This is a genomic window from Oceanobacillus salinisoli (assembly GCF_009733865.1).
Classification (GTDB): domain Bacteria; phylum Bacillota; class Bacilli; order Bacillales; family Amphibacillaceae; genus Oceanobacillus; species Oceanobacillus salinisoli.
In genome coordinates this window covers 1-57,443 of sequence record NZ_WOFB01000034.1, presented here as the reverse complement: position 1 = coordinate 57,443, position 57,443 = coordinate 1, and the positions used below count along the sequence as shown (strand labels likewise).

The window sequence follows — 57,443 nt, the reverse complement described above, 5'->3', positions numbered from 1 at the left end:
TTGGGGGTTCCCCCTGCGAGAGTAGGACGCCGCCAGGCAGCAGTAAACCTAGGATATTATTGTCCTAGGTTTTTTTGTGCTTGTACAAGGAAAGGGATATCATAAAATACAAAAGTATTGCATACGTTCTTAAATATAGTAAATAGGAGTGTCCTGTTTATAATTGGCTCTTTTCATTCGTTTTGTTTCTTATTAGCTGATTATTTGGAGTAATGGGCAGTCGGACTCCTGCGGCAAAACGTGCAGCTTAAATACCTCGGGAAATGGTTTTCTTCCGATGTGGATAAAGCATTGCCAACGGAAAAGCGATTGCCCTTAGAGGAAATCAACATTGCTCTATGCTATGTCCGGCTTTATAGGTTTTGCGTCAAAAACAACTAATCTTTTTAGTGGGACGAGTAACCACAGTCCACCTTAGAAAGCATCGGTCACTAGGAAAGTATAAATTTACTGAGTTCATATAACTGAAATTTTAACTTCCAATTATAAGAAAAACGACCACAAATGCGCTCGTCGCGTTGCAGCATATTAAATGAGGCAGTGTTCCATGCAAATCAGCTGGAAGATAATTCAAGTAGAAATTTATGCAGTAACTCAAGGAGATACATGCTAAAAGATGATCGAATGCGAGTTTATCTCATAAGTACAACTAATGAATTCGCCTAAGGAGAACGCCAAGGTTTCTGGACAAATACCTGTAATTACATTTAGAAATCAACTAATGCATAAGAGGGGGATACGTATGGAATATCTTAATGAAATATTAGGTGAAGACTTTTCAATAATTGCGATACGACTAATAATTGCTTTAACGTTGGCAGGAATTATCGGATTTGAGCGTGAGGTGAATAATCATTCTGCTGGATTTCGCACTCATATTTTAGTAGGTGTGGGTTCATGCTTAATGATGCTTATGTCTTTATATGGATTTACCGAATTTATCGATAATTATAATCAGGTGCGTTTCGATCCCGCTAGAATCCCTTCCTATGTTATTAGTGGTATTGGTTTCCTTGGAGCAGGTACCATTATTGTTTACGGTGGAACTATTAGGGGACTTACAACTGCCGCCTCTATCTGGACAGTTGCGGGGCTGGGGTTGGTTGTAGGAATGGGCATGTATGGTGCTGCAATTTTAGCGACTTTTATTATTTTAATCAGCCTGATGTTTTTAAATAACTTTGAACGACTGTTTCCTAAAGCACGTACATTTTATTTTATAGATTTTACTATTGAACGAAGCTTGGAAATTAATCGACTAATTAACGTGCTGGAGAAATACAATATTAAATTGAAAATGATTGATATTTCAAATATTGAGGAGAATTTGCGAAAAGTCCATGTAAAGCTGGAACATAATCAAAAAATGAATCATTCTATACTATATGAAGAATTGTCTAACATAAAAGGTGTAATAAACATTTCTGAAATAAATAAATAAATAAATTTTTAAAACCTTACACATATAATTAGGTGTAAGGTTTTGTTTCTAACATTTTTGTCTAAAATAATGAAAAGGTATTTTCATCTCCTGAAAATTGACGTATAATATTAATATAGTCAAAGATAGTCAAAGTCAAAAATGAATGAAAAGCTGACACATACAGCCAGCAAGAGGGGATGGTCAGATGAGTAATATATCAGATATAATCGAACAATATTTAAAAACGGTGTTACAATCAAAAGGACAAAATGCCATTGAAATTAAACGAAGTGAAATTGCAAATCGCTTTCAATGTGTGCCATCGCAAATAAATTATGTGATTAATACCCGCTTTACGCTGGAGAAGGGCTACATTGTAGAGAGTAAGCGTGGAGGTGGCGGGTATATTCGAATTATGCGTGTACGGCATAAAGATAAATCTGAATTGATTGATGAAATTATTCAAATGGTCAATCCAGCGATATCTCAACGGGCTGCCACGGATGTCCTGGATCGCTTATTGGAAGAAAAAATAATAACAGAACGGGAATTAAAAATCATGCTAAGTGCCATAGAACGTACCACGTTAGCATATAACCTTCCATTAAGGGACGAGATACGTGCCAGAATTTTAACAGCGATGTTATCGCAATTAAAATATTTTTAGTTTGAGATGTTGGTTCTTGGGGAATTACTTTTTACCACGTAGTTAAAGGGGGAAGTACAAGTGGAATGTCAAGAATGTCATGAACGTCCAGCTACACTTCATTTTACTCAAGTCATAAATGGTAAAAAAACTGAGATTCGTGTTTGTGAGGTCTGTGCCAAGGAGAAGGGATATGTCAATTATCCGGAAGAAGGGTATTCACTTCATAATTTACTAACAGGGTTATTTAATTTTGATACGACAAAAATGGAAAGTCCTGCTTTTCAGCAAGTGAAAGATTTACAATGCCCACAATGTGGAATGACATTTTCTCAGTTTAAAGAGGCTGGTAAATTTGGCTGTGCAACATGTTATGATACATTTTCTGATAGATTAGACCCTATTTTGCGACGTGTTCATGCGGGGAATACAAAGCATTCCGGAAAAATCCCTAAGCGTGCAGGTGATGACTTACAAATGAAACGACGTCTGCAAAGCTTTAAAGAACAACTGCAGCAATTAATTGAAAAAGAGGCATTTGAAGAAGCGGCAGAAGTAAGAGATAAAATAAAGGCACTGGAAGCAAGACTACGGGACTTAGAAGCAGGTGATAATTCATGACGCTCGAACATTTTATGAATAACGCAATCAGTCCATGGATGCGCGAGGAAGGGCCAGACAGTGATATTGTATTAAGCAGCCGTATACGGTTAGCAAGGAACATAGCTGATATTCCCTATCCACTTTTTGCTGAAGATGAAAAGTTGGCAGAAGTACAATCACTTTTTCAGCAGGAATATGCGAATAAATCATTTCAGGAATATAGTGATTTCCAGTTTATTCTGGTTCGGGATTTATCATCGGTTGAAAAACGCGTTTTAGTAGAGAAGCATTTGATAAGCCCGCATTTAACAAAGCATACAAACGAATCGGCAGCAATGATTTCCGGGAACGAACAGGTTTCCATTATGATAAATGAAGAGGATCATCTTCGCATACAACTCTATTTTCCTGGTTTGCAATTACGACATGCTTTGGAAAAAGCGTTTGTAATAGATGATTGGTTAGAAGAGAAAGTAAATTATGCATTTGACGAAACGAAAGGATATTTAACAACTTGTCCGACAAATGTTGGGACAGGGATGCGTGCATCAGTTATGATGCATCTACCGGCACTTGTTCTCACCAGACAAATCAACCGGATGATGCCGGCTATTAATCAGTTAGGACTAGTGGTTAGAGGTATTTATGGTGAGGGAAGTGAAGCATTAGGAAATATTTTTCAAATATCTAACCAAATTACACTAGGAAAATCAGAAGAAGATATTGTAGAAGATTTAGAAAGTGTGGTTAATCAGTTAATCGAGCATGAACGAAATGCACGGGATGTCATCATGAAAGAATCTCCAATTGCATTGGAAGACCGTATTTATCGTTCGTATGGGGTATTGGCTTATAGTAGAGTAATTGAATCAAAAGAGGCATCCAATTGCATATCAAACGTGCGATTAGGAATAGATTTAGGTATCATTAAAGATACTTCCAGAAATATACTTAATGAACTAATGGTACTCATACAACCAGGATTTCTTCAACATTATGCAAAGAAAACTTTAACACCTCTAGAACGTGATGTATTACGAGCATCACTCATCCGTGAACGTCTACAGTTAGAGAAATAGGAGGGAAGCTATTATGATGTTTGGAAGATTTACAGAGAGAGCACAAAAAGTATTAGCACTTAGCCAGGAAGAGGCAGTACGTCTTGGTCACAACAATATTGGCACGGAGCATATCCTACTGGGGCTTGTTCGTGAGGGAGAAGGTATTGCGGCTAAAGCTTTGCAATCATTAGGGTTGGAGATTAGTCAAATTCAGGAAGAGGTAGAAAAGTTAATTGGTGTAGGAAAACAGCCAATGCAGTCCATCCATTATACACCACGTGCGAAAAAGGTTGTGGAGTTATCCCAGGATGAGGCTAGAAAACTAGGTCATTCTTATGTTGGCACAGAACACATTCTACTGGGACTGATTCGTGAAGGGGAAGGTGTAGCAGCTAGAGTATTAAATAACCTTGGGGTTAGTTTAAATAAAGCTAGACAACAAGTGCTTCAATTATTGGGCAGTAATGAGTCACAGGCAGGTCGTCAGGGTAGAGGCGGACAACAGTCCAGTGCCAATACACCGACACTCGATTCATTGGCTAGAGACTTAACTCAAAGTGCCCGTGATGGAAAAATTGACCCTGTTATTGGCCGGGCAAATGAGATTGAACGTGTCATTCAAGTACTTAGCAGACGAACGAAAAATAATCCTGTTTTAATCGGAGAGCCTGGAGTTGGTAAAACTGCAGTTGCAGAAGGATTGGCACAACAAATCATTGACAATGAAGTTCCAGAAACATTACGGGATAAACGCGTGATGACATTGGATATGGGTACGGTTGTTGCTGGAACGAAATACCGTGGTGAATTCGAAGACCGATTGAAAAAGGTAATGGAGGAAATACGTCAAGCAGGCAATATTATTCTCTTTATTGATGAACTTCATACACTAATTGGTGCAGGTGGAGCAGAAGGGGCTATCGATGCATCCAATATACTTAAACCATCGCTTGCACGTGGTGAATTGCAGTGTATTGGGGCAACAACGCTGGATGAATATCGTAAATACATCGAAAAAGATGCGGCATTAGAACGGAGATTCCAGCCAATCCAAGTGGATCAACCAACAGTGGAAGAAACGATTCAAATTTTGGGTGGACTTCGTGACCGCTATGAGGCACATCATCGTGTTTCCATTACAGATGAATCGATAGAAGCTGCAGCAACACTTTCTGACCGATACATTACAGATCGATTCCTGCCAGATAAGGCGATTGATTTAATTGATGAGGCTGGATCGAAAGTTCGTTTACGTTCTTATACTGTTCCACCTAATTTAAAAGAATTGGAGCAGAAGCTGGAAGAAGTCCGGAAAGAAAAGGATGCAGCTGTGCAAAGTCAGGAGTTTGAAAAAGCTGCATCATTAAGAGATTCCGAACAGCGCTATCGTGAAGAGTTGGAAAAAACGAAAAGTGAATGGAAGGAAAAACAGGGGCAAATGGATTCCGAAGTAACGATGGAGGATATTGCGAGTGTTGTTTCAAATTGGACCGGGGTTCCCGTTTCCAAGTTAACCAAAGATGAAAGTGAACGATTGCTTAACATGGAGGAAACTCTCCATAATCGTGTTATTGGTCAGGATGAAGCGGTAGTTGCGATATCCAAAGCAATACGTCGGGCGCGTGCCGGGTTGAAAGATCCAAAACGGCCGATTGGTTCCTTTATATTTCTAGGTCCAACCGGTGTCGGTAAAACGGAATTAGCACGTGCGTTAGCGGAAGTGATGTTCGCGGACGAGGACGCTATGATTCGGATCGATATGTCGGAATATATGGAAAGACATGCCACTTCCCGTCTTGTTGGTTCACCTCCAGGCTATGTTGGATATGATGAAGGCGGACAATTAACAGAGAAAGTGCGCAGAAAACCTTATTCAGTCGTTTTACTTGATGAGATTGAGAAAGCTCATCCTGAAGTATTTAATATTTTATTACAAGTCTTAGAGGATGGTCGTCTAACCGATTCTAAAGGCCGTGTAGTTGATTTTCGAAATACCATCATCATTATGACTTCCAATGTTGGTGCAAGTGAGCTTAAGCGCAATAAATATGTTGGTTTCACGATTGGTGATGAACAGCAGGAATACAAGGATATGAAATCAAAAGTAATGAACGAGTTGAAAAAGGCATTCCGTCCTGAATTTTTGAATCGTATTGATGAAACGATTGTCTTCCATTCTTTAGAGAAGAAACATATGAAAGATATTGTTTCGCTTATGATTGAGCAATTACAACGTCGCTTAAAAGGTCAGGAAGTCGATTTTACACTGACAGATAAGGCGTTGGAGAAAATTGCAAACGAGGGATTTGATCCTGAATACGGTGCACGTCCACTGCGTAGATCCATTCAAAAAAATATCGAGGATTTACTATCAGAAGAAATGCTGAAAGGGACAATCGAAAAGGGTCAAAAAGTAAAAATTGGTTTAAATAACAAGGGTGAGTTTATTATTCTCTCCTAAGTAACTTCATAAGTGATAACATTGTTATAGATAAAGCTAGAAGAGAATGATTCTTCTAGCTTTTCCTTCATATTTCAGAGGTTTCATTTGTGGCAAAATTGCGGGAAATAAAATGTTGAATTGATAGCAACCTGTAACCTATTTCAGATAAAAATAAGTTAAAATAAGTAAAGGGGAGGAATATAGAATTTGGCGAAACGTAAAACAAAATTTGTGTGTCAGGAATGCGGATATGAATCAGCTAAATGGATGGGCAAATGCCCAGGGTGCAATAATTGGAATACATTAGTAGAGGAAATAGAAGCATCAACCGTTCGGGGAAATCATAGATTTAATGAAGTACACAAAACAGGTAGCAAACCCGAAAGTATTACCGCTATAAAGTCCAAGGAAGAACCGAGAATTACTACTTCGATGAAAGAGTTAAACCGTGTTCTTGGCGGAGGAATTGTGATGGGGTCATTAGTACTCATTGGTGGGGATCCCGGTATTGGAAAATCGACATTATTACTTCAGGTATCTGCTCAGCTGGCAGATAAGCAATTACCTGTTCTTTATATTTCTGGAGAGGAATCGACGCGTCAAACTAAACTAAGAGCAGATCGTTTGGGAATCAGGACAGATCAGCTTTATGTATTATCAGAAACTAATTTATTTGATATTTCAAGACAGATAGAACAAATTAAGCCCTCCTTTGTAGTGATTGATTCAATCCAGACCATTTTTAAGGAAGAGATAACGAGTGCTCCTGGTAGTGTATCACAAGTTCGTGAATGTACAGGTGAATTAATGCGGCTTGCAAAAAACAATAATATTCCAATTTTTATTGTTGGTCACGTAACGAAAGAAGGGGCAATTGCAGGCCCTAGAATGCTGGAACATATGGTGGATGCTGTTCTATATTTTGAAGGAGAAAGGCATCATACGTATCGAATATTACGCGGTGTAAAAAATCGCTTCGGTTCAACAAATGAAATGGGCATATTTGAAATGAAAGAAGAAGGACTTAGGGAAGTAATGAATCCTTCAGAAATTTTTCTGGAAGAACGTTCCCAAGGTACGGCTGGATCAACGGTTGTTGCTTCGATGGAAGGCACACGGCCTGTCCTCGTAGAAATTCAGGCATTAATTTCACCTTCTAGTTTTGGTAATCCGCGGAGGATGGCAACAGGAGTTGACCATAACCGTGTCCCACTATTAATGGCTGTACTAGAAAAACGGGTTGGCTTAATGCTCCAGAATCAAGATGCATATATTAAGGTTGCAGGTGGAGTGAAACTGGATGAACCAGCAATAGATTTGGCCATTGCAGTTAGTATTGCTTCGAGTTTTCGTGATCATCCAACCAAAACGGATGATATTTTTATAGGGGAAGTTGGACTAACTGGAGAAATTAGACGGGTATCCCGTATTGAACAGCGTGTACAGGAAGCAGAAAAACTCGGATTTAAGCGAGTGATTTGTCCTAAAAATAATTTAGATGGTTGGACGCCTCCAGCAGGAATACAGGTTATTGGGGTCCAAACTGTCCAGGAAGCATTGGAAGTGGGCATCCAGCAATAAATGTTACATTTACTCTCTATTCTTAGGCTTTCATTGCATATGCTGAAAAGTCTGACATACGCGCGTCTACACCGGGCAGTCGTGCACCTTAAGGGCAACGCTTTTTGCCTCCTCAGAAGCAAACTACTGCCTGTGGGGTCTTAAAGCTAATAAGCATCTTTAAAAAGCAACTTAAGTCAAAATTAAAATTTTTCAAAATGGAACGTTTATAGCGGATGTGCTATGATTTAATTGTTATTATAAAGCTTTTTTACAATTATTAGGATTATATATTGTATGAACGGTAATAATAGAATCAGGAGGTGAACATATTGTTAAAGATTATTGTTAATCTATTTTTTGTAATTCTTGGAGGTACAATAGGATTCTTATATGTGCCGGATATTATTCGATTATTTGACTTGACAGATGAAAGCTGGGTGACATCCCCATACTTAGGCATGGTATTAGGTGCAATTATATTCTTTCTAATTTCCTATTGGGTAGCTGGATATATCGTGAATTTCCTTAAGTGGATTGAAGAATCACTTATTAAGATTCCAGCAGTAGACTTATTTTTTGGTAGTATAGGATTAATTTTAGGTTTAGTTATTGCATACTTTATCAATATGCCATTGCAGGATATTAATATCGAGATTATCTCACAAGTTTTACCGCTCTTTATTATGATTTTACTAGGTTATTTCGGGTTTCAAGTTGGTTTCAAGCGAAGGGATGAATTTGTAACCTTGCTGAAAACCTCCAAAAAAGAAAAACGAAGAGTTGTAGAAGGAGACGAAACCGAAACAAATAATCCTAGAGTAAAGATATTGGATACAAGTGTTATTATCGATGGGCGAATTGCTGATATTTGTCAAACGAATTTCCTGGAAGGTACAATCGTTATTCCACAATTTGTATTAGGGGAGCTTCAACATATTGCTGATTCTTCGGACGCATTAAAACGAAATCGCGGTCGGCGTGGACTGGATGTACTGAACCGAATTCAAAAAGAATTACCTGTTAATGTTGAAATCTATGAAGGTGATTTTGAAGAGATTCAGGAAGTAGACAGCAAATTAATTAAGCTTGCGAAAGTAATTGATGGAATTATCGTAACGAATGATTTTAATTTAAATAAGGTTTGTGACCTCCAAGGGGTACATGTCCTAAACATTAACGATTTGGCAAATGCGGTAAAACCGGTTGTGTTACCTGGTGAGGAACTTGTGGTACAGGTCATTAAAGACGGTAAGGAACAAAACCAAGGTGTTGCATATTTAGATGACGGCACGATGATTGTAGTGGAAGAAGGCAAAGATTATATTGGCAAGACTATTGAAGTACTCATTACCAGTGTCTTACAAACCTCTGCAGGTCGAATGATTTTTGCAAAGCCAAAATTACTTGAAAAAGCATTATAAAAAGGGTATAACTTATTAAGAGAGCAAAAAGTGATAACAGAATACGTTATCACTTTCCTTTTTGCATGTTAGGAACGTATAAAATTTTAACAAAGATGTATATAGAAGTTAGTTAAGATTTTAAGTGCCAAGTATAAGGAAAACAAGTACATTCGCTAAACAAATAGCGAATGCAATTCTTCTAAAGAGCCAACAATTAGCTAGAAAGGGGAAAATAGCATGGTAAATGATGTTCGTGTACGATATGCTCCAAGTCCAACTGGGCACTTACATATTGGAAACGCAAGAACAGCACTTTTTAATTACTTATATGCAAAACATTTTGATGGCAAATTTATTATTCGTATAGAAGATACAGATGAAAAGCGTAATGTGGAAGGCGGCGAGGAAAGCCAGCTTACATTTTTAAAATGGCTTGGAATCGAATGGGATGAAGGAGCAGATATTGGTGGAGAATATGGGCCATATCGTCAAACAGAGCGTCTAGATATTTATCAAAAATATGTGGATGAACTTTTGGAAAAGGGACTGGCTTATAAATGCTACATGACGGAAGAAGAGCTTGAAGCTGAACGCGAGGAGCAGCGTGCAAACGGGCAAGTTCCTAAATATTCTGGTGCACATCGCGATTTGACACAAGAGCAATGTGCTGCTTATGAAGCGGAAGGACGTAAGCCAAGTATTCGTTTCCGCGTCCCTGAAAATAAAACCTATACGTTCCATGATATGGTTCGTGAAAATATTACTTTTGAATCCAGCGATTTTGGTGATTGGGTCATTGTAAAGAAAAATGGAATTCCTACTTATAACTTTGCTGTTGCGATTGATGATCATTTAATGGGAATTTCCCATGTCCTTCGGGGAGAAGAGCATATTTCCAATACACCAAAACAAATGATGATTTATGAAACATTTGGTTGGGAGCCACCAAAGTTTGGTCATATGACATTAATCTTAAATGAAGAACGCAAAAAACTGAGCAAACGTGATAATCATATTGTACAGTTTATTGAGCAATACAAGGATCTGGGGTATTTACCTGAAGCATTGTTTAACTTTATTTCACTGTTGGGCTGGTCCCCGGTAGGTGAAGAAGAAATCTTTGATAAAGAAACATTAATTAGCATCTTTGACCCTGAGCGTTTATCGACTTCTCCAGCTATTTTTGACCAGCAGAAATTAAAATGGATGAACAATGAGTATATTAAAGCTGCGGATGTTAAAGATGTCATCAAACTGGCTATGCCTTACTTGGTTGACTCCGGGAGACTTTCTGAAGATATGGATGATCAAACAAGAGAATGGGCAGAGAATGTCATTGAACTCTATCGTGAGCAACTGCGTTATGGGCAGGAGATTGTTGAGTTAACAGAGCTGTTTTTCAAAGAAGAGTTAACGCTGGATGAAGCTTCTAAAGAAGTATTAGCCGGAGAACAAGTACCAGAAGTATTGCAAGTATTTACCGATAAATTAATTCATTTGGATGACTTTACGAAGGACTCCATAAAAGCGCAAATTAAAGCAACACAAAAGGAAACAGGTCATCGAGGTAAAAAGCTATTTATGCCTATCCGTGTCGCTACGACAGGACAAATGCATGGTCCGGAACTTCCTATGGCTATTGAATTATTAGGAAAAGAACTTATAGTCTCCCGATTGGATAAAGTTCTTAAAGAAATAGGAGCTTAATCATTCACATTTGCCTTGTAATGTAATATATTATTAAATAAATAGACGAACGTTGATAAGGGAAAGTAAAAAACAAATTCGCTTATACAGAGAAAATCGCCTTGGCTGGAAGTGATTTTAAGCATTGTTTTTGAAGTGCCCCTTGGAGTCTGTTATGGAAATTACAGTACATAACAGCGGTACTCTGCCGTTAATGGAGCACAAGTTGGGAGATAATTTTCTCCAAACAGAGTGGAACCGCGCAAAAAGGCGTCTCTGTGTATCACATACACAGAGACGCCTTTTTTAATATAAGCGGAATAAAGGCAACCACAAGCAACTGGATAATTGTGATGTAATGTAAGTATATTGCCATGATTAAGAAAGGGAGGAGTTAACTGTGGGGATATTTAAACGTATGAAAGAAGACATGGATGTCGTATTTGAACAAGATCCCGCTGCAAGAACGTATGTTGAAGTATTTCTGACTTATTCTGGCTTACATGCAATATGGTCCCACCGAATTGCACATGTGTTTTATAAACGGAGATTGTTTTTTATTGCCAGGGTAATATCACAAATAAGCAGATTTTTTACAGGGATTGAAATCCATCCGGGAGCAAAAATCGGCAGAAGCTTTTTTATTGATCATGGCATGGGTGTGGTTATAGGGGAAACATGTGAAATTGGGGATAATGTAACCATATTCCAAGGTGTAACATTAGGTGGTACAGGAAATGAAAAGGGGAAACGTCATCCGACCATTAAAGATAATGCTCTCATTTCAACTGGAGCAAAGGTGCTTGGTTCGATTACGATAGGTGAAAATTCTAAAGTTGGTGGTGGAGCCGTTGTTGTAAAGGATGTTCCTGATAATTGTACGGTGGTCGGTGTTCCAGGAAGAATTGTTGTTCAAAATGGTATAAGAGTAAGAAGGGATTTAGACCATCATAAAATGCCTGATCCAGTATCAGATCGGTTTAAGCAAATGGAAAAAGAAATGGATGCCTTACGAAATGAAATTGCTAAATTGAAAGAAGGGAGTTCCAAAACAAATGACCATAAAGATTTACAATACCCTAAGCCGTGAAAAAGAGGACTTTAAGCCGCTGGTTGAAGGGAAAGTGAGTATGTATGTTTGCGGTCCTACAGTATATAACTATATTCATATTGGCAATGCCCGTCCCGCAATTGTGTTTGATACAGTACGGAGATATTTTGAATATCAAGGGTATCATGTTGATTATGTTTTAAACTTCACGGATGTAGACGATAAAATCATTAAAGCCGCTAAGGAACTCGGAGAAGAAGTTCCAGCGATTTCAAATAAATTTATTCAAGCTTATTTAGAAGATGTGGATGCATTAGGGGTGAAAAAGGCGACACATAACCCTAGAGTAATGGAAACAATGGATGATATTGTCCGGTTTATTGAATTACTTGTTGAAAAAGGGTATGCCTATGAAGCGGATGGAGATGTTTATTTTAAACCCCGTGCGTTCGAAGGATACGGGAAATTATCCCATCAATCCATTGATGAATTACGTTCGGGAGCAAGAATCCAAGTAGGAGAGAAGAAAGAGGACCCACTGGACTTTGCGTTATGGAAAAAAGCAAAAGAAGGAGAAATATCCTGGGAATCTCCATGGGGGAAAGGCCGTCCTGGCTGGCATATTGAATGCTCAGCGATGGTAAAGAAATATCTCGGAGATACGATTGATATCCATGCTGGTGGACAGGATTTAACGTTTCCTCATCATGAAAACGAAATTGCTCAATCAGAGGCAATGACTGGGAAAACCTTTGCAAACTATTGGATGCATAATGGGTATATTAATATTAACAATGAGAAAATGTCGAAATCATTAGGGAATTTTGTACTGACAAGAGATCTGATTTCCAAGCATGATCCACAAGTGCTTCGCTTTTTCATGCTTAGTGTCCATTATAGAAACCCAATTAATTTTACAGAAGAATTATTACAAAGTGCGCAAAATAGTCTAGAACGAATTAAAACAGCATATCAAAACTTAGAACATCGCAAAGAAAACAGTATGAATCTGGTTGATCATAAAGACGAGTGGATTGAAAAAATAGATAAGCTTAGAAAACGATTTGAGCGAGAGATGGATGATGACTTTAATACGGCCAATGCCATATCTGTACTATTTGATTTAGCGAAGGAAGCAAATGTTTACTTGCAGCTAAAGCAAACATCCACAGAAGTCATTGATGTGTTCCGGGATACGTTACAAAAACTATTAACCGTATTGGGAATTGATGTAAGAGAAGAGAAAGAACTGCTAGATGAGGAAATTGAGAATTTAATCGAAGAACGTAATGAAGCTAGAAAAAATCGCGATTTTCGTCGTGCGGATGGAATTAGGGATATGCTGAAAGAAAAGGGAATTGTTTTAGAAGATACACCACAGGGAGTGCGCTGGAAAAGAGGATAATCGCTATGAAAATCGATGTTAAGCAAATGAAAAGCTTAAGTCTTGCTTATATGGGAGATGCTATTTATGAAGTGTATATCAGAGAACATTTAATCAAAAAAGGCAAAATAAAGCCAAATGATTTACACAGAAGCGCCATTTCATTTGTTTCAGGAAAGGCCCAGGCAGCGGTCGTTCTTAGCTGGTTAGAACAAGGGATTTTAACGGAAGAGGAGGAGCGGGTCGTTGCAAGAGGAAGAAATGCAAAGTCCGGCTCCACTCCTAAAAATATTAGTATACAAGCTTATCGGTATAGTACAGCATTTGAAGCATTGATTGGCTATCATTACTTGATGAAAAATGAAGAGAGATTAGAAGAACTGCTGCAAAAGGCTGTACAATTCATAGAGAGAAAGGAGTGACTGAAAATGGATCAAGAGATGATTATGGGAAAGAACCCCGTAATAGAGGCCTTGAAATCAGGGAGATCTGTGAATAAGGTAATGGTTTCCGAACAATTAAACTCAAACGCACAAGGGAAACTTCAGCATCTTGCAAAAGAAGCTGGAACGATTGTTCAAAAAGTACCGAAAACTAAATTGGATCAGCTTACATCGGAAAATCATCAAGGGGTAATTGCTTATGTTGCATCATACCAGTACGCATCACTGGATGAATTATTTCAACATGCAAAAACAAAAAAGGAAGATCCATTCTTTATTATATTGGACGAGCTGGAGGATCCACATAATTTAGGTTCCATTTTGAGAACAGCCGATGCTGCTGGGGTACATGGAGTGATTATTCCAAAGCGACGTTCTGTTGGTCTAACTGCGACTGTTGCCAAAACGGCTGCTGGAGCCATTGAACATATCCCTGTAGCGCGTGTCACCAATATAGCAAACACCATTGATGAACTAAAGGAAAAAAACGTTTGGGTGGTTGGTACAGAAGCGGAGGCAACCGAGGACTATCGTAAGCTAGATGGTACATTGCCTATTGCACTTGTTATCGGAAATGAAGGGAAAGGAATTAGCAGGCTGGTTAAGAAGAAATGCGATTGGACGGTAAGCCTGCCGATGAAAGGAAAGGTTTCCTCCTTAAATGCATCTGTTGCTTGTAGCTTATTGCTTTATGAAGTCTACCGTAAAAGGTATCCACTGGGTGAACAGTAATGGTCGTTCTCGTAGTGGATGGATATAATATCATTGGAGCATGGGATGAACTGAAGCAACTAAAGGATAACGACATAGGGCAAGCGCGAGATCGTTTGATTGAGCTAATGGCCGAGTACCAATCCTATTCCGGGCACCGTGTAATTATTGTATTTGATGCTTATTATGTACGTGGTATGGAAAGCAAGTTGAAAGAATATAATATTGAAATTATTTACACAAAAGAGAAAGAAACTGCTGATGAGTGCATAGAGAAATTAGTGAAAAAAATAAAAAATATAAAAACACAGGTTTATGTAGCAACATCAGATTACGCAGAGCAGCGGACAATCTTCGGGCAGGGTGCGCTAAGAAAATCAGCCCGGGAATTATATATCGAATTAAGAGATGTAGAACGTCAAATCAGTCAAAGTATTGAAAATCATAAACAAATCAAACCCCACAAAAAGATAGAACTTGATGAAGCAACCTTAAAGAAGTTTGAGAAAATGAGAAGAGGGGAATTGTAATCCGAAAAGCAGATGCCTATAGAAACGGAATTCAATTGTTTGTTTTTTCTATATATTTTTAAAATCAGCTGGTTAGTGTATTGACGGTTGTCTATTCCGGCTGTATAATAATTTTTAAAGTGCACTGCGTGGTTGGGAGGGGCTTTCTTCTTGAATATCGAGCGATTAGACGAAGAGACAAAAAATATACGTTTGCTTGATGATGAAGGAATATTAGCTCTAATTCATCAGGGAAATAGTCATGCTCTTGACTATTTAATACAAAAGTATAAAAACTTTGTAAGAGCAAAAGCACGAACTTATTTTTTAATTGGTGCGGATAAAGAAGATATTGTTCAAGAGGGTATGATTGGTCTTTATAAAGCTATTCGTGATTATGATGGGGACAAGCTTTCTTCGTTTAAAGCGTTTGCTGAGCTTTGTATCACACGTCAAATTATTACAGCAATTAAAACGGCGACAAGGCAAAAACATATCCCGCTCAATTCCTATGTTTCATTGGATAAGCCAATCTATGATGAGGAATCAGACCGCACGCTGTTGGACGTGATTGCTGGCTCCAGAACGGTTGACCCACAGGAGCTATTGATAAATCGGGAGAAGATGGGCGATATGGAGTTGAAACTATCGGAGTTATTAAGTGAGTTGGAAAAGAAAGTACTTCACTTATATCTGGACGGCCGAACGTATCAGGAAATATCCGTGGATTTAAAAAGACATGTGAAATCCATTGATAACGCCCTTCAGCGGGTGAAACGCAAGCTGGAACAGTTATTGGAATCAAATGAAATTAAGTTTTAAACGGCTTGCCCCCTGAATATTGACATATTACGTAATAACATGCTACATTAAGTTAGAAAAACCTCTAAAAATTGGGGTGGAATAATGAGCAAGAAAGTAACTCTAGCGTGTGCAATATGTTCAAGTAGAAACTATTCAACGAATAAAAATGTATCTACGCAGCCTACTCGTTTAGAAGTACGCAAATACTGCAAGATATGTGGAAAACATACATTGCATCGCGAGACAAAATAAAAGAAGTAATCAGCGCATATAGTAGAGTTGGGGGGTACAACTTTGTTTAAATTCTTGAAAAATGTTTCAAAAGAAATGAAAAAAGTTAGCTGGCCTAAGGGCAAGGAATTAACGAACTATACGGTCATTGTTATTACATCCGTAGTATTTATGGCAATCTTTTTCATGATTGTTGATCAATTGATTTCTTTAGGACTAAACTTACTATAATAATTTTTTGAATAATTATGTTATAATTATGCTATAATGTAAATGGATATTCCTGTACACAAAAACCCGCGAAATCGGGTTTTTTAAATTGCTCAAAAATAATTGCTATAAATTGTGTGTTCAAAAGGAGGATGAAGGGACCGAGAAGTTCGAGCTAACGAAGGATTTCGATGTGTCATTTTCACCGGACTTTTTGAACATCCTCTATAATTGTTTTAATATATTAATGCTGTCAAGGGAGGGAAGGGCTTAGTATGCCCTGTTATAATGGAGAAAAAATGGTATGTTGTACATACGTATTCCGGATATGAAAACAAAGTAAAGATGAATTTAGAAAAACGTGTGGAAACCATGGGAATGGAAGATAAGATTTTCCGTGTGATTGTTCCGGAAGAAGAAGAGACGGAAATTAAAAATGGAAAGAAGAAAGTGGTAAAAAAGAAATTTTTCCCTGGGTATGTTTTAACTGAAATGATTATGACAGATGATTCCTGGTATGTTGTTCGTAATACACCAGGTGTAACTGGCTTTGTTGGGTCAAGTGGACATGGTTCCAAACCAACACCGATTTTGCCGGATGAGGTAGATAATTTACTGAAACAAATGGGTGTAGAAGCGCCAAGAGTTGAAGTCGATTTCGAATTAAAGGAAAATGTCCGAGTAAAGGAAGGTCCGTTTACCGACTTCACAGGATCCATTGAGCATATCGATGTGGATAAACAAAAAGTAAAAGTGCATGTAAATATGTTCGGCAGGGAAACCCCAGTAGAACTTGATTTTTCCCAAGTAGAAAAGTTATAGACTGCTTGAGAAGCATTTGCTGTTCCGGTGGGATGAGTAATCGCAGTCCCGATGTTTTAGAGAACAGCCAAATTTTTGGGGTAAACCTTGCATTATTTTTTTATTCATGGTAAAATTCCTATGTTATTCGCACTCTTAGTGAGAGTGTTTAAATATGAGTGGGAGGGGATAAATAGGAACCCCCTATTACCACATCACGGACTTTAAGGAGGTGTGTCTCGTGGCTAAAAAAGTAATTAAAGTAGTAAAATTACAAATCCCGGCTGGTAAAGCAAATCCAGCACCACCAGTAGGGCCGGCGCTTGGTCAAGCAGGTGTTAATATCATGGGATTTTGTAAAGAATTTAATGCGCGTACACAAGACCAAGCGGGTATGATTATTCCTGTAGAAATTACGGTATTTGAAGACCGTTCATTTACATTTATTACTAAAACTCCACCTGCAGCCGTGTTGCTTAAAAAAGCAGCTGGAATTGATACTGCATCAGGTGAGCCAAATCGTAATAAAGTCGCTACATTAAAACGCGATAAAGTAAAAGAAATCGCAGAAACAAAAATGCCTGATTTGAACGCAGCTGATGTTGAAGCAGCAATGCGTATGGTTGAAGGTACTGCAAGAAGTATGGGAATCGTTATCGAAGACTAATGATTCACTAATTATTTAAATACGGTATAGGTTGCGAAAATGTTGCCATTAATCGCAACCTTTTTCGTGAGTGTGATAAATCTTTATCACATGCTTTATAAAAGCTGAACGGCTTTTATAAGTGGGAGGTATTACCGTTATAACCACAATAGAGGAGGAAATAAAATGGCTAAAAGAGGTAAAAATTATCAAGAGGCTGTAAAGCTTGTTGACCGCAGTAAAGCTTATGGCGTTGCGGAAGCAGTTCAATTAGTAAAAGAAACAGCTAAAGCGAATTTTGATGAAACAGTTGAAGTTGCATTTCGTTTAGGGGTAGACCCTAAGAAAGCAGATCAGCAAATTCGCGGAGCTATGGTTTTGCCGCACGGAACTGGTAAAACACAACGTGTACTTGTATTTGCAAAAGGTGAAAAAGCGAAAGAAGCTGAAGCGGCTGGCGCAGATTACGTTGGGGATGCAGAATATATTAATAAAATTAACCAAGGCTGGTTTGAGTTTGATGTGATCGTTGCGACTCCAGACATGATGGCTGAAGTTGGTAAGTTGGGGCGTGTGTTAGGGCCTAAAGGACTAATGCCTAACCCTAAGACAGGAACGGTTACTTTCGATGTAGAAAAAGCTGTTAAAGAAATTAAAGCTGGTAAAGTGGAATACCGTGTCGATAAATCAGCAAACATCCATGTTCCAGTTGGAAAAATTTCATTCGATAATGAAAAACTTGTGGATAACTTTAGTGCGTTAATAGAACAAATTGTAAAAGTTAAACCACAGGCTGCAAAAGGAACATATATTAAAAACGTTTCTATTGCATCGACAATGGGACCTGGAATCAAAGTTGACGTTTCTAATTTCCGTTAATTAGGTATTGACTTTCCCGGTTGGGTTTGCTATACTAATTTTCGTTGTAATAAATGAATATTGTTATACCGTAGACAGTAGGGGCTAAATCCAGGCTTAATCATCCTACCGAGGTTTTATGAACAAACTAATCGATTGAATTGAAATCTTATGTTTGTAATATAAAGCTCCCATGTCTGCGTGGGAGCTTTTTTATATGTCCTGCTCTTAATCAATCCTCATAAAGTGCTTGTTCAAATTTCACCGGACTTTTTGAACATCCTCTTAAAGGGTGACTATAGTGCTTGGACATTTCTCATACGGTATACCAAAATAATTGGGAGGTGGAACAATGTCTAGCGTTATCGAAAAAAAGAAACAACTAGTAGAGGAAATTACTGATAAATTCCTTAACAGCCAAACAACTGTTGTTGTAGATTACCGTGGTCTTGATGTTAGTGAGGTTACTGAACTGCGTAAAACGTTACGTGAAGCTGGTGTTGAATTCAAAGTATATAAAAACACAATGGCTCGTCGTGCGGCAGAAGCAGCTGAACTAAACGAATTGAACGAAACGTTGGTTGGTCCAACTGCAATTGCGTTTAGCAATGCAGATGCAGTAGCACCAGCTAAAATTCTTAAAAAATTCAGTAAAGATCACGAAGCATTAGAAATTAAAGGTGGAGTAATCGAAGGGAAAATTGCTACACTTGAACAAATTAAAGAACTTGCAGACCTACCAAACTACGAAGGTATGGTTTCAATGTTGCTTAGCGTATTACAAGCACCGATTCGCAACTTTGCTTATGCAGCTAAAGCTGTCGGAGAACAAAAAGAAGAACAAGGCGCTTAATTTAGCGGCCGGAAAATGATAATAGATATTAAAATTATATTAGGAGGAAAATAACATGACTAAAGAAGAAATGATTAGCGCGATTAAAGAAATGACTGTTTTAGAATTAAATGATCTTGTTAAAGCAATTGAAGAAGAATTCGGAGTAACAGCTGCTGCACCGGTTGCAGTTGCAGGTGGAGCTGCAGGTGGAGAAGCTGCTGAAGAGAAAACTGAATTTGATGTAGTACTTGAAAGTGCTGGTGCATCTAAGATTAAAGTGGTTAAAGCAGTACGTGAAATCACTGGTCTTGGTTTGAAAGATGCTAAAGACTTAGTAGATAACGCTCCTAAAGCAGTTAAAGAAGGCGTATCTAAAGAAGAAGCTGAAGAAGTTAAAGGTAAACTTGAAGAAGCTGGAGCTTCTGTAGAAGTTAAATAATCTAAGAAATATAAAAAATAGAGCTCGTCGATTTTCGGCTGAGCTCTTTTCAACTACCAAGAACTTTTCTTTCTTCTATTAAATTTAGTAAAGTAGGTGCCTGAATGACGGAGCATTACTTTTCACAACACCCTCAATCCAAAAGCTCACCAAAAACTTGGAAATTTAAATTAAGAGACAATGAATATACATTTACTAGTGATATAGGTGTTTTTTCAAAAGGTGAAGTCGACTTTGGTTCCAGACTCTTAATCGAAACATTTACCGAACCAGACGTTTCAGGGGACATTTTAGACATGGGTTGCGGATATGGACCTATCGGAATTTCTTTGGCTGGTAGTTTTCCTGAACGAAATGTTGTTATGACTGATGTTAATGAAAGAGCATTAAAGCTTGCTGAACAAAATGCAAAATCCAATCAAGTAGATCGTAACACCGAGATTATCCATAGTGACGGTTTTTCTAATCTGAATGACCATGAATTTGCTGCAATCTTAACGAATCCGCCAATAAGAGCCGGGAAAGCGGTGGTTCATAAAATGCTGGAAGATTCGAGAAGGGCTCTATTGCCAAACGGAGAATTGTGGGTAGTTATTCAGAAGAAGCAAGGGGCGCCATCTGCGAAATCCAAATTAGAAACACTATTTCATGAGGTGGAAGTGATCAAGAAAGAGAAGGGTTATTATATTCTTAAGGCAATAAATGTTTGACCAAATATTACTCTTATGTTAACATAGGAAAATGCTAATAATGGGATATTTATGTCAAGTGGGACCTTTGTGAAATAATTATGTATATTTCATTAGTGGTAGGGAAAAACTGGTAAAATCGAGGAAAAATGAGGTTTTTAGTTAAAAAACTACCTTTTGTTTCTTTATTATAACGTTTATCAGTTATGTCTGTAAACTATTATTTGCAAAAAGGTGAGAACTAAAGGAGGTAATTCCTGGTGTTTCTCTTATCGGCGAATTTCCGCCTTATCAATGATATGTTTTTTTACATAATTATGCTGCAGGGTTCTAAGATAGCCTCATGATTGAAGAGGCAGTAAAATTAGTTTTAAGAACACAACCAGTGGTACAGCTGGCTGTTGTTTTAAATAAAATATGCCTTTTTTAAAGTGGATCAATCTTCTACAAAACGTATTATTTAAGGGGTGAAGCAGTTGACAGGTCAACTAGTTCAATATGGACGGCACCGAAAGCGCAGGAGCTATGCACGTATTAATGAAGTATTAGAGCTACCAAACTTAATTGAAATTCAAACCTCTTCTTATGAGTGGTTCTTAGAAGAAGGGTTACGGGAAATGTTTAAAGACATCTCTCCAATTGAGGATTTTGCAGGTAATTTATCACTTGAATTTGTGGACTACAGTTTGGGTGAACCGAAGTATGATGTAGATGAATCGAAATCCAGAGATGTTACGTACAATGCTCCACTTCGCGTAAAGGTTCGTTTAATTAATAACGAAACAGGAGAAGTAAAAGAGCAGGAAGTGTTTATGGGTGATTTCCCATTGATGACGGACACAGGAACATTTGTTATTAATGGAGCGGAGCGTGTTATCGTCTCCCAGCTCGTACGTTCCCCAAGTGTTTACTTCAATGATAAAATAGATAAAAACGGCAAACGTGGCATTGGTGCGACGGTTATTCCGAACCGTGGAGCGTGGTTAGAATTCGAGACCGACGCAAAAGACGTAGCCCATGTTCGCATCGATCGTACACGTAAATTACCAATTACTGTACTGTTACGTGCACTTGGGTTCGGTACAGATCAGGAAATCATTGATTTATTCGGTGAAAATGAATACCTTAAAAATACATTAGAAAAAGATAACACAGAAACATCGGAAAAGGCTCTTCTGGAAATCTATGAACGCTTACGCCCTGGTGAACCACCAACGGTTGAAAATGCGAAAAGCTTGCTTATTTCCAGGTTTTTCGATCCGAAGCGTTATGACTTAGCTCATGTCGGTCGTTACAAAATGAATAAAAAATTGAATATAAAAAATCGCTTGTTTAACCAGGTTTTAGCCGAAACAATCGTTGATCCGGAAACTGGAGAAATTTTGGCTGAAAAGGGCGATAGACTGGAACGAAAATTATTAAATAAATTAATTCCATATTTGGAAAACAAAGAAGATATGCTTGGGGAGAGTACTTTTCAACCGCATGATGGGGTGCTTGAGGAAGAAATTGCCCTTCAAACGGTTAAAATCATTGACCCAACAGATCCGAGTGGAGAAAGAGTGCTTCATGTTATCGGTAATGGGAACGTAGAAAAGGATATTAAGCATATTACACCAGCTGATATTCTAGCGTCCATTAGTTATTTCTTCAATTTGCTGCATGAGGTTGGAGATACAGACGACATTGATCACTTAGGTAACCGTCGACTACGTTCTGTCGGAGAACTTTTACAAAACCAATTCCGTATTGGGTTATCCCGAATGGAACGGGTTGTCCGTGAAAGAATGTCGATTCAAGATACATCAAGTGTTACACCACAACAACTCATTAACATCCGACCGGTCATTGCGTCGATTAAAGAGTTCTTTGGTAGTTCACAGTTATCCCAGTTCATGGATCAAACGAATCCTTTGGCAGAACTTACCCATAAACGCCGACTATCTGCACTCGGACCGGGTGGTTTGACTAGAGAACGTGCTGGTTTTGAAGTTCGAGATGTTCACTACTCGCATTACGGTCGTATGTGTCCGATTGAAACACCAGAGGGTCCGAACATTGGACTGATTAACTCGTTATCTTCTTTTGCGAAGGTAAATGAATTCGGGTTTATTGAAACCCCTTATCGGAGAGTGGACCCGGAAACAGGTCAGGTAACGAATCAAATAGATTACCTTACTGCGGATGAAGAGGATAACTATATTGTAGCTCAAGCAAACGCACCGCTTGACGAAAATAATGTTTTCATAAATGATGAGGTAATTGCACGTTTCCGTGGTGAAAACATTGTTGTGAAGCGTGAGCAGATTGACTACATGGATGTATCACCTAAGCAGGTTGTTTCTGCTGCAACTGCATGTATCCCATTCTTGGAAAATGATGACTCCAACCGTGCGTTGATGGGTGCGAACATGCAACGGCAGGCGGTACCATTACTAGAACCTAAAGCACCAATTGTTGGTACCGGTATGGAATATGTCAATGGTAAAGATTCCGGTGCGGCAGTTATATGCAGGCATGATGGAATTGTGGAGCGAGTCGAAGCGAAAGAAGTTGTTGTCCGTCGTGTATCTGAAGTGGACGGTAAGGAAATTCAAGGTGATGTTGACCGTTATAAATTTCAGAAGTTTATCCGCTCCAATGCAGGAACTTGTATTAATCAACGCCCGATTGTAAGTGAAGGTGACCGAGTTACAAAAGGTGAAGTGCTTGCAGATGGTCCTTCTATGGAAGACGGTGAAATGGCATTAGGCCAAAATGTCCTTGTTGCTTTCATGACCTGGGAAGGTTACAACTATGAAGATGCGATCATTATGAGTGAAAGACTTGTGAAAGATGATGTATATACATCCATTCATATAGAGGAATATGAATCAGAAGCTCGTGATACAAAACTTGGGCCGGAAGAAATCACAAGAGATATCCCTAATGTTGGGGAAGACGCACTGAAAAACCTTGACGAAAACGGAATTATTCGTGTAGGTGCGGAAGTTACCGATGGAGATATTTTAGTTGGTAAAGTAACTCCAAAAGGGGTTACGGAACTATCGGCAGAGGAAAGATTACTTCATGCTATCTTTGGTGAAAAGGCACGAGAAGTTCGTGATACATCCTTACGCGTACCCCACGGTGCAGGTGGTATTGTTCTGGATGTTAAGATTTTCAATCGTGAAGACGGAGATGAACTGCCACCAGGTGTAAACCAATTAGTGCGTGCGTATATTGTTCAAAAACGTAAGATTCATGAAGGAGATAAAATGGCTGGCCGTCATGGTAACAAAGGGGTTATTTCCAAAATTCTCCCTGAAGAAGATATGCCATTCTTGCCGGATGGAACTCCGGTTGACATCATGTTAAACCCATTAGGTGTACCATCCCGTATGAATATCGGACAGGTGTTTGAACTCCATTTAGGTATGGCAGCAAGACTGTTGGGCATCCATGTTGCAACACCAGTATTTGATGGGGCGAGAGAAGAAGATGTTTATGAAACACTAGAAGAAGCTGGAATGTCAAGAGACGCCAAAACCATTCTCTATGATGGAAGAACGGGAGAACCTTTTGACAACCGTGTATCTGTTGGTGTGATGTATATGATCAAACTGGCTCACATGGTTGATGATAAACTACATGCTCGTTCTACCGGTCCATACTCATTGGTTACACAACAACCACTTGGCGGTAAAGCGCAATTTGGTGGACAGCGTTTTGGTGAAATGGAGGTTTGGGCACTCGAAGCATATGGTGCTGCATACACACTTCAGGAAATTTTAACGGTTAAATCGGACGATATCGTTGGTCGTGTAAAAACATACGAATCTATTGTAAAAGGTGATAATGTTCCAGAACCTGGTGTGCCTGAATCATTCAAGGTACTAATCAAAGAGTTACAGAGTCTCGGAATGGATGTATTGATGCTTAATAGCGAAGAAGATGAAATCGATATGCGAGATCTTGAAGAAGATGATAGTCAATCAGCTAGTAAGCTTAACCTAGAAGTAGAGGAACATTAAGGGAATGTTAGAGAATTGATGGTTATTCATAACGATCAATTCTCTGTATTCAAATATAAAGAACGAAAAAACGCACATTAAAAGGGAGGAAGGCTCCTTGCTAGATGTAAATAATTTTGAGTATATGAAAATTGGCTTAGCTTCATCAGAGAAAATTCGCTCCTGGTCATATGGTGAGGTAAAAAAACCGGAAACGATTAATTACCGTACATTGAAACCGGAAAAAGACGGTCTATTCTGTGAACGTATTTTCGGGCCGACAAAAGACTGGGAATGTCACTGCGGTAAATACAAACGAGTACGCTATAAAGGTGTTGTTTGTGACCGCTGTGGAGTTGAGGTTACCAAATCTAAAGTGCGTCGTGAACGTATGGGACACATTGAATTAGCTGCCCCTGTATCTCATATTTGGTATTTTAAAGGGATTCCCAGCCGTATGGGTCTCGTGTTAGACATGTCACCAAGAGCATTGGAAGAAGTAATCTACTTTGCTGCTTATATTGTTACAGACCCTGGCAACACGCCATTGGAGAAAAAACAATTACTTTCAGAAAAAGAATTTCGTGCATACTATGACAAATACGGCAATACGTTTAAAGCACAAATGGGCGCGGAAGCTATTCGGAAACTCTTGCAGGATATTGACCTGGAAAAAGAAGTAGATTCATTAAGGGAAGAGTTAAAGACTGCTCAAGGGCAACGACGTACAAGAGCAATTAAGCGATTGGAAGTCTTAGAAGCATTCCGTAACTCAGGAAACAAACCTGATTGGATGATTCTGGATGTTCTGCCGGTTATCCCACCAGAAATTCGTCCGATGGTTCAGCTTGATGGTGGACGTTTTGCAACTTCGGATTTAAACGATTTATATCGACGTGTTATTAATCGTAACAACCGTTTGAAACGTTTGTTGGATTTAGGTGCACCAAGCATTATCGTTCAGAACGAAAAACGTATGCTTCAGGAAGCAGTAGATGCTCTTATTGACAATGGAAGAAGAGGTCGTCCGGTTACTGGACCAGGTAACAGACCGCTTAAATCGCTATCACATATGTTAAAAGGGAAGCAAGGACGATTCCGTCAAAACTTACTAGGTAAACGTGTGGACTATTCTGGCCGTTCTGTTATCGTCGTTGGTCCAAATCTGAAAATGTATCAGTGTGGACTGCCAAAAGAAATGGCTTTAGAACTTTTCAAACCGTTTATTATGAAAGAATTGGTAGAAAGAGGTCTTGCGCATAATATCAAATCTGCTAAACGTAAAATCGAGCGTGTGCATCCTGATGTTTGGGATGTACTGGAAGATGTTATTAAGGAGCACCCGGTATTGCTTAACCGTGCACCAACCTTGCACAGACTGGGAATTCAGGCGTTTGAGCCTACATTAGTTGAAGGTCGTGCTATCCGTCTTCATCCACTAGTATGTACGGCTTATAATGCAGACTTTGACGGAGACCAAATGGCCGTTCACGTACCGTTGTCAGCTGAAGCACAGGCTGAAGCACGCCTATTAATGCTTGCGGCCCAAAACATTCTGAATCCAAAAGATGGAAAACCAGTTGTTACACCATCACAGGATATGGTATTAGGAAACTACTACTTAACCTTGGAACGTGAAGGTGCGGTTGGTGAAGGCAGTGTATTTAAAGACATCAATGAAGCACTGCTGGCTTATCAAAATGGTTATGTACATCTTCATACGAGAATTGCTGTTCAGGCATCCAGCGTGGCGAACAAGACTTTCACTGAAGAACAAAACAATCAATTGTTATTAACAACAGTTGGGAAACTTATATTCAATGAAATATTGCCAGAGTCATTCCCGTATATAAATGAATCCTCGCAAACAAACCTGGAAGAAAAAACTCCAGAGAAATATTTCTTGGATCCGGGAACAAATATTAAAGAGGAAATTAGCAAGCGAGAAATAATTCGACCGTTTAAAAAAGGTTTCCTCGGTGATATTATTGCGGAAGTCTTTAAGCGATTTAAGATTACGGAAACATCGAAAATGCTTGACCGCATGAAAGATCTTGGGTTTAGCTACTCCACTAAGGCGGGTATGACAGTAGGTATTTCCGATATCGTTGTATTACCTGAAAAGCAAGAAATCCTGGATGAGGCGCAAGCAAAAGTAGATAAAGTCTTAAAACAATTCCGTCGTGGTTTAATAACGGAAGAAGAACGTTATGATCGTGTCATTTCCATTTGGACACAAACGAAAGATACAATTCAAGAAAAACTAATGAGTTCCTTGAGTAACCGTAACCCAATCTTTATGATGAGTGACTCGGGTGCTCGTGGTAACGCATCTAACTTTACCCAGCTTGCCGGTATGCGTGGGCTTATGGCTAACCCGGCTGGTAAAATTATTGAGTTACCAATCAAATCAAGTTTCCGTGAAGGTTTAACAGTGTTAGAATACTTCATTTCTACACACGGTGCTCGTAAAGGACTGGCCGATACAGCGCTGAAGACTGCCGACTCAGGTTATTTAACCCGTCGTCTTGTGGATGTTGCTCAAGATGTTATCATTCGCGAAGAGGATTGTGGTACAGACCGAGGTCTGGAAGTAGAGGCATTAGTGGATGGAACAGAAGTAATCGAACCATTAGTTGACCGTCTAATTGGACGCACCGCATTTGTACCAGTAAAACACCCTGAAACAGGTGCTGTAATTGTAGAGAAAAATGAATTAATATCTGAAGACCAGGCAAAAGAAATTGATGAAGCAGGTATTGAAAAAGTTACGATTCGTTCTGCATTTACATGTAATACGAAGCATGGCGTGTGTCAGCAATGTTATGGACGGAATCTTGCTACTGGTTCCAATGTTGAAGTGGGTGAAGCAGTTGGTATTATTGCCGCTCAATCCATCGGTGAGCCAGGTACACAGTTAACTATGCGCACATTCCACACTGGTGGGGTAGCCGGTGATGATATTACTCAAGGTTTACCACGTATTCAAGAGCTGTTTGAAGCGCGTAATCCTAAAGGGCAAGCAGTCATAACCGAAATCTATGGTCAAGTACTGGATGTTACTGAAGCGAAGGATAAGCAGGAAATTATTATCCAAGGTGACGTAGAACAACGTGCATATACTGTCCCGTATAATGCTAGGCTAAAAGTAGCTGTTGGTGACGAAGTGGAAGCTGGCCAAGAACTTACAGAGGGTTCCATCGATCCAAAAGACCTATTGCGAGTTAAAGGTGTAGAGGGTGTTCAAGCGTATATTCTACGTGAAGTACAGCGCGTATACCGTATGCAAGGGGTAGAAATTGGTGACAAACACGTAGAAGTAATGGTTCGCCAAATGTTGCGTAAAATTCGCGTTATGGATGCAGGAGACACGGAAGTATTACCAGGATCATTACTTGAATTGCATCAATTTAAGGAAGCGAATAAATCCGTTCTTCTTGATGGTAAGAACCCTGCTACCGGAAGACCTGTATTACTTGGTATTACGAAGGCTTCTCTGGAAACAGATTCATTCTTATCAGCTGCATCCTTCCAAGAAACAACACGTGTTCTTACTGATGCTGCAATCAAAGGGAAACGTGATGAGTTGCTCGGGCTTAAAGAAAATGTTATTATCGGGAAATTGGTCCCAGCAGGAACAGGGATGCAACAATATCGCCGTATAGATCCAATTTTAGATAAGCCCGAAGAGGAAGTTGCAGAAGAAATAGAAACAGAAACAGTACAGTAATAGTACAATAACAGATAGATATTTATAAAAGGGATAAAGAATTGGAAGCACCAAAAAAATAGTCATTTGATATTGACATAAAAATATTAGAATGGTACTATATTCAAGGTGCTTCCGATTATTCTTGTTACTTTGGAGGATACGAAAGAGATGTCTTATGAAAAAGTGACGCAAGTGAAATCACGTTTAATAATTGGAACGAAACAGACACTTAAGGCCATGCGAAATGGTGAAGTGAGTGAAGTGTTCATTGCTGATGATGCTGACGGGCATATAACACAAAAGGTAGCTAGGTTGGCGAAAGAGTTCAACATACCATGTAAATCCGTGCCTTCTAAAAGAAAACTAGGTACAGCATGTGGTATTGAAGTTGGCGCATCTGCAGTAGCGGTTAAAACTAAGTAAAACATAGTGGATGTATTTCCGCATGATTTTTTTACTATAAAATGAACCGCCTGGCTGTGTGGAATTACAAAGTGATGAATAGACTAGCTAGTTACTTGTTTTTACTAATATTCAAATGAAGAAGGGAGGAAAACAAAATGCCTACAATTAACCAACTAGTACGTAAAGGTCGAGTTAGCAAATTGAAAAAGTCTAATTCTCCAGCGCTTAATAAAGGTTACAACAGCTTCAAGAAGTCACTTACTGATCAAAACTCTCCACAAAAACGTGGTGTTTGTACTCGTGTCGGTACATTGACTCCGAAGAAACCAAACTCAGCATTACGTAAATATGCACGTGTTCGTTTGTCCAACAACATGGAAGTAACAGCATACATTCCTGGAATTGGCCACAACTTGCAAGAGCACAGTGTTGTTCTAATTCGTGGTGGTCGTGTTAAAGACTTACCAGGTGTACGTTACCATATTGTTCGTGGTGCATTAGACACTGCAGGAGTAGAAGGACGTATGCAAGGACGTTCCAAATATGGAACTAAAAAGCCTAAAGAGAAAAAATAAATAATGAAAACAACTTAGAGAGAGAAAGGAGGATGACATATGCCTCGTAAAGGTCCAGTACCAAAGCGTGATGTATTGCCAGATCCACTATATAATTCAAAACTAGTTACTCGTTTAATTAACCAAATCATGGTAGACGGTAAACGTGGTAAGGCACAAAAAATTCTTTACAAATCATTTGAACTTGTTCAGGAGAGAAGTGGACAAAGTCCAATGGAAGTTTTTGAACAAGCTATGAAAAATGTTATGCCAGTACTTGAAGTGCGTGCTCGCCGTGTTGGTGGTTCAAACTATCAAGTACCAGTAGAAGTACGTCCTGAAAGACGTCAGGCGTTAGGATTGCGTTACCTTGTAAACTATTCACGTCTACGTGGAGAAAAAACAATGGAAGAACGCCTTGCTAATGAAATTTTAGATGCATCTAATAACACAGGTGCTTCTGTTAAAAAACGCGAAGAAATGCATAAAATGGCTGAAGCTAATAAAGCATTCGCACATTATCGCTGGTAATCATATTTCAAATAAAGTTTGTAATAGAAAGGAGAAGAATATATGGCTAGAGAGTTCTCCTTGGAAAAGACGCGTAATATCGGTATTATGGCGCACATTGATGCGGGTAAAACCACTACTACCGAGCGTATTCTTTTCTATACAGGACGTATTCACAAAATTGGAGAAACACATGAAGGTGCTTCACAAATGGATTGGATGGAGCAGGAGCAGGAACGTGGGATTACCATTACTTCTGCTGCGACGACTGCTGCATGGAAGGATCATCGAATCAACATTATTGATACACCTGGACACGTGGATTTTACGGTTGAGGTTGAACGTTCATTACGTGTACTTGATGGTGCTGTAACTGTTCTTGATGCGCAATCTGGTGTAGAGCCGCAAACAGAAACTGTATGGCGCCAAGCTACAACATATGGTGTACCAAGAATTGTATTCATTAACAAAATGGATAAAATCGGTGCAGACTTCATTTATTCTACAGGAACATTAAGTGATCGTTTAGGTGCTAATGCACATCCAGTTCAGTTGCCAATCGGTGCTGAAGATGAATTCGAAGGAATTATTGACTTAATCAAGATGGAAGCTTACTTCTATGAAGATGATTTAGGTACTCGTGCAGATGCTCGTGAAATTCCTGATGAATACAAAGATCAAGCAGAAGAATACCGTACAAACCTAATTGAAGCTGTAGCGGAATCTGATGAAGAGCTAATGATGAAATATCTTGAGGGTGAAGAAGTCACTAATGAAGAATTGAAAGAAGCGATTCGTAAAGCTACTCTTAATGTTGAGTTTTATCCTGTATTCTGTGGTTCAGCATTTAAAAACAAAGGTGTTCAATTAATGTTGGATGGCGTTATTGACTACCTTCCAGCTCCAACAGATGTACCTCCTATTGAAGGTATCATCCCTGGGACGGAAGAGAAAACAACTCGCCCTTCCAGCGATAAAGAACCATTCTCAGCATTAGCCTTTAAAGTAATGACTGACCCTTATGTTGGTAAACTTACCTTCTTCCGTGTGTACTCTGGAACGTTAGATTCAGGTTCATACGTGAAGAACTCTGTAAAAGATAAACGTGAGCGTGTAGGTCGTATCCTGCAAATGCATGCGAATCACCGTGAAGAAATTCCAACCGTTTATTCAGGTGAAATCGCTGCTGCAGTAGGTTTAAAAGATACATCTACTGGGGACACACTATGTGATGAAAAGAATCTTGTTATCTTAGAATCCATGGAATTCCCTGAACCGGTTATTTCGGTAGCTATTGAACCAAAAACAAAAGCTGACCAAGATAAAATGGGTATCGCTTTATCGAAACTTGCAGAGGAAGACCCAACATTTAGAACGGAAACAAACACAGAAACTGGTCAAACAATCATCTCTGGTATGGGTGAATTACACCTTGACATCATTGTTGACCGTTTAAAACGCGAGTTCAGAGTTGAAGCTAACGTTGGTGCGCCTCAGGTTGCATATCGTGAAACATTCCGCGCTGCTGCTGAAGTAGAAGGTAAATTTGTACGTCAGTCTGGTGGACGTGGACAATATGGACACGTTTGGGTTAAATTTGAGCCAAACGAAGAAGGTGCAGGCTTTGAATTCGAAAATAAAATCGTTGGTGGTGTCGTACCACGTGAATACATCCCTGCTGTTCAACAAGGTATTGAAGAAGCGATGGAAAATGGTGTATTAGCAGGTTATCCACTAATTGATGTAAAAGCTTCATTATACGATGGTAGCTACCATGATGTTGACTCCAATGAGATGGCATTTAAAGTTGCTGCATCTATGGCACTTAAAGCTGCTAAAAATAAATGTAACCCTGTAATTCTTGAACCAATTGAAAAAGTTGAGATTGTTGTTCCGGAAGAATACATGGGTGATATTATGGGTGATGTAACATCCCGTCGTGGACGTGTAGAAGGTATGGAAGCTCGTGGGAACGCACAAGTAATCAAAGCGTTCGTACCACTATCTGAAATGTTCGGATATGCGACTGCATTACGTTCTAACACACAAGGGCGTGGAACATACACGATGCATTTTGATCACTACGAAGAAGTACCTAAATCAATCTCTGAAGAAATTATTAAGAAAAACGCAGGAGAATAATTGATTTTTTTAGTGATGTAACGTATAACAAGTAGTGAAGACTAAGAAATAATAATTTTATTATTTCTTAGTTACACATAAATTTTAAAAAAACACTTTTATTTACTTAAAGGAGGAACTATAAATGGCTAAAGAAAAATTCGACCGCTCGAAAAGTCACGTTAACGTTGGTACTATCGGACACGTTGACCACGGTAAAACTACTTTAACTGCTGCAATTACTACAGTAATGCACAAGAAATCTGGTAAAGGTAGCGCAATGGCGTATGATCAAATTGATGGTGCTCCAGAAGAAAAAGAACGTGGAATTACGATCGCAACTTCCCACGTTGAATATGAAACAGACACTCGTCACTATGCACACGTAGACTGCCCAGGTCACGCTGACTATGTTAAAAACATGATTACTGGTGCTGCGCAAATGGACGGAGCTATCCTAGTAGTATCTGCTGCTGATGGTCCAATGCCACAAACTCGTGAGCACATCCTTCTATCTCGTAACGTAGGTGTGCCATCTATCGTTGTATTCTTAAACAAAGTTGACATGGTAGACGACGAAGAATTACTAGAATTAGTAGAAATGGAAGTTCGTGATCTTCTATCTGAATATGACTTCCCTGGTGATGATGTACCAGTTATTAGCGGGTCTGCTCTTAAAGCACTTGAAGGTGACGAAAAATATGAACAAGCAATCGTTGATTTAATGGCTGCAGTTGACGAATATGTTCCAACTCCAGAACGTGACAACGATAAACCATTCATGATGCCAGTTGAGGACGTATTCTCAATCACTGGTCGTGGTACGGTTGCGACTGGTCGTGTAGAACGTGGCCAAGTTAAAGTCGGTGACGAAGTTGAAATCATCGGTCTTGCTGAAGAGTCTGGCAAAACTACTGTAACAGGTGTGGAAATGTTCCGTAAGCTTCTTGACTATGCTGAAGCTGGTGACAACATCGGTGCACTACTTCGTGGTGTTTCCCGTGAAGACATCAACCGTGGTCAAGTACTTGCTAAACCTGGTTCAATTACACCACACACAAACTTCAAAGCTGAAGTTTATGTATTATCAAAAGATGAAGGTGGACGTCATACCCCTTTCTTCTCTAACTACCGTCCACAGTTTTACTTCCGTACTACGGACGTAACTGGAGTTATTCAACTTCCAGAAGGTACTGAAATGGTAATGCCTGGAGATAACACTGAAATGACAGTAGAACTAATTTCTCCAATCGCTATTGAAGATGGTACTCGCTTCTCTATCCGTGAAGGTGGACGTACTGTTGGATCTGGCGTTGTAACATCAATCCAAAAATAATAATACGATAAAGACAGGTGGCGCTACACGCGTTACCTGTTTTTTATTGCTTAATTTCAGCTTTATTACGGTAAACACCATCTTCGGATTCGTATGTTACTAGTGGCTTTAAACACTAAAGATTATGTTAAGGCATTTATAGACCTTTAAATAACCGTTCTCTAAAGGTTGCTTCTTTTAACATAAAATCTAATTCACTTTTGATATAAACTCTTGACTAATTAAAATTCCTATTGTGATGCTCTCGCTTGTTCTAATAATAATAGCGGATTTCATTCGCTCCGGCAGAATACTTCGCTTTCCGTGGGCACGACCTCAGCCTCCTCGGAAGAAAACCGCTTCCTGCGGGGTCTTCGGAACGTGCTATTCCCACAGGAGTCTTCGTATTCTGCCTACGCTAGTATTGGTTTTCTTATTAATATGTAGCTAATAACCTATAAAAGTGACGTATGATAAGTTTCTTTTTACCTGAAGAAGTTCTCTAGAGAAATAAACTATTCTCTGATTCAACCAAACACCGATTATTAGCACTCAGATAGAATGTTGAATAGCACCAAACCAGCGGAGGAAATACACGGAGACTCCTGTGGGAAAAGAGGCATCGGTGAGACCCCTAAAGACGCGTCAGTACGAGGAGGCTCACCAGCCGCCCGCGGAAAGCGTAGTGGATTTCCGGAGCGGTAGATATCTCAAATTAAACTAATTTGCATTTCATATTAACTCTTAACAACAAACTTTGTAAATAGATCCTTGCACATAAAAATATATTCATAATATGTATAAAATATGCCCACATACTCTTGCATTTGTTAGGAGTAATATGTATAATACGTAGATGTGTGGCCGTAAAACCATATATTTTTATGGTTGCATTGACCAATCGCTTTTGATATAATTATAATGTTGGTCATTTAAAAGCGATGATGTGAGAGGTTGTTGGCACACCAGGCCCCTTTGCCATGGCAGGATGCCAAGAAATTTTCACGGAGAATGTCTATTATGATATGGGCGAAAAAGGAGGGAAAATAATGGCAAAAGAAAAAATCAGAATCCGTTTAAAAGCATATGATCACCGAGTTTTAGATCAATCTGCTGAAAAAATTGTAGACACAGCGAAACGCTCTGGAGCAAATGTTTCCGGGCCAATCCCGTTGCCTACAGAAAAATCAGTTTACACAATCTTACGTGCGGTTCATAAATACAAGGATTCACGTGAACAATTCGAAATGCGTACACATAAACGCTTGATCGATATTGTTGATCCAACACCAAAAACAGTTGATTCATTAATGCGTCTCGACTTACCATCTGGTGTAGATATAGAAATTAAATTATAAAATAAGAGGTAAATATAGGAGGTGTAACGGATGACGAAAGGAATCTTAGGTCGTAAAATCGGCATGACTCAGCTATTCACAGAAAACGGCGAACTTGTACCAGTTACTGTAGTTCAAGCTGAGCCAAACGTAGTTCTACAAAAAAGAACATTAGAAAATGATGGCTATGAAGCACTACAATTCGGTTTTGCAGATAAAAAGGAATCACGTACTAATAAAGCGGAAAAAGGTCATGCTGAAAAAGCAAACACTGCCCCTAAGCGCTACGTTCGTGAATTCCGTAACGTAAATCTTGACGAACATGAGGTAGGTCAAGAAGTTAACGTTGATATTTTTCAAGCTGGTGAGAAAGTTGATGTGACAGGAACTTCTAAAGGTAAAGGATTCCAAGGTGCAATCAAACGTCACGGTCAGCAACGTGGACCAATGTCTCATGGTTCTCATTACCACAGATCTCCTGGTTCCATGGGTGCGATTGATGCAATGCGTGTATTTAAAGGTAAAAATCTACCTGGGCATATGGGGTCTGAACAAGTAACAATCCAAAACCTTGAAGTAGTAAGTGTAGATGCTGAGAAAAATCTATTACTTATCAAAGGAAATGTACCAGGTGCGAAAAAATCATACGTTAAAATCACAAGTGCGATTAAAGGTAACTAATCATACACACGAAGGGAGGATATGTCATGCCTAAAGTAGCACTATTTAAACAAGATGGAAGTAATGCTGGAGAAATCGAATTAAATGATGCGGTATTCGGTATTGAACCTAACACACATGTACTGCATGAAGCAGTAGTTATGCAGCGCGCATCTTTACGTCAGGGTACTCATGATGTAAAGAACCGTTCTGAGGTTCGTGGTGGTGGTCGTAAACCATGGCGACAAAAAGGAACTGGACGTGCTCGTCAAGGTTCAATCCGTTCTCCACAATGGGTAGGCGGTGGAACAGTTTTTGGACCTACACCACGCAGTTATAGCTATAAGCTACCTAAAAAGGTACGTCGCTTAGCGATTAAATCTGCATTATCTTCTAAAGTAAAAGAGGATAGCTTAGTTGTTTTAGAGGCTCTTGCAATGGAAACTCCTAAAACAAAAGAAGTAGTAAATATGCTGGATGCATTAAATGTTGAAGCAAAAGCGTTAATCGTGACAGGCAGCAAAGATGAAGTGGTAGCTCGATCAGCTAACAATCTTCAATCTGTTAAAGTTCTGACTGTAGAAGAATTAAATGTTTTAGACTTGCTTACGCATGACAAGCTAATCTTAACGAAAGATGCAGCTGAAAAAGCAGGGGAGGTGCTTGCATAATGAAAGATCCACGTGATATTATTAAGCGCCCTGTCATTACTGAGCATTCTGCAGATTTAATGGCAAGCAAAAAATATACGTTTGAAGTATCCCCGAAAGCAAACAAAACAGAAATCAAAGATGCGATTGAAACAATTTTTAGTGTGAAAGTTGTTAAAGTAAACACAATGAATCTTAAAGGTAAATTTAAGCGAATGGGTCGTTACGGTGGATTCCGCCCAAATCGCAAAAAAGCCATTGTTGAACTATCTGAGGATAGTAAAGAACTAGATTTCTTTGAGGCTTAATAACTAGAATATTGAGAAGGAGGGAAACAAGATGGCGATTAAAAAATACAGACCAACATCCAATGGTCGTCGTAACATGTCTGTTTCTGATTTTGCGGAAATCACTACAGACAAACCGGAAAAATCCCTATTAGCTCCGTTAAGTAAACGTGGCGGACGTAATAATCAAGGGAAATTAACGGTTCGTCATCAAGGTGGCGGTCATAAGCGTCAATACCGTATTATTGACTTCAAGCGCAATAAAGATGGTATACCAGGACGCGTTGCTACAATTGAGTATGATCCAAACCGTACAGCTAACATTGCATTGATCCATTATGTTGATGGAGAAAAGCGTTATATATTAGCACCAAAAGGACTTCAAGTAGGTCAGGAAATTGAATCTGGAGAAAATGCGGATATTAAAGTCGGAAATGCACTTTCGTTAGAAAATATCCCAGTTGGTACAATCATTCATAACATTGAATTAAAACCAGGTAATGGCGGACAACTAGCACGTTCCGCTGGTGCAGAGGCACAAATTTTAGGACGTGAGGACAAATACACGTTAGTTCGTTTAGCTTCTGGTGAATCTCGTTTAATTTTAAGTACTTGTCGTGCAACGATTGGTCAAGTAGGTAATCTTGAACATGAATTAATTCGTGTTGGTAAAGCTGGACGATCTCGTTGGTTAGGTAAACGCCCAACAGTTCGCGGATCTGTTATGAACCCGAATGATCACCCACATGGTGGTGGTGAAGGACGTGCGCCAATCGGACGTAAATCACCAATGTCTCCTTGGGGCAAACCAACTCTTGGCTACAAAACGCGTAAACGTAACAAGCCGTCTGATAAATATATTGTTCGTAAACGTAAAAAATAAACGAAATCACAGACGGGAAATAAGGCCCGTCTCTCACTTGCGGAAGGAGGTTTATCCATGGGTCGTAGTTTGAAAAAAGGACCTTTTGCAGATGACCATTTATTGAAGAAGATTGATGTTTTAAACGAATCAGACAAGAAACAAGTAGTAAAAACTTGGTCTCGTCGTTCTACAATCTTCCCTCAATTCGTAGGTCATACAATCGCAGTTTATGATGGACGTAAGCACGTTCCTGTATATATAACCGAAGATATGGTCGGACATAAATTAGGTGAATTCGCGCCAAGCCGTACGTATAAAGGGCATGCTGGCGATGACAAGAAAACAAAACGTTAATGAGAGGAGGCGCTAATGCATGCAAGCAAAAGCCGTTGCAAAAACAGTTCGTATTGCTCCTCGTAAAGTTCGTTTAGTTGTTGATCTAATTCGAGGAAAAAACGTTGGTGAAGCAGTTGCGATTTTACGTCATACACAACGTGGTGCTTCTCCAGTTGTAGAAAAAGTATTAAAATCTGCTATTGCAAACGCAGAACACAACTATGAAATGGATCCAGATAGTCTAGTAATATCTGAAGCATATGTAAATGAAGGTCCAACATTGAAACGTTTCCGTCCACGTGCACAGGGACGCGCAAGCAGAATAAATAAACGCACCAGCCACATTACGGTGGTTGTAACAGAAAAGAAGGAGGGATAGTTAGTGGGTCAAAAAGTAAATCCAACAGGTCTTCGCGTAGGCATTATTAAAGACTGGGAATCAAAATGGTATGCTGGAAAAGACTATGCAGACTTACTACACGAAGATATTAAGATTAGAGAATATCTTGAAAATCGCTTAAAGATTGCTGCTGTTTCTTCTATTGAGATTGAACGTGCGGCAAACCGTGTAAACATTACTATTCATACTGGTAAGCCAGGCATGGTAATTGGTAAAGGCGGTTCTGAAGTAGAAGCTCTACGTAAATCTTTAAATGCTTTAACAGGGAAACGAGTACACATTAACATTGTGGAAGTTAAAAAAGTAGATCTTAACGCTAAATTAGTAGCTGATAATATTGCACGCCAATTAGAAAATCGTATTTCATTCCGTCGTGCTCAAAAACAAGCTATTCAACGCGCAATGCGTGCAGGAGCTAAAGGAATTAAAACACAAGTTTCTGGACGTCTTGGTGGAGCAGATATCGCTCGTGCGGAACATTACAGTGAAGGAACAGTACCACTACACACTTTGCGTGCTGACATCGACTATGGCACTGCAGAAGCAGACACTACTTATGGTAAACTAGGTGTTAAAGTGTGGATTTATCGTGGAGAAGTCCTTCCAACTAAAAACGAAAAATAAAGGAAGGGGGCAAATGCATTATGTTAATGCCTAAACGTGTAAAACATCGTAAACAACATCGTGGTAAATTGACAGGTCAAGCTAAAGGTGGAACTACCGTAGCATTCGGTGAATATGGTATTCAAGCAGTAGAGCCTGCGAGAATTACAAGTCGTCAAATCGAGGCTGCTCGTATTGCGATGACTCGTTATATGAAACGTGGCGGTAAAGTTTGGATCAAAATATTTCCAGACAAACCGTATACTAAAAAACCCCTAGAAGTACGAATGGGTTCTGGTAAAGGTGCTCCTGAAGGATGGGTAGCAATGGTTAAACCAGGAAAAGTTATGTTTGAAATTGCAGGTGTACCTGAGGAAGTTGCACGTGAAGCATTAAGACTTGCTTCTCATAAACTGCCGATCAAAACTAAATTTGTAAAACGTGAAGAAATTGGTGGTGAAAACAATGAAGGCTAATGAAATTAGAGATTTAACCACTGCCGAAATTGAACAAAAAGTAAAATCGTTAAAAGAAGAATTATTTAATCTTCGCTTCCAACTTGCAACAGGACAATTGGAAAACACTGCACGAATTCGTGAAGTAAGAAAAGCAATTGCACGTATGAAAACTGTTATTCGTCAACGTGAATTAAACGTAAATAACTGATTCAAGAGAGGAGGTTAGCCTCGTATGACAGAACGTAATAATCGTAAAGTTTATACTGGTCGTGTAGTTTCAGATAAAATGGATAAGACAATCACAGTTGTTGTTGAAACTTACAAAAACCATAAATTATACGGAAAACGAGTTAAATACTCTAAGAAACTTAAGGCTCATGATGAAAACAACCAAGCGAAAGCTGGAGATGTTGTTCGCATTATGGAAACTCGTCCACTTTCAGCAACTAAACGTTTTCGTCTAGTTGAAGTCGTGGAAGAAGCAGTAGTTATATAATAAGTCGGCTCCGAATGTCCGAAGGGAGGTCACAGTTATGATTCAACAAGAAACTCGATTAAAAGTTGCAGATAACTCTGGTGCTCGTGAATTGTTAACCATTAAAGTTTTAGGTGGCTCAGGTCGTAAAACAGCTAATATTGGTGATGTTATTGTTTGTTCCGTAAAGCAAGCAACACCAGGAGGCGTTGTCAAAAAAGGTGACGTAGTAAAAGCTGTTATTGTACGTAGTAAATCTGGCGCTCGCCGTAAAGATGGATCATATATTCGTTTTGATGAAAATGCTGCCGTAATTATTCGTGACGATAAAAGTCCAAGAGGAACTCGTATTTTTGGACCTGTAGCACGTGAATTACGTGATGCTAAATTCATGAAAATCGTATCTCTAGCTCCAGAAGTTCTATAAGCTGATAAATTGACTTGTCAAGGAGGTGCGTAAAGCATGCATGTAAAAAAAGGTGATAAAGTAAAAGTATTATCAGGCAAAGACCGTGGTAAAGAGGGTGTTGTTTTAGAAGCATTCCCTAAAAAAGACCGTGTACTTGTAGAAGGTGTGAACATGATTAAAAAGCACGCAAAACCTTCTCAAGAGAATCCACAAGGTGGAATCTTAAACATTGAAGCGCCAATTCATGTTTCTAATGTCTTACCAATAGATTCAAAATCCGGTGAGCCAACTCGTGTTGGTTATGAAGTACGTGACGGAAAGAAAGTCCGAATCGCTAAAAAATCCGGTGAACTTTTAGATAAATAATTCGCTGGCGGAAGGAGGGCGACATAATGAACGAATTACAACAAAAATATCAAAAAGAAATTGTACCATCTCTAATGGGAAAATTTAATTACGATTCAGTAATGCAGGCACCAAAGGTTGAGAAGATTGTGATCAACATGGGTGTTGGTGATGCTGTTCAAAACTCTAAAGCATTAGATAGTGCAGTGGAAGAACTAGCTCTAATTTCTGGTCAAAAACCACTTATTACTCGTGCGAAGAAATCCATCGCTGGTTTCCGTTTGCGTGAAGGTATGCCAATCGGTGCAAAAGTAACACTTCGCGGTGAACGTATGTATGAATTCCTACAAAAGCTTATTGCTGTTTCACTTCCACGTGTACGTGACTTCCGTGGAATCTCCAAAAAAGCTTTTGATGGTCGTGGTAATTACACTTTAGGTGTGAAGGAACAACTAATTTTCCCAGAAATTAATTATGATAAAGTAAATAAAGTTCGTGGTATGGATATTGTTATTGTAACTACTTCCAATACTGATGAAGAAGCACGTGAACTTTTAGCTCAGCTAGGCATGCCTTTCCAAAAATAAGCTAAGAGCTAATACAAGGAGGGAAAATTGTGGCTAAAAAATCGATGGTTGCGAAACAAAAACGCCCACAAAAATATCAAGTTCGTGAATATACACGTTGTGAACGCTGTGGTCGTCCACATTCTGTAATACGTAAATTTAAACTTTGCCGTATTTGTTTCCGTGAACTTGCCTATAAAGGTCAAATTCCTGGTGTCAAAAAAGCAAGTTGGTAATCCCCGATTCGGGAAGGAGGTATTTTAGTAATGACTATGACAGATCCAATTGCAGATATGCTAACTCGTATTCGTAATGCAAACATGGTTAAACATGAAAAATTAGAACTACCAGCATCTAAAATGAAACAAGAAATTGCTGATATTCTTAAGCGCGAAGGATTCGTTAAAGACTATGAAGTAATTGAAGATAATAAGCAAGGTGTTCTGCGTATTTTCCTTAAGTACGGTCCAAATGAAGAAAAAGTTATTACTGGTATCAAACGTATCAGTAAACCAGGATTACGTGTATATGCTAAAGCTAACGAAGTACCTCGAGTACTAAACGGTCTAGGTATTGCTATCGTTTCAACTTCTAGAGGTGTGTTATCTGATAAAGAAGCACGTTCTCAGGCAGTTGGCGGCGAAGTATTAGCATATGTTTGGTAATTAATTTTTATTAAGAGGAGGTGCAATGAATGTCTCGTATAGGACTTAAACCAGTTGAAATTCCTGAAGGTGTAGAAATAAAACTTGATGGAAATACAATTACTGTTAAAGGACCTAAAGGTCAATTAACAAGAGAATTACATCGTGAAATGAAAATTAATATAGATGGCAATGTTCTTACTGTTGAGCGCCCAAGCGATAACAAAGAACATCGTGCCCTGCACGGTACAACTCGTAGCATCATTAACAACATGGTGGAAGGTGTAAGTAAAGGATTTGAGAAATCACTTGAAATCATCGGTGTTGGTTACCGTGCACAAAAACAAGGTAACAAAGTTGTCATTAACGCGGGTTATTCTCACCCGGTTGAAATTGAACCAATCGATGGAATCGAAATTGAGGTACCAAAAAATACAGAAGTAACTGTAAAAGGTATTGATAAGCAATTAGTTGGTGCCGTTGCAGCTAACATCAGATCAATCAGACCACCTGAGCCATATAAAGGCAAAGGTATCCGTTATGCTGGTGAATATGTACGCCGCAAAGAAGGTAAAACTGCTAAGTAAGAATAGATAGAGCAGAAAGGAGTGACGTAGATGATCACAAAACCTGACAAAAACGTTGTACGTAAAAGAAGACATAGTCGTGTCCGCAAAAATTTAGTTGGTACTACGGAACGTCCTCGTTTAAACGTATATCGCTCAAATAAGCATATTTATGCTCAATTAATAGATGATACAACTGGAACTACAGTAGCAAGTGCTTCTACAAAAGATAAAGAGCTTAACGTGGAATCAACTGGTAACGTTGAGGCAGCAAAACAAGTCGGAGAATTGATTGCGAAACGTGCTCAAGATAAAGGACTCAAATCAGTTGTTTTTGATCGTGGAGGATATCTTTATCATGGTCGTGTGAAAGCATTAGCTGATTCTGCCCGTGAAGCAGGACTTGAATTTTAAAAAAAGAAGGAGGGAACCCTTAAATGAATACAAGTATCGATCCGAATAAATTGGATCTTGAAGAACGAGTTGTTGCGGTAAACCGTGTTTCTAAAGTAGTTAAAGGTGGACGCCGCATGCGCTTTGCAGCAATTGTAGTGGTCGGAGATAAAAACGGTCATGTAGGTTTTGGTACTGGTAAAGCACAAGAAGTACCTGAAGCTATTAAAAAAGCAGTAGATGATGCAAAGAAAAACTTAATTACTGTACCATTAGTTGGAACTACTATTCCTCATGAAGTCCATGGAAGATTCGGTTCTGGAAGAGTACTAATGAAACCAGCATCTGAGGGTACTGGAGTTATCTCTGGTGGACCAGTACGTGCGGTCTTAGAATTAGCAGGTGTTGGTGATATTCTTACTAAATCCTTAGGTTCAAATACACCAATTAATATGATTCGTGCAACAATTGAAGGTTTAAATCAGTTAAAACGTGCCGAAGATGTTGCAAAATTACGTGGAAAGTCCATCGAAGAACTGTTAGGATAATAAGGAGGGAAATATTATGTCTAAAAAATTAGAGATCACCCTCACACGGAGTGTTATTGGCAGAAAAGAAAAACAGGTTAAAACTGTTGAAGCATTAGGTCTTAAGAAAATTCGTCAATCCGTAGTTCTTGAAGATACTCCATCCGTACGTGGAATGATTAGTAGAGTATCTCATCTTGTAACGGTGAAAGAAGTTTAATAAACATAAGTGTAAAGAGGAGGTGCTCGCATGAAACTGCATGAATTAAAAGCCGCAGAGGGAACTCGTAAAAACAGAAATCGTGTTGGTCGCGGACCTTCTTCAGGTAATGGTAAAACTTCCGGAAGAGGGCATAAAGGTCAAAAAGCTCGTTCTGGTGGTGGTGTGCGTCCTGGTTTTGAAGGTGGACAAATGCCTTTATTCCAACGTTTGCCAAAACGTGGTTTTACCAACATTAATCGCAAAGAGTACGCAATTGTTAACCTAGAAACATTAAATCGTTTTGAAGAAGGCACAGAGGTTACTCCTGAGCTATTACTAGAAGAAGGTGTCGTAAGCAAGTTAAACGCAGGCATTAAAGTGCTTGGAAAAGGTGCTATCGAAAAGAAACTAACAGTAAAAGCTCATAAGTTCTCTACTTCTGCTAAAGAAGCTATTGAGGCAGCGGGCGGTAAAACTGAGGTGATCTAATGTTTCGTACATTCTCCAATTTATGGCGCGTTGCTGATATTAGACGGAAAATAATTTTCACATTACTTATGTTGATTGTCTTCCGTCTAGGTACTTTTATACCTGTACCATTCACAAACAATGCCGCTATTGATTTTATGAACAGCCAGCAAAATGTATTTGGATTTCTAAATACATTTGGTGGTGGAGCGTTACAGAACTTTTCTATCTTTGCAATGGGGATTATGCCTTATATTACCGCATCAATCATCATGCAATTATTACAAATGGATGTCGTTCCAAAGTTCACAGAATGGAAAAAGCAAGGGGAAATGGGCCGTAAAAAACTTGCCCAATTCACACGATATTTCACAATTGTATTAGCATTTATTCAAGCTATTGCAATGTCCGTTGGATTTAATGCATTAGCTGGAGGGTTACTCATAGAGAACCCAAACTTTATGAAATTTCTCGTTATTGCGATTGTATTAACTGCAGGAACTGCATTTTTAATGTGGTTGGGTGAGCAAATTACGGCACATGGCGTCGGTAATGGAATCTCAATCATTATTTTTGCGGGTATCGTAGCTGCAGTGCCAAATGGCGTGATGCAATTGTACAGTCAGTATTTCGTAAATCCTGGCGATCAATTGTTTATCAATATCATTATTGTTGCCATTATTGCATTGGTTGCCATAGCTGTCGTTGTAGGCGTTGTTTTTGTCAATCAGGCATTAAGAAAAATACCTGTCCAATATGCAAAAAAATTAGTTAATCGGTCTCCTGTTGGTGGTCAATCGACTCACCTGCCACTAAAAGTGAATGCAGCTGGTGTTATTCCAGTTATCTTTGCGATTGCTTTTATGATTGCACCGAGTACCATTGCTAGTTTCTTTGAAGGGCAAGTTGCAGCGACAATTACGCAAATCTTTGACTATACTCAACCAGTTGGTATGGTGATCTATATCGCCTTAATTATCGCATTTACGTATTTTTACACATTTGTTCAAGTGAATCCGGAGCAAATGGCAGAAAACTTGCAAAAACAAGGTGGATATATTCCTGGTATTAGACCTGGTAATAATACGGAAACCTATCTGACCAGAGTTATTAATCGTTTAACTTTTGTTGGAGCTATTTTCCTAGCGGCAGTTTCTGTATTACCGATTGTTTTAGGGGGTCTTGCTAATCTGCCAACCGCAGTACAAATCGGCGGCACAAGTTTACTAATCGTTGTAGGTGTTGCGTTGCAAACAATGAAGCAACTAGAAGGTCAGTTAGTGAAACGTCACTACAAAGGATTTATTAAGTAATTTCCTGCTGCCAATGAGAGCGAGGGGAAAAGGATGAACTTAATATTAATGGGATTACCTGGTGCTGGTAAAGGTACACAGGCTGAGAAAATTAATAATAAATATAATATTCCTCATATATCTACAGGGGATATGTTCCGACTGGCAATTAAAGAAGGAACAGAACTCGGGAAGCAAGCTAAACAATTTATGGATCAAGGCGAACTTGTTCCAGATGAGGTAACAATTGGTATTGTCCAAGAACGTTTAAGTAAAGACGACTGTAAAAATGGTTTCTTACTGGACGGATTTCCAAGAACCATTGCACAGGCTGAAGCATTGCAAAAACTTCTTGCAGAAATGGGGCAAACGATTGATTACGTCGTACACGTAGATGTACCAGAAGAAAAATTAGTGGAGCGTCTTACTGGTCGTAGAATTTGTCCAACATGTGGCACAGCTTATCACGTCATTTTTAATCCTCCTAAAGAAGAAGGAATTTGTGATAAAGAGGGTTCACAGTTAGTTCAACGAGATGACGATAAACCTGAAACGGTGAAGAATCGTTTATCCGTTAATATGGAGCAAACACAACCGTTGCTGGACTTTTACGATAAAAAAGGATATCTTGTAAAAGTAAACGGAGATCAAGAAATTGATGAAGTTTTCCAAGATATTCAAGGATTCCTTGATAAATAACTTCACTTTTAACGATTTGCAAGGAATAGATGCATTTCTACTTGGTAATCGTTATAATAAATGTGATAGTTTTAGGGAAACTCATAATTAACTTTATATAAAGTGACACTGAAAGAAATAGCCTTTAATGGTGACATTTAAACTATAGCCTAAGTGCAGGTGATCTTGTTGAACGAAGGTGAGTCGATTCCGCTTTTGGGTCAAGTTGTTCGTGTTTTGCAAGGACGTGAGGCGGGTCAATACATGATTATTATAGAATTAGTAGATGATCGTTATGTCTTGCTAGCAGATGGGGAAAAGCGTAAAACGAATCGACCAAAGAAAAAGAATCTGCATCATATTGAAGTGATGGATTATATTTCCCCAGAAGTCCAAAACAGCCTTCTAGAAACTGGTCGTGTCACAAATGGAAAATTGCGATTTGCGATATCTAAGTTTATGAGTGAGATTGTGACTGAACTGAAGAAGGGAGATCTACACGATGGCGAAAGATGATGTAATTGAAGTCGAAGGTACCGTGACTGAAACATTGCCGAATGCAATGTTTAATGTAGAGCTTGAAAATGGCCATACCGTATTGGCTCATGTTTCTGGTAAAATTCGTATGCATTTCATTCGTATCTTACCAGGAGATAAAGTAACGGTTGAACTTTCTCCATATGATTTAACCAGAGGACGAATTACGTACCGTTATAAATAGACTCTCTCCATATAAAAGGAGGTAACACTGGTGAAAGTAAGAGCATCTGTAAAACCAATATGCGAAAAATGCAAAGTTATAAAACGCAAAGGCAAAGTTATGGTTATTTGCGAAAATCCAAAGCATAAACAAAAACAAGGTTAAACAAGGAGGTGCAAAAATTTAATGGCACGTATTGCAGGTATTGATATTCCACGTGAAAAACGTGTAGTAATTTCGTTAACATATATTTATGGAATCGGAAAAGCGACTGCACAGAAAGTCCTTAAAGAAGCTGGCGTTTCAGAAGACACTCGTGTACGCGATTTAACGGAAGACGAATTAGCAAGCATCCGTAAAGCGATTGATCCATATACAGTTGAAGGTGATCTTCGCCGTGAAGTATCACTTAATATTAAACGTTTAATCGAAATTGGTTCTTATAGAGGACTACGTCACCGTCGTGGCTTACCAGTCCGTGGACAAAACACGAAGAACAACTCACGTACTCGTAAAGGCCCACGTAAGACTATGGCTAACAAAAAGAAATAAGTAAAGGAGGGTTAATGAAATGGCTCGTAAAACAAATACACGCAAACGTCGTGTGAAAAAGAATGTGGAAACCGGTATTGCGCATATCCGTTCTACATTTAATAATACAATTGTTACCATTACGGACAAACAAGGGAATGCAATTGGCTGGAGTTCAGCAGGTGCACTAGGTTTTAAAGGTTCACGTAAATCTACTCCATTTGCTGCACAAATGGCTGCTGAAACTGCTGCTAAATCTGCAGTTGAAAATGGAATGAAAACTTTGGAAGTAACAGTTAAAGGTCCAGGAGCTGGACGTGAAGCTGCAATTCGTTCACTTCAAGCAGCTGGTTTAGAAGTTACAGCAATTGTGGATGTAACACCAGTTCCTCATAACGGTTGTCGCCCACCAAAACGTCGTCGTGTTTAATTTTACCGTATAGAATTTGTCACCCTGTCAATAATGGGTTATGATAGCTAAAATATTGGTGATTAATGTCACTTACAGCATCTAAGATAAACAGTACGTTAATATCAAGGTAGTGCAGAAACGCCAACTGCCTATTTGAGGAATTTCGGTTAGACGAATGTCTAGCCGGGGTTTCGACGTTTTAAAGGAGGGTTTTATTTAATGATCGAGATTGAAAAACCAAAAATTGAAACGGTTGAAATCAGTGATGATGCTACATTGGGGAAATTCGTAGTCGAACCGCTTGAGCGTGGATATGGTGCCACACTAGGAAACTCCTTGCGTCGTATCCTACTATCCTCACTTCCAGGTGCTGCTGTTACATCCGTTCAAATCGACGGGGCACTGCATGAGTTTTCAGCGATTGATGGAGTAGTAGAGGATGTAACACAAATCGTTTTAAACTTAAAAAAATTAGCTTTGAAAATCTATTCGGATGAACCAAAAACTTTGGAACTTGATGTTCAAGGTGAAGGAAAAGTTACTGCACGGGATTTCACTTATGATAGTGATGTAGAAGTTTTAAATCCTGAACTTCATATTGCTACATTGAACAGCAAAGGAAACCTGCACATGAAAGTTACAGCGGAACGTGGTCGCGGTTATCGTCCAGCTGAAGAAAATAAACGTGATGACCAAGCAATTGGTGTCATTCCAGTTGACTCCATCTTCACTCCTGTATCACGCGTAACCTATCAGGTTGAAAATACACGTGTTGGGCAAGATACTAACTTTGATAAGTTAACATTGGATGTTTCAACAGATGGAAGTATTCGTCCTGAAGAAGCTATATCTTTAGGTGCAAAAATTGTAACAGAGCATTTTAATATCTTCGTAGGTTTAACAGACGAAGCACAAAATGCTGAAATTATGGTTGAAAAAGAAGAAGATCAAAAAGAAAAAGTAATGGAAATGACAATTGAGGAATTGGATCTTTCCGTTCGTTCTTATAATTGTTTGAAACGTGCTGGAATTAATACCGTTCAGGAGCTTGCTAATAAGTCTGAAGAAGATATGATGAAAGTACGTAATTTGGGTCGTAAATCATTGGAAGAAGTCAAAGTTAAATTAAATGAACTTGGCTTAGGTTTACGCGAAGACGACTGATAATGACAGTCACCTAGAGTTTTGAAAAAGGGAGGGTTATAGTCCATGGCTAGAAAATTAGGACGTACAACAGATGCCCGTATGGCACTTCTTCGTAATCTGGCTTCTGATTTAATCATTCATGAACGTTTGGAAACAACAGAAGCAAAAGCGAAAGAATTAAAGTCTATTGTAGACAAAATGATTACATTAGGTAAACGTGGTGATCTTCACGCGCGTCGTCAAGCATCTGCATTTCTTTATAATAAAGAGGCTGATGATGAAAACAATGTTATTCAAAAATTATTTGATGACGTTGCTGCACGTTATGAAGATAGACAAGGTGGATATACACGTGTTCTTAAACTAGGCGAGCGCCAAGGTGATGGAGCAAAAATGGCTATCATTGAATTAGTTTAATGATGAACATGCGGCAAGGGCAGGACTCAATTCTCTCACGAGGTGAATCCAAGCCCTTTTTTTGTATAGATATGTTTGAAAAGAATGGATGTTTTCTATGAGGCTTTTGTCACTATATCTATAAACTGCAAATTAATTTTAGATGCTATTGGAGCTTAAACTACGCTACGGAAAGCGAAGTATTCTGCCGGAGCGGATGCAAACATGCTATCATCATTAGAACAAGTGAGAACAACATAAAAGAAACTTTTTACTATTTCGCATTTATTATCCATTGTGAAGGATGAAAATGTAGCAAAACTTATGTAAAGAGCTAAAATAATAGAGAAAGTAATTACGATAGTACTGGTTGAGTAAATGGTACTAATTTCTGTGTATATTCCACATTTGCCGTGGCGGGAAATCAGGGGGATTTTATATGTCAAACAAGTTAATAGAATTTAAAAATGTATCGTTTCGTTATGGAGAGGATGAACCCTGGGTATTAAAAAATGTTTCTTTTGCGATTGAAGATGATGAATGGGTTGCTATTATCGGTCATAATGGTTCAGGGAAATCTACCATAGCTAAGCTCATAAATGGATTGCTCTTCCCGCAGCAGGGTGAAATCATTATAGCTGGGAAGAAAGTTACGGAGGATACGGTCTGGGATATTCGAAAAGAAGTAGGGATGGTTTTTCAAAACCCCGATAATCAGTTTGTTGGTGCGACAGTACAGGATGATGTTGCATTTGGTATGGAGAATCGCGGGGTTTCTAGAGAGGTAATGATAGAACGTATTAATCAGACATTGAAGGCAGTTGGCATGCAGGATTATAGACTGACAGAGCCACATAGACTTTCTGGAGGGCAGAAGCAGCGAGTAGCTATTGCTAGTGTATTAGCCATCTCACCAAGTGTATTAATCTTGGATGAGGCAACTGCTATGCTCGATCCAAGCGGGCGCAAAGAAATTATGCAAACCGTATCACAGCTGCAGGATAAACAGGGGCTTTCGCTTATTACTATTACTCATGATTTGCAAGAAGTTGTACAAGCTGATCGTGTTATCGTAATGAATAATGGGGAAATCTGGGATGAAGCCGTACCAAGAGCGATCTTTTCAAAAAAAGGTGAGCTGAGGAAAATTGGGTTGGATGTACCCTTTGTTGCCATTTTAGCAGATGCATTAAAAGAAGCTGGGATTATGATATCTCAAGAACCTTTAAACCACGAAGAGCTGTTGGAGGACTTATGGACATTACATTCGAAAACGTAACTTATATTTATCAGCATAATACCCCATTTGAACATAAGGCATTGGAAAATTTATCATTTCATATTGAGTCAGGTTCTTTTGTTGCTGTCGTAGGACATACTGGCTCAGGGAAATCAACGCTTATAAGCCATTTAAACGGCCTTTCCATACCAACTAAAGGGAAAGTGAGGATAGGGGACTATTCTCTGTCTAAAGAGCATAAACCAGGCGATATGAAGGAATTACGGAGTCGTGTTGGTGTAGTGTTTCAATATCCCGAACATCAATTATTTGAAGAAACGGTTGAAAAGGATATTGCTTTTGGACCGGAAAACTTTGGTGTGTCTGAAAGAGAAATAAAGAAGCGAATTCAAGAAGTGATTCCAGCTGTGGGTCTGCCAGAATCGATGCTGGAGCGGTCACCGTTTGATTTAAGTGGAGGGCAAATGCGAAGGGTTGCTATTGCCGGGGTTCTCGCAGTGAAACCAGATGTTTTAGTACTTGATGAACCAACTGCAGGACTGGACCCAAGAGGTCAAAAAGAAATCATGGATATGTTTTACCGATTGCATAAGGAACAGGGGTTAACGACAATACTTGTTACACATAGTATGGAAGATGCGTTAAAATATGCAGACCATGTCATGATCCTTAACAAAGGAACGAAATATTTAGAAGGAAAACCAGAAGATGTTTTTATACAGAAAGAGGCATTGAATCAAGTGCAATTAGATGTGCCAGAGATCGTACAGTTTCTAATTAGCTTTGAACAGAAATTTAAAACCGCCATTCCATATCAGAAGCAGTCTGTAGAAGAAATAGCCAGGCAGGTTCAGCGAGTAGTAATAGGAGATGAGCTGCTATGAATAACTCTTTAATTATTGGGCAATATGTTCCTGGAGATTCGCTTGTCCATCGCTTGGATCCACGGACAAAAATCACAATAATCTTTTTCTATGTATTTATTGTCTTTTTTGCTAATAATCTTCCCAGTTATGGTATTTTAATTCTATTTGCCTTAAGTAGTATGCTCACATCCAGAGTACCCATTCGGTTTATTATGAAAGGTTTAACACCTGTTTGGTTTTTAATTATTTTCACGTTTATATTACACTTGTTTGTTACCAAAGAGGGGAATGTTATTTTTAATTTCTGGATTTTTGAGTTTTATTCTGGCGGTGTGATTCAAGGGATTGCCATATCCACAAGGTTTTTCCTGTTAATTCTAGTAACATCTCTTTTAACACTGACGACAACACCAATTGAGATTACAGATGCCATTGAGGATATGCTTAGACCTTTAAACAAAATTAAATTTCCTGTTCATGAACTAGCATTAATGATGTCCATTTCACTAAGATTTATACCAACACTTATGCAGGAAACCGAGAAAATATCCAGAGCTCAAGCATCACGGGGAGTAGATTTTAGGACTGGGCCAGTAAAAGAACGAATAAAAGCAGTTGTCCCATTACTTGTCCCACTGTTTGTCAGTGCGTTTAAACGTGCAGAGGAACTTGCGATGGCAATGGAGGCTCGGGGTTACCAAGGTGGAGAAGGTAGGTCCAAACTAAGGGAATTAAAAATTGAGAAGATTGATATATTCGTTTATTTCATCTTTGTACTGGTTATCATGATATTATTTGCTACTAGAACTTATGGATGAGGAAGGCTGTAACAATGGTAAGATTGAAATGCACAGTCCAATATGATGGAACGTTATTCTACGGGTTTCAAATTCAGTCGGATAAGCGAACCATACAAGGAGAAATAGAAAAGGTACTACAGAAGATGCATAAGGGTGAAAAGATACGTATTGTAGGTTCTGGACGTACCGATGCCGGTGTACATGCAAAGGGGCAGGTTATTCATTTTGATTCTTCCTATCATCTTTCTGAAGCAAGTTGGAAGAAGGCGCTGAATACCCAATTGCCCAATGACATTTACATTGAACAAGTAGAGAGCGTAGAAGGGGACTTTCATGCTCGATTTGATGTAGTAGCGAAGGAATACCATTATCTTGTTCTAAACAGGGAAGCACAAGATGTGTTTAAACGTAATTATATGCTTCATGTTTCCTATCCTTTGGATGTGGACAAAATGAAGGAAGGATGCCGTTATTTGGAAGGAACACATGATTTTACGACATTTTCTTCACCAAGGACGACGGTTACAGGCAGTAAAGTAAGAACCATTTATCATGCATCCTGTGAAAAAAACGGAGATGAAATAGAATTTATTTTTCGTGGGAGCGGCTTCTTATATAATATGGTAAGAATTATGGTTGGTGTACTTTTGGAAATTGGCCGAGGCAAAAGGGAACCTGAGGATATTCCGCTTCTATTTGAAAAAAAAGACCGCCGATATGCAGGAAAAACCGTTAATCCACAAGGTCTTTACATGTGCAAGGTAAAATATGAATAATCGCAATAAAACCGAAAAAACTGCCGGTTAACCTTGACAACTGACCCACATGTGTTATATTATGATTTATGGCATTTTATTTCTTAAAAACCATGATTAGCCCCGGAAACTAATTATGATTAAAGAATGAATATAAATTTGAAACGATTTAATGAAATATGGAGGGAAACTATCATGCGCACAACTTTCATGGCGAATGAAAACAATATCGAACGCAAATGGCTTGTTGTGGATGCAGAAGGCCAACGTCTAGGTCGTCTAGCAAGTGAAGTTGCTGCAATCCTTCGCGGAAAGCATAAACCAACTTACACGCCACATGTTGATACTGGTGATCATGTGATCATTATTAATGCAGAAAAAGTAGAATTAAGTGGAAACAAATTAAATGACAAAATGTACTATAACCACTCTCAGCATCCAGGTGGACTAAGAGCGCGTAATGCATATGAAATGCGTTCTAAATATACGGAAGAAATGATTGAACGTACGATTAAAGGGATGCTTCCAAAAGGATCTTTAGGTCGTAAAATGGGTAAAAAGCTACATGTATTCAGAGGCTCTGAACACAATCATCAAGCACAAAAACCAGAAGTTTACGAACTTCGTGGGTAATTGAGGAGGTAAATGATTTTGGCACAAGTACAATATTACGGAACAGGTCGTCGTAAAAGTTCAACTGCTCGTGTACGTCTAGTACCAGGTACAGGTAACATTACAATCAATGGTCGTGAGGCAAGAGACTATTTCCCATATGAAACACAACTTCTAATTCTTAACCAGCCACTAGCGGCTACAGAAACAGAAGGAACATATGATGTAATAGTAAACGTTGATGGTGGAGGATTCACTGGTCAAGCTGGTGCAATCCGTCACGGTATCTCTCGTGCATTACTAGAAGCAGATCCTGAATATCGTTCAACATTAAAACGTGAAGGATTCTTAACTCGTGATGCAAGAATGAAAGAACGTAAGAAATACGGTCTTAAAGGCGCTCGTCGTGCACCACAGTTCTCAAAACGTTAATATATACGTTTCAAGGCTCTCAACCAATATGGTTGGGGGTCTTTTTTGTACGTTAGAAAGCATAAAATTTTTCCGTTTCAAGTTTAAGAAAAACGATCACATTTACTGAGGTGCGAGCGAGTGTGGTCGTTTTTCTAATGGGATAAGAAAGTATAAATTTGCGCTTTGATGTCTAGCTCCATCGCCCAGCGACTAGCGGACTTCCCTCACCTCCGTACGATAAAGAAGACTTGCCGATTGGTGAAACCAGAGGCTTAGTCGCACTTATACCCTTGCGGTGAAAGTCAATATCGACTCACTCTGTTCGTCGTGTTTCCTTTATCTCCTACAGGGACTGTTCGGTTAAAACCGCCGCTATGCGCCGCAACACCGAACCACCTGGCATGGCCAGGCGCAGTCCGTACGTCGCTAAACGGGCGCTTGCGTTTTTCTAATGGTTTTAAAAGCTATGGCTGTTTTCAAAAAGATTGGGATGTGTCTACGATTACTCGGCACAACAGCGAAGAAGTGTATCAGATTAGTCTTTCAGTTGTTAATTGTAAAAATTTGGTAAACTGAAAATATAAGAGAATCCCACCCTCGAATTTAAAATTCTAGTACGTATATTTTATATAGGAGGGATTGTGTGGAACGAAGAAACTTCATCGTAAATTTCTTACTATGGTTATTATCATTTTTTTATGGATATAAAATTGGGAATTGGGATCAGTCCAATTCAGATCCAATAGAGGATAGTAACGGGGAAACAATACCTAGGAAACTTGAGTCTGTGAGCGAAGATTTATCTGAAACTATGGAAGATATTAAAACTAGAGGAATTAATGTCAAATATCCTCCAGCACCTTTAGTTGGTGCAAAGGTAGATGGTGTTACCGATGATACGCAAGCAATAAGAGCAGCTTTAGAGCTTGCGGAAACATATAAAACAAAGGTTATTATCCCTGGTATATCGGTGATAACAGGAGAAATAGAAATCAAGGCCCCAATGGTTATTGAAGGTGTTGGTTCTGGTACAGGTTATGGAAATGACTTAAGAGAATACCGGCAGATTAGTGGTTTTTTAGTGAAAGGCACAGGGAAAAAACGAGTACTGACGCGAAGGAAGCACCGTAAAAATGCATTTAGTTCGCAGGATGATCCGATATCAGTTGCTTTAAATATTCAAGCAGAAAATGTCGTTTTAAAAGATTTTACAGTATTTTTAGATTTTGATAAGAAAAATAATTCCCGAACGAACTATGGAGCTAAATGGGATATTGGGATTTTTGTCGGCTGTAGAACCCATTTTTATGCGGAGAATGTACATGTTTTAGGCTATTTTCGAGAAGCTGGTTTTTATTTTGATGTTACACATGCAACGAATTTACCTCGCTTTATGGACCTAAATGGAAATACATATGATAACACCAACAATATTAGTGGTGGAGACGGTTGTACGTTAGTGAAGTGTTATACAAGGGGGGCTAAATGGGGAGTTCATGTTGCTGGAGTTCTTCCGGGTGATCATGAAACCTACTATGATGAACTATCAGGTAAAAGGGTACCCGACTGGAGAGGCTCATTTGGATTTTCAGACTTTACCATGTATAGCTGTTCAATTTATGGTACAGATCATCATAGTAATTATAGGAGAAAAGCCGCAAGTGGTGATTATTTATCAGATACCGCTGGTGGTGCCATGTATATTAATGCCAGAGCAAATAATGCGAATCAAACGGTTCAAGGGATGCGCTTTTTCAGCTGCAGGTTTGCGTCATTTGAACCATATCGCGTGCGACTAGATCAAGCGAACAGAGTTATGTTCTATGGCTGTCATATTGAGAAACGATCAGGGATTAAAGCAAAAAATCCAGATGGTTCGGAGGTGAAATTTGATCATAACGATACGTATGGGGTCATCACTTGTACAACAAGAACAAATAATGTTTATGCGACAGGTATGACGGGTAACTTAAGTAAAGCGTTTATTCCTTCATCCGTTCAGTTTGATAATTTTGCACCTATAGGGGATGCAGATGGAAATAAAACTACCAGAATGATTCATGCAAGTGGTTTTGGTGCTATATCAGGGGAACTAGGTTTGCGGTCAGCGGATAAGACTTCTCCTGTTCGGTTTTATCATGGAGATTCCGATGCAGCCTTAATAGATAATAGTGGTTTAAAGTTTTTAGAAGCAATTGAAAACCCTATAATTGCATCCACTTCTGGTGATTTAAATCTAAGCTCAGCTACAGATTCCTTTATACGTTTTCGCTCAGGTTTGGATACGGTTGCTTACTTGGATAGAGCCGCTTTGAAGCCTGCTAAGGATAATAAAGTGAATTTAGGGAGTTCTTCACAACGTTTTAATCAGATTTATACAAGTACAGGTATTATTAACACTTCTGATAGAAATGCGAAACGAGAAATAAAACCTATTACTGACCAAGTGCTCGATGCTTGGTCAGAAGTGGAATACTCTCAATTTCGCTTTAAAGACGCAGTAAAAGAGAAAGGACGCAAAGCGAGGATTCATTTCGGACTTATTGCACAGGAAATTGATGAAGTCTTCCAAAGACATGGATTAAATGCATTTGATTACGGAATCCTCTGTTATGAAGAGTGGGAGGATGAATTTGAGGAAGTAACAGAAGAAAAGAACATGATTGACAAAGAGACAGCAGCAAAAGCATCTACTGCAAAAATGAAAAAAATTAGGTCTGCTGGTAGTCTATATAGTATTCGCCCTGATGAATGTTTAATGCTGGAGGCAGCCTTAATGCGCAGAACTCAAAAACGTTTAGAAGATAGATTTTCAGAGTTGGAAAAATAGGAAGTATATATTTCTCTATATGTACGTGTGCAAAATAAGAATGAAAAGGACCGATTAGTTTTGGTCTTTTTCATTCTTCGTAAGATTTTTTTCCTTTTGAGTGATCCAGTAGCCGATGATTCTTAACTCAATTAAGGAAATTCCTCGCTTTTCAGCCTCTTTTTCAATAAAAGCTTTTTCATGTAGAAGGGTATTTACATTTATTCCTTTATCAATGTTTTTATGTATATAAAAGTAAAAGCATCCGAGCAGTTCGGTTGATAGCTTTTTATAAAAATTTGTTCGACTCAATATTCTTCTCCCCTAGCTAATTGTTTCTGTCTGGTGTTATGTATTCTATTACCCAATTACCATATTAAAAAAACTCCTCCCTATCATAAGCTTGTTATTAGCCAAGCTTTCCAATTGCTATCGGGAAATTTCCTAAGCATGAAAAAAGCCAAAAAAAGGTAGCATTCAGCTTCCTCTTTTTGGCTTATGTCTAGCTTATTTGTCTAGTTCATTGCTGCCTTTTTGAGTTGGGTTAACAATAAATAAAATGACACTTTTATCACGTTCAAAATCCCAAGAAGTAAATACATCATCAATCTTTGCATCAAAGACAGATTCTAAACGCATACTGTTATGCAATAATCGTTTTTCTACTTTTCTTTTAGCAGTTCGTAGGATTTCTGTTTGTCCCATCCGAATTAATTCTCTTTCGATGGTGATAAATATGCCTGTTCGTAAAACAATATATGTCCTGTCATTCAGTTTAACGGATATAACCTCTTCAGGGGCCTTTTGTGCTTGCTGACTAATATGATTAATCTCTTGATGCAAATCTTCCTTCCCAAGAAAGTTCTTCTTGGATAATTCTAAGAGATCGGATGAATCTTCAGCAATCGCTACAAACATTCCTGAATGGTTATGCAATCCCCAGTCAATAATAAAACTCTTTGATTGAAAAACCTGTTATGACTTTCATATAGGCCTTTATTTCTGGTATGAGGCCCTTCATTAAAATGTCTCTGGAAGTTTGCACAAGGGCGTCTTGTTTTTCACTTATTAGAACTTTTTCCATAGGAGACAGGAAATTACGTAAATATACAGTAATAAAAGGTTTTCTTATAGAAACAAAGACTGTCTCAGGTCCTCGGCCAAAGTTATCCCTTAATAATTTCCCGATATAACTCGCCAATTCCTTTTGATTTTGTTCTAGTTCCAAAATGAACATCCTTTTAATTCAGATAAAAGCGTATTTATCTTTTATCCGGATTTAATTGTAATTGCTATTGTTAAAATTATCAACTAAATTGTCGATTTTATTCACCTTAGATAGGAAAAAAAGAATGCCTTCCAAATTACATGAAAAATAAACAGCTTGGGAATATAATTAATAGCGAATCTGAAGTGATAAGAGGGACAGGCTATATGATCAAGAAGCAGAAAAGCTGTTAAAGATTATCGGTATAATGGATAAAAAAATAGGCTCTTTTCGCAAAGTTTGTTGTTATTGTATTGATAAAAACTGTGAACCAGTATAGTGATCC

The 57,443-nt window shown here is 38.8% G+C and carries 69 protein-coding genes and 2 other annotated features; of the genes, 66 read left to right on the top strand and 3 right to left on the bottom strand.

The genetic code is table 11. The features are described from left to right. Positions 1 to 742 precede the first annotated feature (742 nt). From GMJ66_RS18475 to GMJ66_RS18150, 66 genes are all read left to right on the top strand, one after another. Complete coding sequence (locus GMJ66_RS18475) at positions 743 to 1,441, top strand: MgtC/SapB family protein (RefSeq protein ID WP_156291791.1); 699 nt, start codon at positions 743 to 745, stop codon at positions 1,439 to 1,441. A gap of 187 nt (positions 1,442 to 1,628) precedes the next feature. Next, entirely contained in the window at positions 1,629 to 2,090 is a 462-nt protein-coding gene (locus tag GMJ66_RS18470) for a CtsR family transcriptional regulator (protein ID WP_156291790.1), read from the top strand. 60 nt (positions 2,091 to 2,150) lie between these two features. Beyond that, a complete protein-coding gene (locus GMJ66_RS18465; protein WP_156291789.1) occupies positions 2,151 to 2,690 on the top strand; it encodes a UvrB/UvrC motif-containing protein in 540 nt (179 codons plus the stop codon). Then, complete coding sequence (locus GMJ66_RS18460; protein ID WP_156291788.1) at positions 2,687 to 3,751, top strand: protein arginine kinase; 1,065 nt, start codon at positions 2,687 to 2,689, stop codon at positions 3,749 to 3,751. Before GMJ66_RS18465 ends, GMJ66_RS18460 begins: the two co-directional genes overlap by 4 nt. A gap of 13 nt (positions 3,752 to 3,764) precedes the next feature. Beyond that, on the top strand, positions 3,765 to 6,194 hold the full coding sequence (gene clpC / locus GMJ66_RS18455) for an ATP-dependent protease ATP-binding subunit ClpC (RefSeq protein ID WP_156291787.1): 2,430 nt from the start codon (positions 3,765 to 3,767) through the stop codon (positions 6,192 to 6,194). Positions 6,195 to 6,383: 189 nt separating this feature from the next. Next, positions 6,384 to 7,757 (top strand): DNA repair protein RadA, encoded by a 1,374-nt coding sequence (gene radA / locus GMJ66_RS18450; protein WP_156291786.1) that lies wholly within the window; start codon positions 6,384 to 6,386, stop codon positions 7,755 to 7,757. Between the two features lie 311 nt (positions 7,758 to 8,068). Then, positions 8,069 to 9,160, top strand: a complete 1,092-nt coding sequence (locus tag GMJ66_RS18445) for a PIN/TRAM domain-containing protein (RefSeq protein WP_156291785.1) — start codon at positions 8,069 to 8,071, stop codon at positions 9,158 to 9,160. Positions 9,161 to 9,379: 219 nt separating this feature from the next. Further along, positions 9,380 to 10,849, top strand: a complete 1,470-nt coding sequence (gltX, locus tag GMJ66_RS18440) for a glutamate--tRNA ligase (RefSeq protein WP_156291784.1) — start codon at positions 9,380 to 9,382, stop codon at positions 10,847 to 10,849. Between the two features lie 43 nt (positions 10,850 to 10,892). Further along, positions 10,893 to 11,109 (top strand) — a binding site (T-box leader). 125 nt (positions 11,110 to 11,234) lie between these two features. Continuing rightward, positions 11,235 to 11,918, top strand: coding sequence for a serine O-acetyltransferase (gene cysE, locus GMJ66_RS18435; RefSeq protein WP_156291793.1), 684 nt, complete (start codon positions 11,235 to 11,237; stop codon positions 11,916 to 11,918). After that, positions 11,884 to 13,284, top strand: coding sequence for a cysteine--tRNA ligase (gene cysS, locus GMJ66_RS18430; RefSeq protein WP_156291783.1), 1,401 nt, complete (start codon positions 11,884 to 11,886; stop codon positions 13,282 to 13,284). Before cysE ends, cysS begins: the two co-directional genes overlap by 35 nt. A 5-nt stretch (positions 13,285 to 13,289) precedes the next feature. Next, positions 13,290 to 13,685 carry a Mini-ribonuclease 3 gene (locus GMJ66_RS18425; RefSeq protein ID WP_156291782.1) on the top strand — a complete coding sequence of 132 codons (396 nt, stop codon included), beginning with the start codon at positions 13,290 to 13,292 and terminating at the stop codon, positions 13,683 to 13,685. Between the two features lie 6 nt (positions 13,686 to 13,691). Beyond that, entirely contained in the window at positions 13,692 to 14,438 is a 747-nt protein-coding gene (rlmB, locus tag GMJ66_RS18420) for a 23S rRNA (guanosine(2251)-2'-O)-methyltransferase RlmB (RefSeq protein WP_156291781.1), read from the top strand. Continuing rightward, entirely contained in the window at positions 14,438 to 14,947 is a 510-nt protein-coding gene (locus GMJ66_RS18415; protein WP_156291780.1) for an NYN domain-containing protein, read from the top strand. Before rlmB ends, GMJ66_RS18415 begins: the two co-directional genes overlap by 1 nt. A gap of 150 nt (positions 14,948 to 15,097) precedes the next feature. After that, positions 15,098 to 15,748, top strand: coding sequence for an RNA polymerase sporulation sigma factor SigH (gene sigH, locus GMJ66_RS18410; protein ID WP_156291779.1), 651 nt, complete (start codon positions 15,098 to 15,100; stop codon positions 15,746 to 15,748). An 84-nt stretch (positions 15,749 to 15,832) separates the two neighbouring features. After that, entirely contained in the window at positions 15,833 to 15,982 is a 150-nt protein-coding gene (gene rpmG, locus GMJ66_RS18405; RefSeq protein WP_156291778.1) for a 50S ribosomal protein L33, read from the top strand. Positions 15,983 to 16,024: 42 nt separating this feature from the next. Beyond that, positions 16,025 to 16,192 carry a preprotein translocase subunit SecE gene (gene secE, locus GMJ66_RS18400; RefSeq protein WP_121204902.1) on the top strand — a complete coding sequence of 56 codons (168 nt, stop codon included), beginning with the start codon at positions 16,025 to 16,027 and terminating at the stop codon, positions 16,190 to 16,192. 267 nt (positions 16,193 to 16,459) lie between these two features. After that, on the top strand, positions 16,460 to 16,993 hold the full coding sequence (nusG, locus tag GMJ66_RS18395) for a transcription termination/antitermination protein NusG (protein WP_156291777.1): 534 nt from the start codon (positions 16,460 to 16,462) through the stop codon (positions 16,991 to 16,993). A gap of 220 nt (positions 16,994 to 17,213) precedes the next feature. Beyond that, on the top strand, positions 17,214 to 17,639 hold the full coding sequence (rplK, locus tag GMJ66_RS18390) for a 50S ribosomal protein L11 (protein WP_156291776.1): 426 nt from the start codon (positions 17,214 to 17,216) through the stop codon (positions 17,637 to 17,639). Positions 17,640 to 17,804: 165 nt separating this feature from the next. Then, positions 17,805 to 18,497, top strand: coding sequence for a 50S ribosomal protein L1 (gene rplA, locus GMJ66_RS18385; protein ID WP_156291775.1), 693 nt, complete (start codon positions 17,805 to 17,807; stop codon positions 18,495 to 18,497). A 50-nt stretch (positions 18,498 to 18,547) separates the two neighbouring features. Continuing rightward, positions 18,548 to 18,700, top strand: a sequence feature (ribosomal protein L10 leader region). A 128-nt stretch (positions 18,701 to 18,828) separates the two neighbouring features. Then, positions 18,829 to 19,329 (top strand): 50S ribosomal protein L10, encoded by a 501-nt coding sequence (rplJ, locus tag GMJ66_RS18380; protein ID WP_156291774.1) that lies wholly within the window; start codon positions 18,829 to 18,831, stop codon positions 19,327 to 19,329. 55 nt (positions 19,330 to 19,384) lie between these two features. Further along, positions 19,385 to 19,750, top strand: coding sequence for a 50S ribosomal protein L7/L12 (rplL, locus tag GMJ66_RS18375; protein WP_156291773.1), 366 nt, complete (start codon positions 19,385 to 19,387; stop codon positions 19,748 to 19,750). A gap of 104 nt (positions 19,751 to 19,854) precedes the next feature. Beyond that, complete coding sequence (locus tag GMJ66_RS18370) at positions 19,855 to 20,460, top strand: class I SAM-dependent methyltransferase (RefSeq protein WP_156291772.1); 606 nt, start codon at positions 19,855 to 19,857, stop codon at positions 20,458 to 20,460. Positions 20,461 to 20,915: 455 nt separating this feature from the next. After that, positions 20,916 to 24,452: a DNA-directed RNA polymerase subunit beta gene (gene rpoB, locus GMJ66_RS18365; protein WP_156291771.1), complete on the top strand. Its 3,537-nt coding sequence runs from the start codon at positions 20,916 to 20,918 to the stop codon at positions 24,450 to 24,452. Positions 24,453 to 24,549: 97 nt separating this feature from the next. Next, entirely contained in the window at positions 24,550 to 28,161 is a 3,612-nt protein-coding gene (gene rpoC, locus GMJ66_RS18360) for a DNA-directed RNA polymerase subunit beta' (RefSeq protein WP_156291770.1), read from the top strand. 150 nt (positions 28,162 to 28,311) lie between these two features. Next, positions 28,312 to 28,566 carry a ribosomal L7Ae/L30e/S12e/Gadd45 family protein gene (locus tag GMJ66_RS18355; RefSeq protein WP_156291792.1) on the top strand — a complete coding sequence of 85 codons (255 nt, stop codon included), beginning with the start codon at positions 28,312 to 28,314 and terminating at the stop codon, positions 28,564 to 28,566. Positions 28,567 to 28,703: 137 nt separating this feature from the next. Further along, the gene (gene rpsL / locus GMJ66_RS18350) at positions 28,704 to 29,123 is read left to right on the top strand and encodes a 30S ribosomal protein S12 (RefSeq protein ID WP_156291769.1); all 420 of its coding nucleotides are present in this window, start codon (positions 28,704 to 28,706) and stop codon (positions 29,121 to 29,123) included. A 39-nt stretch (positions 29,124 to 29,162) separates the two neighbouring features. Beyond that, positions 29,163 to 29,633: a 30S ribosomal protein S7 gene (rpsG, locus tag GMJ66_RS18345; protein WP_156291768.1), complete on the top strand. Its 471-nt coding sequence runs from the start codon at positions 29,163 to 29,165 to the stop codon at positions 29,631 to 29,633. Between the two features lie 42 nt (positions 29,634 to 29,675). Continuing rightward, entirely contained in the window at positions 29,676 to 31,754 is a 2,079-nt protein-coding gene (fusA, locus tag GMJ66_RS18340) for an elongation factor G (RefSeq protein WP_156291767.1), read from the top strand. A gap of 124 nt (positions 31,755 to 31,878) precedes the next feature. Continuing rightward, entirely contained in the window at positions 31,879 to 33,069 is a 1,191-nt protein-coding gene (gene tuf, locus GMJ66_RS18335; RefSeq protein ID WP_156291766.1) for an elongation factor Tu, read from the top strand. A gap of 1,028 nt (positions 33,070 to 34,097) precedes the next feature. Then, positions 34,098 to 34,406, top strand: a complete 309-nt coding sequence (rpsJ, locus tag GMJ66_RS18330) for a 30S ribosomal protein S10 (RefSeq protein WP_068677165.1) — start codon at positions 34,098 to 34,100, stop codon at positions 34,404 to 34,406. Positions 34,407 to 34,436: 30 nt separating this feature from the next. Beyond that, positions 34,437 to 35,066, top strand: a complete 630-nt coding sequence (gene rplC / locus GMJ66_RS18325) for a 50S ribosomal protein L3 (protein WP_156291765.1) — start codon at positions 34,437 to 34,439, stop codon at positions 35,064 to 35,066. 26 nt (positions 35,067 to 35,092) lie between these two features. Further along, on the top strand, positions 35,093 to 35,716 hold the full coding sequence (gene rplD, locus GMJ66_RS18320; protein ID WP_156291764.1) for a 50S ribosomal protein L4: 624 nt from the start codon (positions 35,093 to 35,095) through the stop codon (positions 35,714 to 35,716). Continuing rightward, positions 35,716 to 36,003, top strand: coding sequence for a 50S ribosomal protein L23 (rplW, locus tag GMJ66_RS18315; protein ID WP_156291763.1), 288 nt, complete (start codon positions 35,716 to 35,718; stop codon positions 36,001 to 36,003). Before rplD ends, rplW begins: the two co-directional genes overlap by 1 nt. Before the next feature lie 31 nt (positions 36,004 to 36,034). Beyond that, positions 36,035 to 36,865: a 50S ribosomal protein L2 gene (rplB, locus tag GMJ66_RS18310; protein WP_156291762.1), complete on the top strand. Its 831-nt coding sequence runs from the start codon at positions 36,035 to 36,037 to the stop codon at positions 36,863 to 36,865. A 57-nt stretch (positions 36,866 to 36,922) separates the two neighbouring features. Beyond that, positions 36,923 to 37,201 (top strand): 30S ribosomal protein S19, encoded by a 279-nt coding sequence (gene rpsS / locus GMJ66_RS18305; protein ID WP_121204883.1) that lies wholly within the window; start codon positions 36,923 to 36,925, stop codon positions 37,199 to 37,201. Positions 37,202 to 37,220: 19 nt separating this feature from the next. Then, positions 37,221 to 37,562, top strand: coding sequence for a 50S ribosomal protein L22 (gene rplV / locus GMJ66_RS18300; protein ID WP_156291761.1), 342 nt, complete (start codon positions 37,221 to 37,223; stop codon positions 37,560 to 37,562). A 3-nt stretch (positions 37,563 to 37,565) separates the two neighbouring features. Next, entirely contained in the window at positions 37,566 to 38,207 is a 642-nt protein-coding gene (rpsC, locus tag GMJ66_RS18295) for a 30S ribosomal protein S3 (protein WP_156291760.1), read from the top strand. A gap of 20 nt (positions 38,208 to 38,227) precedes the next feature. After that, positions 38,228 to 38,662, top strand: coding sequence for a 50S ribosomal protein L16 (gene rplP / locus GMJ66_RS18290; RefSeq protein ID WP_156291759.1), 435 nt, complete (start codon positions 38,228 to 38,230; stop codon positions 38,660 to 38,662). Next, complete coding sequence (gene rpmC, locus GMJ66_RS18285) at positions 38,652 to 38,852, top strand: 50S ribosomal protein L29 (protein WP_047185895.1); 201 nt, start codon at positions 38,652 to 38,654, stop codon at positions 38,850 to 38,852. Before rplP ends, rpmC begins: the two co-directional genes overlap by 11 nt. A gap of 24 nt (positions 38,853 to 38,876) precedes the next feature. Next, on the top strand, positions 38,877 to 39,140 hold the full coding sequence (gene rpsQ / locus GMJ66_RS18280; RefSeq protein WP_156291758.1) for a 30S ribosomal protein S17: 264 nt from the start codon (positions 38,877 to 38,879) through the stop codon (positions 39,138 to 39,140). Positions 39,141 to 39,177: 37 nt separating this feature from the next. Beyond that, a complete protein-coding gene (gene rplN, locus GMJ66_RS18275; protein ID WP_156291757.1) occupies positions 39,178 to 39,546 on the top strand; it encodes a 50S ribosomal protein L14 in 369 nt (122 codons plus the stop codon). 36 nt (positions 39,547 to 39,582) lie between these two features. Further along, a complete protein-coding gene (rplX, locus tag GMJ66_RS18270) occupies positions 39,583 to 39,894 on the top strand; it encodes a 50S ribosomal protein L24 (protein WP_156291756.1) in 312 nt (103 codons plus the stop codon). 26 nt (positions 39,895 to 39,920) lie between these two features. Next, positions 39,921 to 40,460, top strand: coding sequence for a 50S ribosomal protein L5 (gene rplE / locus GMJ66_RS18265; RefSeq protein ID WP_156291755.1), 540 nt, complete (start codon positions 39,921 to 39,923; stop codon positions 40,458 to 40,460). Positions 40,461 to 40,489: 29 nt separating this feature from the next. Beyond that, on the top strand, positions 40,490 to 40,675 hold the full coding sequence (locus GMJ66_RS18260; RefSeq protein WP_047185890.1) for a type Z 30S ribosomal protein S14: 186 nt from the start codon (positions 40,490 to 40,492) through the stop codon (positions 40,673 to 40,675). Between the two features lie 30 nt (positions 40,676 to 40,705). Beyond that, positions 40,706 to 41,104: a 30S ribosomal protein S8 gene (rpsH, locus tag GMJ66_RS18255; protein WP_156291754.1), complete on the top strand. Its 399-nt coding sequence runs from the start codon at positions 40,706 to 40,708 to the stop codon at positions 41,102 to 41,104. Positions 41,105 to 41,133: 29 nt separating this feature from the next. Next, the gene (gene rplF, locus GMJ66_RS18250; RefSeq protein ID WP_156291753.1) at positions 41,134 to 41,670 is read left to right on the top strand and encodes a 50S ribosomal protein L6; all 537 of its coding nucleotides are present in this window, start codon (positions 41,134 to 41,136) and stop codon (positions 41,668 to 41,670) included. A 30-nt stretch (positions 41,671 to 41,700) separates the two neighbouring features. Continuing rightward, positions 41,701 to 42,063, top strand: coding sequence for a 50S ribosomal protein L18 (gene rplR, locus GMJ66_RS18245; RefSeq protein WP_156291752.1), 363 nt, complete (start codon positions 41,701 to 41,703; stop codon positions 42,061 to 42,063). Between the two features lie 23 nt (positions 42,064 to 42,086). Continuing rightward, positions 42,087 to 42,590 (top strand): 30S ribosomal protein S5, encoded by a 504-nt coding sequence (rpsE, locus tag GMJ66_RS18240; RefSeq protein ID WP_156291751.1) that lies wholly within the window; start codon positions 42,087 to 42,089, stop codon positions 42,588 to 42,590. A 16-nt stretch (positions 42,591 to 42,606) separates the two neighbouring features. Further along, positions 42,607 to 42,789, top strand: coding sequence for a 50S ribosomal protein L30 (rpmD, locus tag GMJ66_RS18235; protein ID WP_156291750.1), 183 nt, complete (start codon positions 42,607 to 42,609; stop codon positions 42,787 to 42,789). Between the two features lie 30 nt (positions 42,790 to 42,819). After that, the gene (gene rplO, locus GMJ66_RS18230) at positions 42,820 to 43,260 is read left to right on the top strand and encodes a 50S ribosomal protein L15 (protein WP_156291749.1); all 441 of its coding nucleotides are present in this window, start codon (positions 42,820 to 42,822) and stop codon (positions 43,258 to 43,260) included. Further along, positions 43,260 to 44,552, top strand: coding sequence for a preprotein translocase subunit SecY (secY, locus tag GMJ66_RS18225; protein ID WP_156291748.1), 1,293 nt, complete (start codon positions 43,260 to 43,262; stop codon positions 44,550 to 44,552). The genes rplO and secY overlap by 1 nt, the downstream gene beginning before the upstream one ends. Positions 44,553 to 44,585: 33 nt before the next feature. Then, on the top strand, positions 44,586 to 45,230 hold the full coding sequence (locus GMJ66_RS18220) for an adenylate kinase (protein WP_156291747.1): 645 nt from the start codon (positions 44,586 to 44,588) through the stop codon (positions 45,228 to 45,230). 168 nt (positions 45,231 to 45,398) lie between these two features. Beyond that, the gene (locus tag GMJ66_RS18215) at positions 45,399 to 45,725 is read left to right on the top strand and encodes a KOW domain-containing RNA-binding protein (protein ID WP_156291746.1); all 327 of its coding nucleotides are present in this window, start codon (positions 45,399 to 45,401) and stop codon (positions 45,723 to 45,725) included. Beyond that, entirely contained in the window at positions 45,712 to 45,930 is a 219-nt protein-coding gene (gene infA, locus GMJ66_RS18210) for a translation initiation factor IF-1 (RefSeq protein WP_010095735.1), read from the top strand. The genes GMJ66_RS18215 and infA overlap by 14 nt, the downstream gene beginning before the upstream one ends. A 30-nt stretch (positions 45,931 to 45,960) precedes the next feature. Beyond that, a complete protein-coding gene (rpmJ, locus tag GMJ66_RS18205; RefSeq protein ID WP_010095733.1) occupies positions 45,961 to 46,074 on the top strand; it encodes a 50S ribosomal protein L36 in 114 nt (37 codons plus the stop codon). A 21-nt stretch (positions 46,075 to 46,095) separates the two neighbouring features. Then, entirely contained in the window at positions 46,096 to 46,461 is a 366-nt protein-coding gene (rpsM, locus tag GMJ66_RS18200) for a 30S ribosomal protein S13 (protein ID WP_156291745.1), read from the top strand. Between the two features lie 19 nt (positions 46,462 to 46,480). Further along, positions 46,481 to 46,870, top strand: coding sequence for a 30S ribosomal protein S11 (gene rpsK / locus GMJ66_RS18195; protein WP_156291744.1), 390 nt, complete (start codon positions 46,481 to 46,483; stop codon positions 46,868 to 46,870). A gap of 201 nt (positions 46,871 to 47,071) precedes the next feature. Then, positions 47,072 to 48,016 (top strand): DNA-directed RNA polymerase subunit alpha, encoded by a 945-nt coding sequence (locus tag GMJ66_RS18190; RefSeq protein WP_156291743.1) that lies wholly within the window; start codon positions 47,072 to 47,074, stop codon positions 48,014 to 48,016. Between the two features lie 45 nt (positions 48,017 to 48,061). After that, on the top strand, positions 48,062 to 48,415 hold the full coding sequence (gene rplQ / locus GMJ66_RS18185) for a 50S ribosomal protein L17 (protein ID WP_156291742.1): 354 nt from the start codon (positions 48,062 to 48,064) through the stop codon (positions 48,413 to 48,415). Between the two features lie 418 nt (positions 48,416 to 48,833). Beyond that, the gene (locus GMJ66_RS18180) at positions 48,834 to 49,673 is read left to right on the top strand and encodes an energy-coupling factor ABC transporter ATP-binding protein (RefSeq protein ID WP_156291741.1); all 840 of its coding nucleotides are present in this window, start codon (positions 48,834 to 48,836) and stop codon (positions 49,671 to 49,673) included. Then, positions 49,649 to 50,518, top strand: a complete 870-nt coding sequence (locus GMJ66_RS18175) for an energy-coupling factor ABC transporter ATP-binding protein (RefSeq protein ID WP_156291740.1) — start codon at positions 49,649 to 49,651, stop codon at positions 50,516 to 50,518. The genes GMJ66_RS18180 and GMJ66_RS18175 overlap by 25 nt, the downstream gene beginning before the upstream one ends. Further along, entirely contained in the window at positions 50,515 to 51,318 is an 804-nt protein-coding gene (locus GMJ66_RS18170) for an energy-coupling factor transporter transmembrane component T family protein (protein ID WP_156291739.1), read from the top strand. Before GMJ66_RS18175 ends, GMJ66_RS18170 begins: the two co-directional genes overlap by 4 nt. A 14-nt stretch (positions 51,319 to 51,332) precedes the next feature. Beyond that, the gene (gene truA, locus GMJ66_RS18165; protein WP_156291738.1) at positions 51,333 to 52,076 is read left to right on the top strand and encodes a tRNA pseudouridine(38-40) synthase TruA; all 744 of its coding nucleotides are present in this window, start codon (positions 51,333 to 51,335) and stop codon (positions 52,074 to 52,076) included. A gap of 174 nt (positions 52,077 to 52,250) precedes the next feature. Next, positions 52,251 to 52,688: a 50S ribosomal protein L13 gene (gene rplM, locus GMJ66_RS18160; RefSeq protein WP_156291737.1), complete on the top strand. Its 438-nt coding sequence runs from the start codon at positions 52,251 to 52,253 to the stop codon at positions 52,686 to 52,688. An 18-nt stretch (positions 52,689 to 52,706) separates the two neighbouring features. Further along, positions 52,707 to 53,099 (top strand): 30S ribosomal protein S9, encoded by a 393-nt coding sequence (gene rpsI / locus GMJ66_RS18155; protein WP_156291736.1) that lies wholly within the window; start codon positions 52,707 to 52,709, stop codon positions 53,097 to 53,099. A gap of 625 nt (positions 53,100 to 53,724) precedes the next feature. Next, positions 53,725 to 55,911 carry a tail fiber domain-containing protein gene (locus GMJ66_RS18150; protein WP_156291735.1) on the top strand — a complete coding sequence of 729 codons (2,187 nt, stop codon included), beginning with the start codon at positions 53,725 to 53,727 and terminating at the stop codon, positions 55,909 to 55,911. A gap of 54 nt (positions 55,912 to 55,965) precedes the next feature. On the opposite strand, the gene GMJ66_RS18145 is transcribed toward GMJ66_RS18150, so the two are convergent. The 3 genes from GMJ66_RS18145 to GMJ66_RS20810 form a co-directional block, all read right to left on the bottom strand. After that, positions 55,966 to 56,202 carry a hypothetical protein gene (locus GMJ66_RS18145; RefSeq protein ID WP_156291734.1) on the bottom strand — a complete coding sequence of 79 codons (237 nt, stop codon included), beginning with the start codon at positions 56,200 to 56,202 and terminating at the stop codon, positions 55,966 to 55,968. Positions 56,203 to 56,397: 195 nt separating this feature from the next. Continuing rightward, positions 56,398 to 56,826, bottom strand: coding sequence for a Na-translocating system protein MpsC family protein (locus tag GMJ66_RS20815; RefSeq protein WP_231514977.1), 429 nt, complete (start codon positions 56,824 to 56,826; stop codon positions 56,398 to 56,400). Between the two features lie 7 nt (positions 56,827 to 56,833). Then, a complete protein-coding gene (locus GMJ66_RS20810; RefSeq protein ID WP_231514976.1) occupies positions 56,834 to 57,118 on the bottom strand; it encodes a Na-translocating system protein MpsC family protein in 285 nt (94 codons plus the stop codon). Positions 57,119 to 57,443: the final 325 nt, after the last annotated feature.

Coding starts and splice junctions, on each gene's coding strand:
- GMJ66_RS18475 (WP_156291791.1), top strand. CDS start 743: ATGGAATATCTTAATGAAATATTAGGTGAAGACTTTTCAATAATTGCG.
- GMJ66_RS18470 (WP_156291790.1), top strand. CDS start 1,629: ATGAGTAATATATCAGATATAATCGAACAATATTTAAAAACGGTGTTA.
- GMJ66_RS18460 (WP_156291788.1), top strand. CDS start 2,687: ATGACGCTCGAACATTTTATGAATAACGCAATCAGTCCATGGATGCGC.
- clpC (WP_156291787.1), top strand. CDS start 3,765: ATGATGTTTGGAAGATTTACAGAGAGAGCACAAAAAGTATTAGCACTT.
- gltX (WP_156291784.1), top strand. CDS start 9,380: ATGGTAAATGATGTTCGTGTACGATATGCTCCAAGTCCAACTGGGCAC.
- cysS (WP_156291783.1), top strand. CDS start 11,884: ATGACCATAAAGATTTACAATACCCTAAGCCGTGAAAAAGAGGACTTT.
- GMJ66_RS18425 (WP_156291782.1), top strand. CDS start 13,290: ATGAAAATCGATGTTAAGCAAATGAAAAGCTTAAGTCTTGCTTATATG.
- rlmB (WP_156291781.1), top strand. CDS start 13,692: ATGGATCAAGAGATGATTATGGGAAAGAACCCCGTAATAGAGGCCTTG.
- GMJ66_RS18415 (WP_156291780.1), top strand. CDS start 14,438: ATGGTCGTTCTCGTAGTGGATGGATATAATATCATTGGAGCATGGGAT.
- rpmG (WP_156291778.1), top strand. CDS start 15,833: ATGAGCAAGAAAGTAACTCTAGCGTGTGCAATATGTTCAAGTAGAAAC.
- nusG (WP_156291777.1), top strand. CDS start 16,460: ATGGAGAAAAAATGGTATGTTGTACATACGTATTCCGGATATGAAAAC.
- rplA (WP_156291775.1), top strand. CDS start 17,805: ATGGCTAAAAGAGGTAAAAATTATCAAGAGGCTGTAAAGCTTGTTGAC.
- rplJ (WP_156291774.1), top strand. CDS start 18,829: ATGTCTAGCGTTATCGAAAAAAAGAAACAACTAGTAGAGGAAATTACT.
- rplL (WP_156291773.1), top strand. CDS start 19,385: ATGACTAAAGAAGAAATGATTAGCGCGATTAAAGAAATGACTGTTTTA.
- GMJ66_RS18370 (WP_156291772.1), top strand. CDS start 19,855: ATGACGGAGCATTACTTTTCACAACACCCTCAATCCAAAAGCTCACCA.
- GMJ66_RS18355 (WP_156291792.1), top strand. CDS start 28,312: ATGTCTTATGAAAAAGTGACGCAAGTGAAATCACGTTTAATAATTGGA.
- rpsL (WP_156291769.1), top strand. CDS start 28,704: ATGCCTACAATTAACCAACTAGTACGTAAAGGTCGAGTTAGCAAATTG.
- rpsG (WP_156291768.1), top strand. CDS start 29,163: ATGCCTCGTAAAGGTCCAGTACCAAAGCGTGATGTATTGCCAGATCCA.
- fusA (WP_156291767.1), top strand. CDS start 29,676: ATGGCTAGAGAGTTCTCCTTGGAAAAGACGCGTAATATCGGTATTATG.
- tuf (WP_156291766.1), top strand. CDS start 31,879: ATGGCTAAAGAAAAATTCGACCGCTCGAAAAGTCACGTTAACGTTGGT.
- rpsJ (WP_068677165.1), top strand. CDS start 34,098: ATGGCAAAAGAAAAAATCAGAATCCGTTTAAAAGCATATGATCACCGA.
- rplC (WP_156291765.1), top strand. CDS start 34,437: ATGACGAAAGGAATCTTAGGTCGTAAAATCGGCATGACTCAGCTATTC.
- rplD (WP_156291764.1), top strand. CDS start 35,093: ATGCCTAAAGTAGCACTATTTAAACAAGATGGAAGTAATGCTGGAGAA.
- rplW (WP_156291763.1), top strand. CDS start 35,716: ATGAAAGATCCACGTGATATTATTAAGCGCCCTGTCATTACTGAGCAT.
- rplB (WP_156291762.1), top strand. CDS start 36,035: ATGGCGATTAAAAAATACAGACCAACATCCAATGGTCGTCGTAACATG.
- rpsS (WP_121204883.1), top strand. CDS start 36,923: ATGGGTCGTAGTTTGAAAAAAGGACCTTTTGCAGATGACCATTTATTG.
- rplV (WP_156291761.1), top strand. CDS start 37,221: ATGCAAGCAAAAGCCGTTGCAAAAACAGTTCGTATTGCTCCTCGTAAA.
- rplP (WP_156291759.1), top strand. CDS start 38,228: ATGTTAATGCCTAAACGTGTAAAACATCGTAAACAACATCGTGGTAAA.
- rpmC (WP_047185895.1), top strand. CDS start 38,652: ATGAAGGCTAATGAAATTAGAGATTTAACCACTGCCGAAATTGAACAA.
- rpsQ (WP_156291758.1), top strand. CDS start 38,877: ATGACAGAACGTAATAATCGTAAAGTTTATACTGGTCGTGTAGTTTCA.
- rplN (WP_156291757.1), top strand. CDS start 39,178: ATGATTCAACAAGAAACTCGATTAAAAGTTGCAGATAACTCTGGTGCT.
- rplX (WP_156291756.1), top strand. CDS start 39,583: ATGCATGTAAAAAAAGGTGATAAAGTAAAAGTATTATCAGGCAAAGAC.
- rplE (WP_156291755.1), top strand. CDS start 39,921: ATGAACGAATTACAACAAAAATATCAAAAAGAAATTGTACCATCTCTA.
- rpsH (WP_156291754.1), top strand. CDS start 40,706: ATGACTATGACAGATCCAATTGCAGATATGCTAACTCGTATTCGTAAT.
- rplF (WP_156291753.1), top strand. CDS start 41,134: ATGTCTCGTATAGGACTTAAACCAGTTGAAATTCCTGAAGGTGTAGAA.
- rplR (WP_156291752.1), top strand. CDS start 41,701: ATGATCACAAAACCTGACAAAAACGTTGTACGTAAAAGAAGACATAGT.
- rpsE (WP_156291751.1), top strand. CDS start 42,087: ATGAATACAAGTATCGATCCGAATAAATTGGATCTTGAAGAACGAGTT.
- rpmD (WP_156291750.1), top strand. CDS start 42,607: ATGTCTAAAAAATTAGAGATCACCCTCACACGGAGTGTTATTGGCAGA.
- rplO (WP_156291749.1), top strand. CDS start 42,820: ATGAAACTGCATGAATTAAAAGCCGCAGAGGGAACTCGTAAAAACAGA.
- secY (WP_156291748.1), top strand. CDS start 43,260: ATGTTTCGTACATTCTCCAATTTATGGCGCGTTGCTGATATTAGACGG.
- GMJ66_RS18220 (WP_156291747.1), top strand. CDS start 44,586: ATGAACTTAATATTAATGGGATTACCTGGTGCTGGTAAAGGTACACAG.
- infA (WP_010095735.1), top strand. CDS start 45,712: ATGGCGAAAGATGATGTAATTGAAGTCGAAGGTACCGTGACTGAAACA.
- rpsM (WP_156291745.1), top strand. CDS start 46,096: ATGGCACGTATTGCAGGTATTGATATTCCACGTGAAAAACGTGTAGTA.
- rpsK (WP_156291744.1), top strand. CDS start 46,481: ATGGCTCGTAAAACAAATACACGCAAACGTCGTGTGAAAAAGAATGTG.
- GMJ66_RS18190 (WP_156291743.1), top strand. CDS start 47,072: ATGATCGAGATTGAAAAACCAAAAATTGAAACGGTTGAAATCAGTGAT.
- rplQ (WP_156291742.1), top strand. CDS start 48,062: ATGGCTAGAAAATTAGGACGTACAACAGATGCCCGTATGGCACTTCTT.
- GMJ66_RS18180 (WP_156291741.1), top strand. CDS start 48,834: ATGTCAAACAAGTTAATAGAATTTAAAAATGTATCGTTTCGTTATGGA.
- GMJ66_RS18175 (WP_156291740.1), top strand. CDS start 49,649: ATGGACATTACATTCGAAAACGTAACTTATATTTATCAGCATAATACC.
- GMJ66_RS18170 (WP_156291739.1), top strand. CDS start 50,515: ATGAATAACTCTTTAATTATTGGGCAATATGTTCCTGGAGATTCGCTT.
- truA (WP_156291738.1), top strand. CDS start 51,333: ATGGTAAGATTGAAATGCACAGTCCAATATGATGGAACGTTATTCTAC.
- rplM (WP_156291737.1), top strand. CDS start 52,251: ATGCGCACAACTTTCATGGCGAATGAAAACAATATCGAACGCAAATGG.